Origin of the sequence: Rhodococcus cercidiphylli (assembly GCF_033042225.1) — a bacterium.
GTDB lineage: Bacteria > Actinomycetota > Actinomycetes > Mycobacteriales > Mycobacteriaceae > Rhodococcoides.
Map to the genome: position 1 here is coordinate 579,657 of NZ_JAWLKE010000002.1, position 53,189 is coordinate 632,845.

At 64.1% G+C, this 53,189-nt stretch carries 59 protein-coding genes, 1 tRNA gene and 2 pseudogenes (1 of these 62 only partly in view); 19 read left to right on the top strand and 43 right to left on the bottom strand.

The features are described 5' to 3' along the window. Positions 1-143 carry the 5' portion of a transglycosylase family protein gene (locus R3P95_RS06315; RefSeq protein WP_317547717.1) on the bottom strand. Its footprint begins 985 nt before the window's first position, so the window shows 143 of its 1,128 coding nt (coding positions 1-143); its start codon is at positions 141-143; the stop codon falls past the left edge of the window. A gap of 101 nt (positions 144-244) precedes the next feature. Next, on the bottom strand, positions 245-1,072 hold the full coding sequence (locus R3P95_RS06320; protein WP_317547719.1) for a TatD family hydrolase: 828 nt from the start codon (positions 1,070-1,072) through the stop codon (positions 245-247). A 21-nt stretch (positions 1,073-1,093) separates the two neighbouring features. Between R3P95_RS06320 and metG the strand changes: the two genes are divergently transcribed. Beyond that, positions 1,094-2,638: a methionine--tRNA ligase gene (gene metG / locus R3P95_RS06325; RefSeq protein WP_317547720.1), complete on the top strand. Its 1,545-nt coding sequence runs from the start codon at positions 1,094-1,096 to the stop codon at positions 2,636-2,638. Between the two features lie 71 nt (positions 2,639-2,709). Here metG and R3P95_RS06330 read toward each other — a convergent pair whose 3' ends face one another. Beyond that, on the bottom strand, positions 2,710-4,089 hold the full coding sequence (locus R3P95_RS06330; protein WP_317547721.1) for a WS/DGAT/MGAT family O-acyltransferase: 1,380 nt from the start codon (positions 4,087-4,089) through the stop codon (positions 2,710-2,712). Positions 4,090-4,260: 171 nt separating this feature from the next. On the opposite strand from R3P95_RS06330, the gene R3P95_RS06335 reads away from it, so the two are divergent. Both R3P95_RS06335 and R3P95_RS06340 read left to right on the top strand, forming a co-directional pair. Then, on the top strand, positions 4,261-5,280 hold the full coding sequence (locus R3P95_RS06335; RefSeq protein WP_394855391.1) for an alpha/beta hydrolase: 1,020 nt from the start codon (positions 4,261-4,263) through the stop codon (positions 5,278-5,280). 14 nt (positions 5,281-5,294) lie between these two features. After that, complete coding sequence (locus R3P95_RS06340) at positions 5,295-5,723, top strand: SRPBCC family protein (protein WP_317547723.1); 429 nt, start codon at positions 5,295-5,297, stop codon at positions 5,721-5,723. Positions 5,724-5,727: 4 nt separating this feature from the next. On the opposite strand, the gene rsmI is transcribed toward R3P95_RS06340, so the two are convergent. Further along, a complete protein-coding gene (gene rsmI / locus R3P95_RS06345; protein WP_317547724.1) occupies positions 5,728-6,552 on the bottom strand; it encodes a 16S rRNA (cytidine(1402)-2'-O)-methyltransferase in 825 nt (274 codons plus the stop codon). Between the two features lie 107 nt (positions 6,553-6,659). On the opposite strand from rsmI, the gene R3P95_RS06350 reads away from it, so the two are divergent. Then, entirely contained in the window at positions 6,660-8,171 is a 1,512-nt protein-coding gene (locus R3P95_RS06350) for a dolichyl-phosphate-mannose--protein mannosyltransferase (protein WP_317547811.1), read from the top strand. A 105-nt stretch (positions 8,172-8,276) separates the two neighbouring features. Here the strand turns inward: R3P95_RS06350 and R3P95_RS06355 are convergent, their stop codons facing one another. The 3 genes and pseudogenes from R3P95_RS06355 to R3P95_RS06365 form a co-directional block, all read right to left on the bottom strand. Continuing rightward, complete coding sequence (locus tag R3P95_RS06355; protein WP_094633127.1) at positions 8,277-8,699, bottom strand: DoxX family protein; 423 nt, start codon at positions 8,697-8,699, stop codon at positions 8,277-8,279. A 66-nt stretch (positions 8,700-8,765) separates the two neighbouring features. Beyond that, complete coding sequence (locus tag R3P95_RS06360; RefSeq protein WP_317547726.1) at positions 8,766-9,134, bottom strand: GntR family transcriptional regulator; 369 nt, start codon at positions 9,132-9,134, stop codon at positions 8,766-8,768. Between the two features lie 10 nt (positions 9,135-9,144). Beyond that, a pseudogene (locus R3P95_RS06365) lies at positions 9,145-9,812 on the bottom strand (NAD(P)H-binding protein). Positions 9,813-9,876: 64 nt separating this feature from the next. On the opposite strand from R3P95_RS06365, the pseudogene arsC reads away from it, so the two are divergent. Further along, positions 9,877-10,223 (top strand): annotated as a pseudogene (arsC, locus tag R3P95_RS06370) (arsenate reductase (glutaredoxin)). 4 nt (positions 10,224-10,227) lie between these two features. Here the strand turns inward: arsC and R3P95_RS06375 are convergent. Next, positions 10,228-11,466 carry an arginine deiminase gene (locus R3P95_RS06375; RefSeq protein WP_317547727.1) on the bottom strand — a complete coding sequence of 413 codons (1,239 nt, stop codon included), beginning with the start codon at positions 11,464-11,466 and terminating at the stop codon, positions 10,228-10,230. A 64-nt stretch (positions 11,467-11,530) separates the two neighbouring features. Here R3P95_RS06375 and soxR point away from each other — a divergent pair, with 64 nt between their 5' ends. Continuing rightward, positions 11,531-12,031 (top strand): redox-sensitive transcriptional activator SoxR, encoded by a 501-nt coding sequence (gene soxR, locus R3P95_RS06380; RefSeq protein WP_317547728.1) that lies wholly within the window; start codon positions 11,531-11,533, stop codon positions 12,029-12,031. Here soxR and R3P95_RS06385 read toward each other — a convergent pair. The 13 genes from R3P95_RS06385 to R3P95_RS06445 all read right to left on the bottom strand — a co-directional run bounded on the left by R3P95_RS06385 (position 11,947) and on the right by R3P95_RS06445 (position 22,288). Further along, the gene (locus R3P95_RS06385) at positions 11,947-12,849 is read right to left on the bottom strand and encodes an SDR family oxidoreductase (RefSeq protein ID WP_317547730.1); all 903 of its coding nucleotides are present in this window, start codon (positions 12,847-12,849) and stop codon (positions 11,947-11,949) included. The two genes, soxR and R3P95_RS06385, sit on opposite strands and share 85 nt — an antisense overlap. A gap of 75 nt (positions 12,850-12,924) precedes the next feature. Next, positions 12,925-13,095 (bottom strand): hypothetical protein, encoded by a 171-nt coding sequence (locus tag R3P95_RS06390; protein WP_317547731.1) that lies wholly within the window; start codon positions 13,093-13,095, stop codon positions 12,925-12,927. A 58-nt stretch (positions 13,096-13,153) separates the two neighbouring features. Continuing rightward, positions 13,154-13,828 (bottom strand): ScbR family autoregulator-binding transcription factor, encoded by a 675-nt coding sequence (locus R3P95_RS06395; RefSeq protein ID WP_317547732.1) that lies wholly within the window; start codon positions 13,826-13,828, stop codon positions 13,154-13,156. A gap of 188 nt (positions 13,829-14,016) precedes the next feature. Continuing rightward, the gene (locus tag R3P95_RS06400) at positions 14,017-14,451 is read right to left on the bottom strand and encodes an effector binding domain-containing protein (RefSeq protein ID WP_269594642.1); all 435 of its coding nucleotides are present in this window, start codon (positions 14,449-14,451) and stop codon (positions 14,017-14,019) included. Further along, positions 14,451-14,903, bottom strand: a complete 453-nt coding sequence (locus R3P95_RS06405) for a GyrI-like domain-containing protein (RefSeq protein WP_269594641.1) — start codon at positions 14,901-14,903, stop codon at positions 14,451-14,453. The genes R3P95_RS06400 and R3P95_RS06405 overlap by 1 nt, the downstream gene beginning before the upstream one ends. Before the next feature lie 458 nt (positions 14,904-15,361). Continuing rightward, positions 15,362-16,171 (bottom strand): glycosyltransferase family 2 protein, encoded by an 810-nt coding sequence (locus R3P95_RS06410; protein ID WP_269594640.1) that lies wholly within the window; start codon positions 16,169-16,171, stop codon positions 15,362-15,364. 145 nt (positions 16,172-16,316) lie between these two features. After that, on the bottom strand, positions 16,317-16,961 hold the full coding sequence (locus tag R3P95_RS06415) for an acyltransferase (RefSeq protein WP_269594639.1): 645 nt from the start codon (positions 16,959-16,961) through the stop codon (positions 16,317-16,319). Continuing rightward, positions 16,958-17,800: a glycosyltransferase family 2 protein gene (locus R3P95_RS06420; RefSeq protein WP_269594638.1), complete on the bottom strand. Its 843-nt coding sequence runs from the start codon at positions 17,798-17,800 to the stop codon at positions 16,958-16,960. The genes R3P95_RS06415 and R3P95_RS06420 overlap by 4 nt, the downstream gene beginning before the upstream one ends. 351 nt (positions 17,801-18,151) lie before the next feature. After that, a tRNA-Ala gene (locus R3P95_RS06425) sits at positions 18,152-18,224 on the bottom strand. Positions 18,225-18,279: 55 nt separating this feature from the next. Next, the gene (gene sepX, locus R3P95_RS06430; protein ID WP_269594637.1) at positions 18,280-19,149 is read right to left on the bottom strand and encodes a divisome protein SepX/GlpR; all 870 of its coding nucleotides are present in this window, start codon (positions 19,147-19,149) and stop codon (positions 18,280-18,282) included. Between the two features lie 139 nt (positions 19,150-19,288). Continuing rightward, positions 19,289-19,936 (bottom strand): GNAT family N-acetyltransferase, encoded by a 648-nt coding sequence (locus tag R3P95_RS06435; protein WP_068049757.1) that lies wholly within the window; start codon positions 19,934-19,936, stop codon positions 19,289-19,291. A 105-nt stretch (positions 19,937-20,041) separates the two neighbouring features. Beyond that, positions 20,042-21,301, bottom strand: a complete 1,260-nt coding sequence (glp, locus tag R3P95_RS06440; RefSeq protein ID WP_032395737.1) for a molybdotransferase-like divisome protein Glp — start codon at positions 21,299-21,301, stop codon at positions 20,042-20,044. A gap of 33 nt (positions 21,302-21,334) precedes the next feature. Beyond that, a complete protein-coding gene (locus tag R3P95_RS06445; protein ID WP_037192236.1) occupies positions 21,335-22,288 on the bottom strand; it encodes a UTP--glucose-1-phosphate uridylyltransferase in 954 nt (317 codons plus the stop codon). Between the two features lie 107 nt (positions 22,289-22,395). Between R3P95_RS06445 and R3P95_RS06450 the strand changes: the two genes are divergently transcribed. The 4 genes from R3P95_RS06450 (at position 22,396) to mscL (ending at position 24,756) form a co-directional block, all read left to right on the top strand. Further along, positions 22,396-22,989 carry a 5-formyltetrahydrofolate cyclo-ligase gene (locus tag R3P95_RS06450; RefSeq protein ID WP_317547734.1) on the top strand — a complete coding sequence of 198 codons (594 nt, stop codon included), beginning with the start codon at positions 22,396-22,398 and terminating at the stop codon, positions 22,987-22,989. 153 nt (positions 22,990-23,142) lie between these two features. Beyond that, on the top strand, positions 23,143-23,487 hold the full coding sequence (locus tag R3P95_RS06455) for an FmdB family zinc ribbon protein (RefSeq protein ID WP_317547736.1): 345 nt from the start codon (positions 23,143-23,145) through the stop codon (positions 23,485-23,487). An 89-nt stretch (positions 23,488-23,576) separates the two neighbouring features. Further along, complete coding sequence (locus tag R3P95_RS06460) at positions 23,577-24,239, top strand: SAF domain-containing protein (protein WP_317547737.1); 663 nt, start codon at positions 23,577-23,579, stop codon at positions 24,237-24,239. Between the two features lie 43 nt (positions 24,240-24,282). Then, positions 24,283-24,756: a large conductance mechanosensitive channel protein MscL gene (mscL, locus tag R3P95_RS06465; RefSeq protein ID WP_037191966.1), complete on the top strand. Its 474-nt coding sequence runs from the start codon at positions 24,283-24,285 to the stop codon at positions 24,754-24,756. A 110-nt stretch (positions 24,757-24,866) separates the two neighbouring features. Here the strand turns inward: mscL and R3P95_RS06470 are convergent, their stop codons facing one another. From R3P95_RS06470 to R3P95_RS06515, 10 genes are all read right to left on the bottom strand, one after another. Beyond that, positions 24,867-25,598, bottom strand: a complete 732-nt coding sequence (locus R3P95_RS06470) for an MspA family porin (protein ID WP_149405143.1) — start codon at positions 25,596-25,598, stop codon at positions 24,867-24,869. A gap of 62 nt (positions 25,599-25,660) precedes the next feature. Continuing rightward, positions 25,661-26,329, bottom strand: a complete 669-nt coding sequence (locus R3P95_RS06475) for an MspA family porin (RefSeq protein ID WP_149405142.1) — start codon at positions 26,327-26,329, stop codon at positions 25,661-25,663. 398 nt (positions 26,330-26,727) lie between these two features. Further along, the gene (locus tag R3P95_RS06480) at positions 26,728-27,156 is read right to left on the bottom strand and encodes a hypothetical protein (RefSeq protein WP_317547739.1); all 429 of its coding nucleotides are present in this window, start codon (positions 27,154-27,156) and stop codon (positions 26,728-26,730) included. Between the two features lie 171 nt (positions 27,157-27,327). Beyond that, positions 27,328-28,041: an MspA family porin gene (locus tag R3P95_RS06485; protein WP_317547740.1), complete on the bottom strand. Its 714-nt coding sequence runs from the start codon at positions 28,039-28,041 to the stop codon at positions 27,328-27,330. 678 nt (positions 28,042-28,719) lie between these two features. Then, positions 28,720-28,923 (bottom strand): hypothetical protein, encoded by a 204-nt coding sequence (locus tag R3P95_RS06490; RefSeq protein WP_317547741.1) that lies wholly within the window; start codon positions 28,921-28,923, stop codon positions 28,720-28,722. A gap of 8 nt (positions 28,924-28,931) precedes the next feature. Beyond that, entirely contained in the window at positions 28,932-29,429 is a 498-nt protein-coding gene (locus tag R3P95_RS06495) for a MogA/MoaB family molybdenum cofactor biosynthesis protein (RefSeq protein ID WP_037191958.1), read from the bottom strand. A gap of 89 nt (positions 29,430-29,518) precedes the next feature. Then, complete coding sequence (locus tag R3P95_RS06500) at positions 29,519-31,039, bottom strand: S1C family serine protease (RefSeq protein WP_283347126.1); 1,521 nt, start codon at positions 31,037-31,039, stop codon at positions 29,519-29,521. A 101-nt stretch (positions 31,040-31,140) separates the two neighbouring features. Further along, entirely contained in the window at positions 31,141-32,592 is a 1,452-nt protein-coding gene (locus R3P95_RS06505; RefSeq protein ID WP_149405599.1) for a HAMP domain-containing sensor histidine kinase, read from the bottom strand. After that, positions 32,592-33,278 carry a response regulator transcription factor gene (locus R3P95_RS06510; RefSeq protein ID WP_032395747.1) on the bottom strand — a complete coding sequence of 229 codons (687 nt, stop codon included), beginning with the start codon at positions 33,276-33,278 and terminating at the stop codon, positions 32,592-32,594. Before R3P95_RS06510 ends, R3P95_RS06505 begins: the two co-directional genes overlap by 1 nt. Before the next feature lie 55 nt (positions 33,279-33,333). Then, positions 33,334-33,948 carry a trimeric intracellular cation channel family protein gene (locus R3P95_RS06515; protein WP_283347127.1) on the bottom strand — a complete coding sequence of 205 codons (615 nt, stop codon included), beginning with the start codon at positions 33,946-33,948 and terminating at the stop codon, positions 33,334-33,336. A gap of 112 nt (positions 33,949-34,060) precedes the next feature. On the opposite strand from R3P95_RS06515, the gene R3P95_RS06520 reads away from it, so the two are divergent. Both R3P95_RS06520 and R3P95_RS06525 read left to right on the top strand, forming a co-directional pair. Next, entirely contained in the window at positions 34,061-34,351 is a 291-nt protein-coding gene (locus tag R3P95_RS06520; RefSeq protein WP_283347128.1) for a PASTA domain-containing protein, read from the top strand. 109 nt (positions 34,352-34,460) lie between these two features. Continuing rightward, the gene (locus tag R3P95_RS06525; RefSeq protein WP_094686688.1) at positions 34,461-35,477 is read left to right on the top strand and encodes a magnesium and cobalt transport protein CorA; all 1,017 of its coding nucleotides are present in this window, start codon (positions 34,461-34,463) and stop codon (positions 35,475-35,477) included. A 69-nt stretch (positions 35,478-35,546) separates the two neighbouring features. On the opposite strand, the gene R3P95_RS06530 is transcribed toward R3P95_RS06525, so the two are convergent. The 6 genes from R3P95_RS06530 to mrf all read right to left on the bottom strand — a co-directional run bounded on the left by R3P95_RS06530 (position 35,547) and on the right by mrf (position 41,673). Continuing rightward, positions 35,547-37,265, bottom strand: coding sequence for a metallophosphoesterase (locus R3P95_RS06530; protein ID WP_317547742.1), 1,719 nt, complete (start codon positions 37,263-37,265; stop codon positions 35,547-35,549). 163 nt (positions 37,266-37,428) lie between these two features. Next, a complete protein-coding gene (locus tag R3P95_RS06535; protein WP_317547743.1) occupies positions 37,429-38,610 on the bottom strand; it encodes an RtcB family protein in 1,182 nt (393 codons plus the stop codon). A gap of 317 nt (positions 38,611-38,927) precedes the next feature. Further along, positions 38,928-39,986, bottom strand: coding sequence for a VIT1/CCC1 transporter family protein (locus R3P95_RS06540; RefSeq protein ID WP_121870663.1), 1,059 nt, complete (start codon positions 39,984-39,986; stop codon positions 38,928-38,930). A gap of 26 nt (positions 39,987-40,012) precedes the next feature. Beyond that, complete coding sequence (rpmF, locus tag R3P95_RS06545) at positions 40,013-40,180, bottom strand: 50S ribosomal protein L32 (RefSeq protein WP_032388658.1); 168 nt, start codon at positions 40,178-40,180, stop codon at positions 40,013-40,015. A 3-nt stretch (positions 40,181-40,183) separates the two neighbouring features. Then, complete coding sequence (locus tag R3P95_RS06550) at positions 40,184-40,444, bottom strand: type B 50S ribosomal protein L31 (RefSeq protein ID WP_094608307.1); 261 nt, start codon at positions 40,442-40,444, stop codon at positions 40,184-40,186. Further along, positions 40,441-41,673, bottom strand: a complete 1,233-nt coding sequence (gene mrf, locus R3P95_RS06555) for a ribosome hibernation factor-recruiting GTPase MRF (RefSeq protein WP_317547812.1) — start codon at positions 41,671-41,673, stop codon at positions 40,441-40,443. The genes R3P95_RS06550 and mrf overlap by 4 nt, the downstream gene beginning before the upstream one ends. 137 nt (positions 41,674-41,810) lie before the next feature. On the opposite strand from mrf, the gene rpmB reads away from it, so the two are divergent. The 7 genes from rpmB to R3P95_RS06590 all read left to right on the top strand — a co-directional run bounded on the left by rpmB (position 41,811) and on the right by R3P95_RS06590 (position 44,932). Then, the gene (gene rpmB / locus R3P95_RS06560; protein ID WP_032404320.1) at positions 41,811-42,047 is read left to right on the top strand and encodes a 50S ribosomal protein L28; all 237 of its coding nucleotides are present in this window, start codon (positions 41,811-41,813) and stop codon (positions 42,045-42,047) included. Next, positions 42,044-42,214 carry a 50S ribosomal protein L33 gene (rpmG, locus tag R3P95_RS06565; protein ID WP_170944568.1) on the top strand — a complete coding sequence of 57 codons (171 nt, stop codon included), beginning with the start codon at positions 42,044-42,046 and terminating at the stop codon, positions 42,212-42,214. Before rpmB ends, rpmG begins: the two co-directional genes overlap by 4 nt. A 2-nt stretch (positions 42,215-42,216) precedes the next feature. Then, a complete protein-coding gene (gene rpsN / locus R3P95_RS06570) occupies positions 42,217-42,522 on the top strand; it encodes a 30S ribosomal protein S14 (RefSeq protein ID WP_068050178.1) in 306 nt (101 codons plus the stop codon). Between the two features lie 16 nt (positions 42,523-42,538). Further along, entirely contained in the window at positions 42,539-42,793 is a 255-nt protein-coding gene (rpsR, locus tag R3P95_RS06575; protein WP_008719028.1) for a 30S ribosomal protein S18, read from the top strand. 85 nt (positions 42,794-42,878) lie between these two features. Further along, a complete protein-coding gene (locus R3P95_RS06580) occupies positions 42,879-43,805 on the top strand; it encodes an AEC family transporter (RefSeq protein ID WP_094639540.1) in 927 nt (308 codons plus the stop codon). Positions 43,806-43,851: 46 nt separating this feature from the next. Continuing rightward, a complete protein-coding gene (locus tag R3P95_RS06585; RefSeq protein ID WP_068050174.1) occupies positions 43,852-44,316 on the top strand; it encodes a hypothetical protein in 465 nt (154 codons plus the stop codon). Between the two features lie 25 nt (positions 44,317-44,341). Beyond that, positions 44,342-44,932, top strand: a complete 591-nt coding sequence (locus R3P95_RS06590; protein ID WP_317547745.1) for a DUF1707 SHOCT-like domain-containing protein — start codon at positions 44,342-44,344, stop codon at positions 44,930-44,932. On the opposite strand, the gene R3P95_RS06595 is transcribed toward R3P95_RS06590, so the two are convergent. The 6 genes from R3P95_RS06595 to R3P95_RS06620 form a co-directional block, all read right to left on the bottom strand. Then, the gene (locus R3P95_RS06595; RefSeq protein ID WP_317547746.1) at positions 44,913-46,859 is read right to left on the bottom strand and encodes a vWA domain-containing protein; all 1,947 of its coding nucleotides are present in this window, start codon (positions 46,857-46,859) and stop codon (positions 44,913-44,915) included. The genes R3P95_RS06590 and R3P95_RS06595 overlap by 20 nt on opposite strands. Then, the gene (locus R3P95_RS06600; protein WP_317547747.1) at positions 46,859-48,244 is read right to left on the bottom strand and encodes an ATP-binding protein; all 1,386 of its coding nucleotides are present in this window, start codon (positions 48,242-48,244) and stop codon (positions 46,859-46,861) included. Before R3P95_RS06600 ends, R3P95_RS06595 begins: the two co-directional genes overlap by 1 nt. 116 nt (positions 48,245-48,360) lie before the next feature. Continuing rightward, complete coding sequence (locus R3P95_RS06605; protein WP_317547748.1) at positions 48,361-49,089, bottom strand: endonuclease domain-containing protein; 729 nt, start codon at positions 49,087-49,089, stop codon at positions 48,361-48,363. A 290-nt stretch (positions 49,090-49,379) separates the two neighbouring features. Continuing rightward, entirely contained in the window at positions 49,380-50,933 is a 1,554-nt protein-coding gene (gene purH / locus R3P95_RS06610) for a bifunctional phosphoribosylaminoimidazolecarboxamide formyltransferase/IMP cyclohydrolase (protein ID WP_317547749.1), read from the bottom strand. Further along, positions 50,930-51,553 (bottom strand): phosphoribosylglycinamide formyltransferase, encoded by a 624-nt coding sequence (gene purN / locus R3P95_RS06615; protein ID WP_316629424.1) that lies wholly within the window; start codon positions 51,551-51,553, stop codon positions 50,930-50,932. Before purN ends, purH begins: the two co-directional genes overlap by 4 nt. Positions 51,554-51,624: 71 nt before the next feature. Continuing rightward, positions 51,625-53,106, bottom strand: a complete 1,482-nt coding sequence (locus tag R3P95_RS06620; RefSeq protein WP_317547750.1) for a cell division protein PerM — start codon at positions 53,104-53,106, stop codon at positions 51,625-51,627. Between the last annotated feature and the right edge of the window lie 83 nt (positions 53,107-53,189).

A 53,189-nucleotide genomic window follows, 5' to 3' on the forward strand; every position in this document is an offset into this window, starting at 1 on the left:
ATGTCGCCGTCGACATCGATGGTCACGGTCTTGTGACGGCTCACGGCCATGACGCCACCGGCGACGAGCGTCATCAACAGGGCCGCGACGACCATGTAGAGCGTGGTCGAACGGGCGGAGTTGAGGCGTCTGATAGTCGACAAGTTTCGTATTCCTGGCGGTTGCGAGCTGACTTCGGCGTCGAAACGCCCGAGTTCGGTCACGGTACGGTAACGAATTAGTACCCACGCCGCAACTTCAGCAGCTACAGGCCGTACACGCGCTCCGCATTGGCCGTGGCGTGCGCAGCGAGCTCCGCCGGATCCTGGCCACGAATTTCGGCCAACGCCCGCGCGGTGTACGGCAGGCAGTACGACTCGTTGGGAGCACCGCGGAAGGGATGCGGAGTGAGGAACGGTGCGTCGGTCTCCATCAGCACCAGCTCGTCGGGCACCAGTACCGCGGCCTCCCGCAGTGCGTGCGCGTTCTTGAAGCTGACGGTCCCCGAAAAGCTGAGAACGTAGCCCGCGTCGACGCACGCCTTCGCGGTCTCGGGACCGCCGGAGAAGCAGTGGAAGATCACCGTCTCGGGAGCGCCTTCCGTCGTGAGCACGGCCAGCAGGTCCTCGTCGGCCTCGCGATTGTGGATCATCAGCGGCTTACTCAGTCGTTTCGCCAGATCGATGTGCCACCGCAAGCCGTCGTGCTGCTCGGCCACCGTGGCGCACCCGTCGAGCTTGCCGGGCCAGTAGTAGTCCAGCCCGGTCTCCCCGACGGCAACCACGCGAGGGTCGGACGCCAATCGCTCGATCTCGGCCTTGGCCGCGTCGTCGAGCACGTTCGCGCGCGTGGGGTGGATCGCAACCGCGGCCCACACCCGAGGATCCCAGGACGCCGCGTCCACCGCGAACCGCGCGGCATCGAGATCGTCGGCGATCGTGACCACGCGCGTGACACCGACGGACTCGGCCTTGTCCACGATCGCGGCCACACTCGCCGCGTCGGTCGCCCCACACGCATCGAGGTGGGTGTGCGCGTCGACGAGGGTACCGACGGGCTCGGGCAACGGTGGTGCGGGACGGTCTCTGCTCACGCTAGTTAGAGTAGGCGCACCATGACTGCGCCAGCTGATGCCTCACGGCCACCCTTCTACGTCACCACGGCGATCGCGTACCCCAACGGCGCTCCGCACATCGGACACGCCTACGAGTACATCGCCACCGACACCATCGCGCGCTTCAAGCGCCTCGACGGCTACGACGTGCGATTCCTGACGGGCACCGACGAGCACGGCCTCAAGATGCAGCAGACCGCACAGACCGAGGGCGTGGACGTGCGCGAGCTCGCCGCGCGCAACTCCGACGCGTTCCAGGCTGCGCAGGACCTGCTGAAGATCTCGTACGGACGCTTCATCCGCACCACCGACGCCGATCACCACGCCGCCAGCCAGGAACTGTGGAAGCGGATGGAGGCGAACGGCGACATCTACCTCGATTCCTACTCCGGCTGGTACTCGGTGCGCGACGAGGCGTTCTACACGGAGGCCGAGACCACCCTCGCCGAGGACGGCTCGCGCGTGGCGACGGAGACGAACACTCCCGTCGAGTGGACCGAGGAGTCGTCGTACTTCTTCAAACTGTCGCAGTACCAGGACAAACTGCTCGAGCTGTACGACGCGTCGCCGGACTTTATCGCTCCGAACACGCGCCGGAACGAGATCGTGAATTTCGTCAAGGGTGGCCTGCGGGATCTGTCGATCTCCCGAACCACGTTCGACTGGGGCGTTCCCGTCTCCGGCGATGAGAAGCACGTGATGTACGTGTGGGTCGACGCGCTCACCAACTACCTCACCGGTGCCGGCTATCCCGAGACCGAATCCGAGTCGTACCGAAAGTTCTGGCCTGCCGACCTGCACATCATCGGCAAGGACATCACGCGCTTTCACACCGTCTACTGGCCGGCGTTCCTGATGTCCGCGGGCATCGAGCTGCCCAAGCGGGTGTTCGTGCACGGGTTCCTGAACGTCAAGGGCGAGAAGATGTCCAAGTCTCTCGGCAACGTGCTGGATCCGAAGTCGTTGGTGGAGAATTACGGTCTCGATCCGGTGCGCTTCTTCTTCCTCCGCGAGGTCTCGTTCGGTCAGGACGGCAGCTACAGCCACGAGGCCATCGTTGCTCGCGTCAACGCCGACCTGTCCAACGAACTGGGCAACCTCGCTCAGCGTTCGCTGACGATGGTCGCCAAGAACCTCGAAGGAAAGCTCCCCACCCCGGGCGAGTTCACCGCCGAGGACGAGGCGATGCTGGCTCGCGCGGACGCACTGCTGGAGATCTGCCGACGCGAATTCGACGTGCAGGCAATCCATTCCGCGCTCGAGGCGATCTGGTCGGTACTCGGCGAGACCAACCGCTACTTCTCGCTGCAGCAGCCGTGGGTGTTGCGCAAGACCGACCCCGATCGCATGGCCACCGTGCTGTACGTGACGATCGAGGTGCTGCGCATCGTCAGCATCCTGGCGCAACCCGTCATGCCCGATTCCGCGTCGCGCATCCTCGACCTACTCGGGGCGTCGAACCGCGAATTCACCGACATCGCAACACGTTCGGTGCCCGGCACTGCCCTGCCGACTCCGACGCCGGTGTTCCCCAAGTACGAGTAGAGCGCTCCGCGCACGTGAGCGAAACTTCGTAGCCCACTACGAGGTTTCGCTCACGTGCGGCGAAGCCGCTCTCACAAGGTCTTCTCGAGCTCCTCCAACGTGTTCTCCAGATGCGTCAGCATGCGCTGCAGATGCGGCACACTGCGTCGGCATCCGATGAGACCGAAGTTCAACGAATCACCGTTGCTGGCGACGGTGATGTTGAGCGCCTGCCCGTCGGCCACGATCGACGCCGGGTAGATGCCGTCGAGTTTCGCACCGTTCCAGTACAGATCTTCCTTGGATCCGGGCACGTTCGAGATGATGACATTGAACGGCGGCGGCGTGTAGTCGACGAATCCCGGCACCGGACCGAACAGCAACGGGGCCATGGTGATTGCGCCGACGGTGAGCGCTTCGAGGAAGTTGAGTTCGCTCATCATCTGCTTGCCCTTGACGGTCGAATCCTTGATTCGCTCCAGCCGCAGAAGAGGATCGGATTCGTCCGTGGCCAGGTTGCAGAGGATGGTCGTCACCGAGTTCCCGGCGTCCTTGTCGTCCTCCTCCTTACGCAGCGAGACCGGCACCATCGCGATCAGCGGCTCTTCGGGGAGTGCGTTCTGATCGATGAGGTACGCCCGCAGCGCCCCGGCGCACATCGCGAGCACCATGTCGTTGAGCGTCGCATCCAGCGCCGTACCGACTGTGCGGATACGTTCGATCGACCAGCTCTCGGCGGCGAAGCGGCGCGCACCGCCGATGGGCACGTTGAACATGGTGCGCGGTGCCTGCAACGGCAGCTGCGCGCCCTCTTTCTTCAACGCGCGCATTCCGATTCGTGCCGTCGCCGGCGCGAAGTCGACCAGGTCTCCGACGATCTTGCGTCCCATCGAAAGCCCACTGCCCAGCTGAGCAAGTCGTCCCGGCTGCTCGACGGCGACCTGCTTCTTGCGCCTACCGAACAGCGACGGATCCCACGTTGCGACGCCGTTTCGATCGTCGGGATCCGTGGTGAGCGTGCGCTGCATCAGCTTCAGTGCGCTGACACCGTCGACCAGTGAGTGATGCACCTTGGTGTACAACGCAATTCGGCCGTCCGCCAGTCCCTCGATGATGTGCAGCTCCCACATCGGTCGGTAGCGATCGAGCGGTGCACTGTGATTGAGCGACAGAAACTGGAACAGCTCACGGATTCGGCCGGGAGCAGGCAGTACCGTACGGCGAACGTGGTACTCGAAGTCCACGTCCGGGTCGAAGGCCCAGGCCAGATTCCCCATGATCTGCACCGGCCGCGAAGGCCGCTTGCGGAAGAGCTCGTGCACCTCTCCGGTGGTGAACTTGCGGTGCACTTCCTCGGCGAAGTCGTGCGGATCACCGGGCGGGACGAACAACTCCAGACCGCCCACGTGCATCGGGTGCTCCCGTGACTCGGCGATCAGAAACACCGATTCGGTGATGGGCATGAGTGCCATGAGCTGTCCCTTTTCCATTTGTTTTCGGTCACGGTACGGCACCGAATGTGACTCAGAACACGACCTTACGTCCGGTCACGAAAAGCTACCCGCTATTGTCCGTTACCAGGGGTTCCAAATAGAGCGGGGTTCCGACGCACGGCGCACACGCGCCGCGCACCGACGACGGGGATGGAGGCGACGGCTATGAATCCGGCGCTCACCGTAGTGAAATCGACCGACCCAGCAGCCACCGCACGCCGACGCGACATCCGCGGCGCGAGCCTGCAGTCGCAGATTTTGTCGAAGTACCTGCAGTTCACGGTGCGTCCGTTCCTGACGGTCTGGGCCCAAACTCCGTCGCTTCCGTGGCCGATGGGGTTGGTCGACTATGCCGGACTGCTCGTCCCTCAGATCAGCGGGACCACCCGCAGCCGCGTCATGCTGGCCGAATGCGAGGCCGAATGGATCCGCGCCGAGGGCACCGGGTCCGATCGCGTGGTGCTCTACCTGCACGGCGGCGCATTCGTCTGCTGCGGTCTGCGCACCCACCGCCGGATGACCTCGCGCGTGTCCAAGAATGTCGACGGCTCGGTGCTGTCGGTGAACTACCGGATGATGCCGCGCAACCCGATCAGCCATGCCGTCGAGGACGGCGTCGACGCGTACCGCTTCCTGCTCGATTCCGGATACCGACCGGAGCAGATCGTCCTGGGTGGCGATTCGGCAGGCGGATACCTCGCGTTCATGGTCACCCTGGCGCTGCGCACCGTCGGTTTGCCCGCCCCTGCAGGGATCTTCACCATGTCACCGCTGACCGACATGGACCCCACCGGCAAGCTCGATCACGAGAACGCGTCGAAGTGTTCGGTCTTTCCGTCCAACGCCGTTCCCGCGCTGACCGCACTGGCCGATCGCGTCGACGCGCGCATCGTCGTCGACGGCGAACGGGGCCCGCGAGTCTCGCCCGTCGACGGTGATCTCACCGGCCTTCCGCCGGTGCTGATTCAGGTCGGTTCCACCGAAATGGTCTATGCCGACGCAGAACTCATGGCTCAGCGCCTCGCTGTCGCCGGAGTCGAGTGCGAACTCCAGGTGTACGAGGATCAGGTCCACGTGTTCCAAGCAGCCGACTTCGTCCCCGAGGCCCGCCGCGCGCTGCGAGCGATCGGCGAGTTCGCGCGGAACGTCAGCCCCCGCAGAGAAAGCTGAGATACCTTCTCCCCATGGCAGTCACAGCGAACAAGTCAGTCGACATCGACGCAGATGCATCGGCAATCCTCGAAGTTCTCGCCGACGTCGAGGGCATCCCCTCGTGGTCCCCGGTCCACAAGAAGTGTGAGGTCGTCGATCGTTTCGACGACGGCAAGCCACACCACGTCAAGATGCACGTCTCGATCATCGGCGTCAACGACGAGCAGCTCGTCGAGTACACGTGGTCCGAGAACGAGGTGTCGTGGACTCTCGTCGAGAGCACTCAGCAGAAGGCCCAGGACGGCCGATACACGTTGACGCCCAAGGGCAACAGCACTCACGTCGAGTTCGAGCTGACGGTCGATCCGAAGATCCCGCTACCCGGCTTCCTGGTGAAGAAGGGAACCAAGACGATCCTCGAAGCGGCCACCGAGGGCCTGCGTCAGCAAGTGGTGGGCTGACCCGCTACTGCTCTTTTCGAGCGGCGAGAACGGCCTCGTAGACCTCACGCTTGGAGACGCCGTCGACGGCGACCTGGGCGCAGGCGTCCTTCAACCGCATGCCCGACGCCACCAACGTCTCGACGTCGGCAACGAGATCTTCCGGCTCCTCGGCGACGGCGACGGCACCTTCGAGCACAACGGTGATCTCGCCGCGCACTCCGTTTCGCGACCATTCGAGCAGCTCGCCGAGGCCGCCGCGTCGGACCTCCTCGTAGGTCTTGGTGAGCTCTCGGCACACCGCGGCGCGACGGTCGGGACCGAGTACGTGGACGGCGTCCTCGAGGCACGCGACGAGGCGATGCGGTGCCTCGAAGAACACGATGGCGCGGGGTTCGGCGAGCACCGACCGGAAATAGGTACGACGCTGTCCCTGCTTACGTGGCGCGAACCCGTCGAAGCAGAACCGTTCGACGGGCAGGCCGGACAATGCGAGGGCGGTCGTCACTGCCGACGGACCCGGCAGACACGTCACCGGCAGATCGGCCTCGACGCAGGCCGCCACGAGACGGTAACCGGGATCGCTCACCGACGGCATCCCGGCGTCGGTCACCAGCAGCACCGTCTTGCCCTCGGCCACGGCCTCGACGAGAGCAGGAAGGCGGGCCGTCTCGACCTGATCGTAAAAACTGACGACCCTGCCCGTGATCGCCACGCCGAGAGACGAGGCGAGTTGTTTGGTGCGCCGGGTGTCCTCGGCGGCGACGATCTCGGCACTGCCGAGGGCATCACGCAGGCGCTGCGAGGCATCACCGACGTCGCCCATCGGGGTGGCGGCAAGGATGAGCATGCCTCCAGTGTCCCGCATGCGATACAGCGGCGTGTCGGGCACTGCCGAACAACGCCTACGATCGGTACGTGACCTTGCCGACCTCTGAGCGCTCCGGCGACCGGTCGATGGTCAGTCCCGGGCCCACCGTTGCCGCGCGCGACTGGTTCCACGACACCGATGCCCGACGCGGTTGGATCGTCACTGTCGTCATCACCGTCATCTGCGCGGTCACTCGCTTCACGATGTTGCGGTACCCCACCGACGCGGGAACTCCGGTCTTCGACGAGAAGCACTACGCCCCGCAGGGCTATCAGGTACTCACCGGCGGTGGGCTCGAAGACAATCCGGCGTACGGGCTGGTGGTGCATCCACCGGTCGGCAAGCAGTTGATCGCCGTCGGGGAAGCGTTGTTCGGCTACAACGGGTGGGGTTGGCGTTTCTCGTCGGCGGTCGCCGGAACCCTGTTGGTACTGCTGGTCATTCGGATCGTACGACGGCTCGCCCGATCGACACTCGTCGGTGCGATCGCCGGGATTCTGCTCACCGTCGACGGGGTGACGTTCGTCAGCAGCCGGATAGGCATGCTGGACATCTTTCTCGCTCTCTTCGTCACCGCTGCGCTCGGCTGCTTGGTCGTCGACCGCGACGACATGCGGCAGCGTCTGTCGAGAGTGCGCGCCGAAGGTCGAATGGATACCAGTGTCCTGGGGCCGCGAATGGGCGTGCGGTGGTGGAGATTCGGGGCCGGCGTGATGCTGGGTCTCGCCTGCGGCACCAAGTGGTCGGGCCTGTACTTCATCGCGTTCTTCGGATTGCTCAGTGTGGCATTCGATGTGGCGGCGCGGCGGTCGTACGGCGTCGCACGCCCGTGGCGGGGAACAGCGTTGCGCGACATCGGGCCTGCGCTGTACGCGCTGGTGGTCGTTCCGATTGCCGTGTATCTGATGACCTGGTGGGCGTGGTTCACCTCCGAGACCGGTGTCTATCGACACGAGGTCGGCAGTGGCGTCGGCGCAGGCGGTCCGTTCTCGTTCGTGCCCGACGCGCTGCGGTCCCTGTGGTTCTACAGCAGCAGCGTGCTGCAATTCCATGAGGGCCTGACCAATTCGGCCGGCAACCGCCACCCCTGGGAATCGAAGCCGTGGACCTGGCCGATGGGCCTGCGCCCGATGCTGTACTACTTCGCCGACGGCGAGAGTGTGTCCGGTTGCTCGGCGTCCTCGTGCGTGAAGGCGATCATGTTGATCGGCACGCCCGCGATGTGGTGGCTCGCACTGCCGATGCTCGCCTGGGTGATCTGGTCGGTGTTCGTCCGACGCGACTGGCGTTACGCCACAGTGCTCGTCGCGTACTCGGCAGCGCTACTGCCCTGGTTCACCACGCTCGACCGGCAGATGTACTACTTCTACGCAGTGGCGCTCGCACCGTTCATGGTGATGGGCTTCGCGTTGGTGCTGGGCGACATCATCGGCAAAGCCACCGCATCGGCCGAACGGCGAGGTACCGGACTACTGCTGGTGTCCTTGTACCTCGCCGTGGTGATAGCCAACTTCGTTTGGCTGTGGCCGATTCTCACCGCTATGCCGATCACGCCGGAGATGTGGCAGCAACAGTTGTGGCTGCCGAGCTGGCGCTGAGCGATTACGACAGCGGGAGTGGAGCCTGCGGAACGACCTGTGCGAGGCGGGAGTGGAGCCTGCGGAACGAACTGTGCGAGCCGGGAGTGGAGCCTGCGGAACGACCTAAGCAAGCAGCGCCGTCTTGCCCTTGGTGAGTCCGTCGATGCTGACGCGTCCGGCACCGAATGCGGCGAGCAGCAGCGCGCCGACGCCGAGAGCGACGACCAGTTCGTATCCGTTCTCCGTGGCGAAGACGCCGTTCTCGAAGTGGACGAAGACGGCAGCACCGAGCATGTTCAGGAACAACAGCAGGCCGGCGATGGGAGTGAAGATACCCAGTACGAGCGCACCGCCGCCGACGAGTTCGACGAACGTGGCGAAGTAGGCGGACGCTGTGGGCAGCGGGATGTTCATCATCTCGAAGCTCGCGGCGGTGCCGTCGAGTCCGTAGGTGTTGAGCTTCTGCCAGCCGTGGGCGATGAAAACGATACCCAGGCCGATTCGAGCTACGAGGGCAACGGCGTCGCGGACGACGGTGGAGTTCATGACACATCCTTCTGACAGGGCTATACGGGCAGCCCAACCCTGACAGAAGTAAGTTGAAGCGTCAACTCAGCGGCCGTTTGCCCCTTTGAGGGCAGATTCGAGGAACGAACGAGCCTGGTCGTCGTCCAGGCCGATGGACCGGACCGTCCTGACGAACTCCGTCGCCGCCCGGGCCGCGATGTCGCGCGACGGATCTCCGCCGGACGCGACGAACGAACCGGATCGGCCCCTCGTCTCGATGATCCCCTGCTGTTCGAGCTCCCGGTACGTCTTCGCGACCGTGTTCGGTGCGATCTTGAGTTCCTCGGCCAGACCCCGGACCGTCGGGATCTTGGTCCCGGCGATGAGATCGCCCGATCGCACCAGCCCCAGAATCTGCATTCGCAGTTGCTCGAACACCGGGGTGGTGTTCGACGAATCGATGTGTACGCGCACGGTCGATGCCCTATCCGAGCGCGTCGACTGCGTCGACGATAGAAGTCGGACCGGAGGTCAACATCAGCGTCTTGTGCACGGCCGAACCGGTGTCGAGCAACTGTGCGATCACCGCAGCGACATCGGCGCGCGTCACCTCGCCCGAGTCCAGCGGCGGCTCGGTGAGAGCCACCGAACCGGAGGGGTCCTCGTCCGTCAACTTGCCCGGACGCAGAATCGTCCAGTCCAGCCCACTCCTGGCCGAAACATTGTCTTCCGCAGCAGTTTCGCCTCGATGTACGCCTTCCAACCGGCGTCGAGATCCTCGGCGACCGGCTCTCCGGCACCGAACGAGCTGATCAGGACGTAGCGGCGAACACCGGCCTTCTCGGCCGCGTCGGCAAGCAGCACTGCGCCTGCGCGATCGACCGTATCCTTGCGCTCGGGGCCACTGTTGGGGCCTGCACCTGCCGCGAACACGACCGCGTCGGCATCTGCCAGCACTGCGGCCACCTCCTCGACCGAAGCCGATTCGAGATCGATCACCTGCGGCAGCGCGCCCAGCGCGGTGACGGCATCGACGTGGTCGCTGTTACGAATCAGCGACACCGCCCGGTCTCCGTGCGCTGTGAGCACCTGAGTCAGATGTTGGGCGATCTGGCCGTGGCCACCCGCGATGACAATGCGCTTGTCGGTCATATCGACTACTCCGTTCCTGGCGTGAATCTGTCGGGGTGGCTACCCGCGTGGCAGGATTGCAAACATGACCCGCTCGGCAACCGTCTACCACATCCGCGGTGCAACACCTCTCGCACAGCGCTGAAGATGATCGAAGAAGCCGGGGTGGTGCCGCGGGTGATCCGATACCTGGAGACGCCTCCCACCGAGGACGAACTGCGCACGCTTCTCGCCGACGCCGGCCTCGAACCGCGTCAGGCCATTCGAACTCGCGAGAGCATCTACAAGGAACTGGGACTCGCAGGCGCGGACGCCGACACGCTGATCGCGGCGATGGCCCAGCATCCGATTCTCATCGAGCGCCCGATCGTGGTGACCGACAAGGGCACCGTGCTCGCGCGCCCCGCCGACAAGGTGCAGTCGGTCCTGTAGAGCGCTACAACCTCTCGCGCGAGACCGGGCACGACATGCATCGGGGACCGCCGCGCCCCGAGCCCAATTCCGATCCGGAGATCCGCAACACCTCGATGCCCGACGCCTCGAGCCGTGCATTCGTTTCGACGTTGCGCTCGTACGCGACGACGACTCCCGGCGCGATGGCCAGCGTGTTGTTGCCGTCGTCCCATTGTTCACGCTCGGCGGTGACGTGGTCGAGTCCGGTATCGATCAACCGCAGCTTGCCGATGCCCATCGCATCGGCGGCCGCCTCGAGGAACGGGTCGGCACCGCGGATGGTGACCCCTGTGTCCTCACGGTGAATGGTGAACGCGGACAACGTGTCCTGAATCGCCGGGTACATCACCACCGCGTCGGTATCCACCATGGTGCACACCGTGTCCAGGTGCATCGACGCGCGCTCCTGCGCGATCGGCACCACCAGCACGCTGTGCGCCAGACCGTCCTCGAACAGGCTGCGCGCCAACGCTTCTGCGCCTGCGGGTGTAGTGCGCTCCCCTACTCCGACTGCCACCACACCCGGAGCCAGCAGCAGCACGTCGCCGCCTTCGACCGGAGCGGTCCGCGACTCGTACGCGCGCCGCACGCCGCGAAACATCGGATGGAATGCGTAGATCAGATCGGTCAGCGACGTCTCCCGCACACGGGCAGGCAAAGCCAGCGAGGTGATCGCCACTCGATCGTCTATCCAGAACGACGAGTCGCGGGTGAACAACAGGTTCGGCAGCGGATCGATGACGAAGTCCCCACCGTGATGCATTCGCCGAACCAGCGATGCCCCGATCGGTTGCGGCTCCCCCGTCTCCGCCTCGAGCAATTCGTCGAATGTCATGCCTGCCATCAGGATCTGCGCCAACTCGACCGCGGGCACACCCCGCAGATGTTGGGCCAGGTCCTCGGCGAGCGACCGGCCGAGCCGTCGGGCGTCGACAGCGGCGGAGACACCCTGCATTCGCGCTGCGCCGCTGACCGTCATCGCCTCGGTGAGAAGATCGCCGAGGAGCAATACCGTGACCCCGCGACCACGCAGGAGGTCGGCGAACGCGTCGTGCTCGTCCTGTGCCCGATCCACCCACGGCAGACCGTCGAACAGCAGCTGGTCGTTGTTTCGCGGCGTGAGGCGTCGAAGCTCGTCTCCCGGCCGGTGCAGCATGACGGTACGCAGCACCCCTACCTCGGAGTTGGCACCCAATGGGCCCGCAGCCGCATCGACACTCATGAACGAACGGTAAACCCATTCGTCTGCCGCCGCTGGGATCAGGACCTGAAGTATTGTCGAGGTCGTGCCGATGCCCGAGTGGAACGTTCGCGAATTGACCCCCGGCCAGCTGTCCGAGCGCAGCGGAGTCGCGGTCTCGGCGTTGCACTTCTACGAGAAACAGGGGCTGATCAGCAGCCGCCGCACCTCGGGTAACCAGCGCAGATTCCATCGCGAAACTCTCCGACGGGTTGCCTTCATCCGGATCTCGCAGAAGGTCGGGATCCCGCTGGTGAACATCCGTCAGGCGTTGAGCGAACTACCGGACGAGCGGACGCCGACGCGCGAGGACTGGGCCAGGCTCTCGACGCGGTGGCATCGCGAACTCGACTCTCGGATAGAGCAATTGATCCGGCTTCGCGACAACTTGACCGGGTGCATCGGGTGCGGTTGCCTGTCGTTGGCCGGCTGTGCTCTCGCCAATCCGCACGACGAGCTGTCCTACTCGGGGCCGGGTGCGCGCACGTTGGACGTCGAGTTCGACGAGCCCTCGACTCGCCGCGGCACGAGCAGTTTGGAGAACTGATCGTTCGCCTTCTGCAGCACGAACTCGTACGGCGGCGCGAACTTTCTGGCGACCCAGTACCCGAACCGGATGTCGTTGGAGGAGTAGACGAGGTACTTGCGCTTGGCGATTCCAGCGAGAATGGCATCGGCGACAACCGACGGTTCCACGGCACGCTTCTCGAATCGGTGTTGCAACTTCTGTACGCGCGGATCGTCGCGATCGACGCCTGCTATCTGCAGCGTCTGCACCAGTCCGGTCTTGACCCCACCGGGCACCACCAGGCTGACGCCGATTCCATGGCGCTTGAGGTCGTACTTGAGCACCTCCGACACCCCGCGCAGGCCGTACTTGCTGGCGCTGTACGCAGCGTGCCACGGCAGGGGAATCAATCCGGCCGCGGACGAGACGTTGACCAGATGGCCACCGCGTCCGGCCTCGATCATGGGAGGCAAGAACTTCTCGATGATGTGAATCGGACCCATCAGGTTGACGTCGATCATCGACTTCCAGTGCCGGTGCTCGAGATTCTCGACGGTTCCCCACGCCGAGATACCAGCGACGTTCATCACGACGTCCAGGCTGCCGAACTCGGCGTGGATATCGTCCGCGAACGCGGTGACGGCCTCGAAATCGGACACGTCGAAGGGCAGCGAGTGGCTGACGGTACCGCCCGCACGACCGACCAGGTCCACCGTCTCCGCCAAACCGGTGCCGTTGATATCGGTGAGGAAGAGCTCGGCTCCCACACCCGCAGCAGCGATGGCCGTTGCACGGCCGATTCCGCTACCTGCTCCAGTGATCAACGTCTTCTTGCCGCGCAGATCGTATGTAGCCATCGAAGCTTGTATCCCCCAGCGGTTGCCACGTGTCAGTTCGATTTCGACCCTACGCGGTGACGACCGGGAGGGTCGTCACAATCTTTGCGACATCTCGTCTCGGTAATCGGCGATGGTGCGCTCGATGCGCGCAGCATCGTCATCGGTGCCTTGTTTGCGTGCGTCGTCCGCACGCTGCTGCAGGGTGCCGATCGCCTTCCGGAGCTCGTTGTCCGACATCCGTGGTCTCTGCACAGTGTGTTCCATGTCACACAGTGTGCCCGGCAAACCGGAGTGCGGCAAGCACACCGAGATCACGACATTCTCAGACGGTGACAGATCCCGACGTGATGTTCTCGCGGACGAAACTGGACAGACTCCGCGCCGCGAATTCGCGGAAGTATGCGAGTTTGTCGGCGGGCACCAGCGAGGGAAGGACCGTGTTCCAGACCCTCTCCATACGTGAGGGGGCATCCCCGAGGCGCGACTGCGCCTCGGAGACCATCAGGACTCCGGCGAGCATCTCGCACACCAGCAACGCCGCGTTGCCCGCGTCCAGATGGTCGGCGACGTCACCGTGCTCGATGGCCCGCTCGAAGAGATGCTCGAAGATGTTTCCCCAGGTGCCGAAGACACTGCCTCGGGCGGTGTCGGATCCGTCGATCTCCATCTGCAACCGGTACATGACGCGAACCAACGGGTCCGATGCCGCCAGTTCCAGTACCGAATACGAGATTCCGATGACGGACTCGAGAGCCGGGCTGCGACTGTCGACCAAGCCGGCGCACGCAGTGGACACGCGCTCGTGACCTTCGTCGACGATCGCCCGGGCCAGTTCTTCCTTGGACGCGAAATGGAAGTACAGCGCACCCTTGGTCACACCGGACTGCGCTGACACCTGACTCAGCGTGGCATTTGCGTGCCCGACCTCGAGAAAGAGGTCTGCTGCAGCGCGCAGTGCGGCCGCACGTGTGGCTTCTGCCCTGAGTTGTCGCACCATGTTGGAACACCCCTGCTCTGTCGACCTTGCAATGACATCGACGCTCTGTACGCGCTGGCCATCCGTCGGCCGATCGAGGTGAACTGGAATTCACTTCGCCATATCGGACTGTCAGCGCTCGCCTATAGTAACCGGTTCGGTGGCGACTTTGTGATTCGAAAGTGACAATTGCATGAAGAACGGCTCGTTTACAAAACGATTGAAATGAAAAGTTCCACTTCTCCAGCATTCGTAACGACTTCGACTTCCTCTTTGTAGGCGCGAAATATCGATCCGGACATAACGCACTCGTCGACCTGAGCCCACACGTCCTCGATTGGATCCGCCAGAGCGCCGCTGGGCACGAACACTGCGAACACGCCGGTCGGTACCGAGACGAACACATCCCCGACGGCGACGTCCCCGGGCGAGTCCACCGAGACGGCGACCACGGCATTGACGGTGCCGTGCGGATCCGGGACGTACACCGTGCTCACCTGGGTTGCGTCGATATGCTTCTCGCGCACCCGATCTCGTAGGAATCGCATCCACTCGCTGCCACTCGATTCCGCGCCGGGCTCCACGCGCGGAGCCACCAACCCACTGAACAGCTCTGCGCTGCGTGCCGTGACGCGGAAGGTCATCACGAACCGCCGGGCGTAGTGATCGCCAGATAGAGGTCGATCTTGTACGCGTGCGGATAGCACTCGTAATCGCCGGTGAACGATCGCACGATATCGCCCTGCTCTTCGGCATGATCGATCTGAGTCCACAATCGGGTGAGAACCTCGGGGAAATACCCCACCGCAGAAAAACGCGCATATTTCGCCGCGGGCACTTTCGCAACCAGATGTCCGCGCGCGACTTGACCGAGCGAAGAACACAGATAACCGACTACCTGCGTATTGTAAGAGCCGATACCGGGGGCGAAGTCGGTGTAAATGGAAGCGAGCGGACCGGAGGTCTCCTGATTGAGAACTGCGGACCACGCTTGATCGAGTGCCGGGTCGTTGAGGCGTCCCAGCGCCCGTTTGGGGCTGCGAACGGGAAGACCCGCGACCCACGTTTCAGCGAGGTCGACGATCTCGAACGACATTCACACTCCGTAGAGAAGTTGCAGGGGCAGATCCTGTGCTCGGAACCGGCCCGTTCACAATATCGCCCGTCAATCTACCGGCGCGACTGGTAGGTGGATCGTCAATCGATCAACCATACTTCGCACCCGTTTCGATCGCCGCAACAGCTGTCGCCGACGGTTCCTCCTCCCGAGATCACGAGGTGGCGTCGGAGCGCCCCGACTGCCCTACCTCGTCGTACGTCCTGTCGTGCACACTCGATTTCAGCACCGGTAACTCGACCCGTGCCTGCACCTGTCGAATACCCGAAACACGAAAACCGGTACGGACCGTCGATCCCTCGAAAGACCCGTTTCCGTGGCCTTGCATTCCCTTGCGACAAACGGATGAATTGTCTACGAATTCATTTTCCGCGCGCCGCGGCAGCATAACTCTCGTCGCGAATACCTGACAGATCGCGCATGGATGTATCGCCCGCTCAGGAATGCGAGACCGGGAGAATCCGAGATTCGCACGAGGACAGAATTCGTGTCAGTGGCCAATGCGCCGTGTGCAGAACCAGGTCCGAGATCAGCAATCTGCGCAACCAACCACCGGCCAGCCCATGATGGGCCCATGTGCGATACGAGCTCTGGACGTAGTGCCGGTATTCGAGCGGCGGAGTCAGTAGCCGACGCCCGGACACCTTCACGCGCATGGGCTCGATCTCCGCGATCCGCAGACCGACCTTGTTCAGACACAGCGACAGATCGATGTCCTCGTGCAGGTCGGTACGCAGGCTCGTGCGACCGCGAACGGCTTCCCACGCGGATCTGCGGACAGCGAAATTGTTGCCCGATGCGGCAGAAACCCACCGCTCGGAGGGCCTGTTTCGCACGGAACGGTCGACGAACGCCCGGTACGGTCGCGCCCACGGGGAGTCGTAGAGGTAGATCGGCCCGGTGACTGCGACATAGTCGAGTCGCCGATCGAAGAAGTCGAGTACCGAGTCGACCCAGCCGGCCTCGACTCGGGTATCGGCGTCGATGCGGCCGATGATCGATCCGCAGGCGTGATCGAAACCGGCGTTGCGTGCGTGCACGACGCCACGCTCGGACTCCCTCAGCAGAATCACCTGCGGAAATCGCCGCGCGTATTCTTCGACGATGACTGCGGTGTCGTCGGTCGAATTGTTGTCGACGACAATGATTTCGTGAATGCGTTCGCGCTGAACGAGCAATGCATCCAGGCATTCGCGCATGTGAGCCGACTCGTCGAACGCAGGCACAACAATGGAGAGAGTATTCACAACGCCAACCCCCGACACATTTTTGGCAATCGTGTAGCTCGACACCCTTACACGGTGAACGCATTCGATTTCGAGCCGCGGACGTTCACGATGCTACATCATTACTTCAAGAAAAGAACCCGTCGAATTATTCGGACTTTATGAATCAGAATTCAGAATTCGGAAGAAGTATCAATCTCTGCATTGCCTCCCGATCACGAAAATCGGCGTTGTCCCCGATCCACTGCTCCGCTGCGGGAAGGTCGTTCAACTCTCGGCGACGGCGCGCCGGAGACCCGACGTACACACCGTCCGGTTCACAATCTTGCGTCACCAGCGAGTTCGCCCCGATGATGCATCCGGCACCGATGTGCACGCCCGGCATGACGACCACGCCGGACCCGATCCACGCTCCTGGACCGATCACCACCGACTCTCCTCGCAATGCGCCTGCTCGATGATGCGACGGCCCGGTCTCGTGAGTACTGGTGAGGATGCGAACGTGATCCGCGATGAAGACGTGATCACCGATCACGATGTCGGCGACGGTGTCGAAGTAGCAGCCGAAGTTCACGAACACACCGGTGCCCATCCGAACCGATGCGCGTCCCTGAATCATGGAACCGCCGTACATCAGGCACGGACCGGTTGTCCGCAGCCCCGCAGGCCGCAGAACGGATGCGCGCAGCACCGCAGGTAGCAACGGCACGTTCGCCAACGAGACGATGGTTGCCTGACGCATCTGAAACAGTGCCCAGCGGACGTCCGACGGGTTGCGCATCCAACCGCGGATACGCGAGTCGGCCGTCACGCGGCGGCTCGCATCCGTTCGTCGGACTCGGCACGATCGTCGACCGGTAGAGCACGGCACGGCACTGCTGCGAACAGTCGCGAGATCGGCCACCGCAGTGTGTGCATCAGCCAATCCATGGTCACGATGCGACCGAGTTTGCGCGATGCGAGACCGTGCGCCTGGTACGAGCGATACCCCGCCAACGCGTAGTGGACGTATTTCACCGGCGATGTCGTCGCGCGCCTACCGGACACTGCGGCCTTCATCCACCCGTTCTGGGCGACAGGCAGATGCTCGGCGGCCAGGCACAGGCACAGGTCGATGTCTTCGTGGACGCAGGTTCGTTCACTGACCGCACCGCGAACCGTGCGCCAGGCGGATGCGCGGATCGCGAAGTTGTTGCCCGATACCGCCAGGGCCGAGCGCACCGACGGCTCACGCCGTTCGGCGCGCGAGTGCATCCACGCCAGAGGTCGAGCCCAGGGTGATTCGTACAGGAACGTCCGGCCACCCGTGGCAGCGACGGTGGCGTGCTCGTCGAAGAAATCGACGACCGAGCGCGCCCACCCGGGTCGAACACGGGTATCGGCGTCGATTCGACCGATGATCGACGAGTCGACCAGGTCGAATCCGGTATTGCGAGCATGGACAACGCCGCGATTGGGCTCGTGCACCAACACGACCTTGTTCGTCATCGCGCGAATGTCGTTCACCAGCTCGAGCGTGCCGTCGGTCGACCCGTTGTCCACGACGACGATGCGGTCGATATCGTCGCCCTGATCGAGTAGCAACGTCAAGCATTCGCCCAGATGATCGACCTCGTCGAGCACCGGAATTACCACGCTCAGAGTGTTCATTTCGATCCCCTGACAAATATCGACAATCCAATTCTGCACAGCAACGTCTTCGAACCTACCACATGTTCCGGTAATTGCCTAAAGCTGTCCGAATTGCATATCCGCAGCTCACCGCCCTGAAAGATTCCCGAAGTCGAGTCGCGCCGCCCCAAGCAATCGAATCGCAGGTTTCGCGTGGCAATTCTGCAATCGGGGTTTATCGGGTCGCGACTTCGAGAATCGAATCCCGAACCGACCACCTAGTTCGGTCGATCCAAATGCATTCAGAATTCACTTGGCGGTCACATTCGCTCCGCCGTTGCCGGACAACAAAAAACCGCCACTCGCAATGAGTGACGGTTTTCGTAACGGTGGAGCTGAGGGGAATCGAACCCCTGACCTTCTCGATGCGAACGAGACGCGCTACCAACTGCGCCACAGCCCCTTTGCCGTCATGCCGACCGGCTGGGTAACTCTAGCAAAGCCGCTCCGGGCGGTAGCTACGCGCCCTGGGCTCTGCGCATGTCCCGGTCCTCGTCACGACGTGCCTGGAACGGCTCCTCGTAGTGATCGAGATGCTCGAATTCGGGATCCTCGTCATCGATCTCGAGTACCACCGCGCCGGGGCGACGCAATCGTTGCGGGACGAGCTCGAGCTCGTCGTCGGTTTCCGATTCCACGCCCAGACGGGATCGGCCCATCCGGGTGAGCCGACGGCGGCGTACCTCTTCCTCGATCTGCACCTGACGACGCAAGTAGTACAGGTAACCGACGAGGACGGCGACGGACAGTCCACACAGCCACCAGACCGTCGGGGAGATGATGAAGGCCAGGGCGGCGGTGGTGATCGCCGCGAACACCAGCCCCAGCACTGCGCGCTGCCGAAATGCGTATCGCGCGGCCCGGGCGATCGCGTCGGCCTCGGGATCGAAGCCGCCGCGACCGCGTCGGCGAGGGACGAAATCGTCGTCGACGACACCGGGTTCGTGCGCGGGCGAGCTTCCACGCGGTGCATCCGTGTCCGGTGCCTCGCGATCGAGGTCGCTGTCTGCTGCGTGAGTGTCCATCGGGTCCTCCGCGGTACCGGGTAGATCGGGTGAGTCTGGACGAACAGTCGCAATCGTGGGACCGAAGATCTCGCGGGCCGGCGCGGAGACTCGCAGGTCGTCCTCCGGTCGCCAGTCGGGATCACTGCGGTGCCCGGTCGCGGGGCCGCGCTGCTTTCGCTTCGTGCCACCCCGATGCAGCACGCGCGTGGCGAGCGCAGCGTCCGTGGTCTGCATGATCTGCGGACGCTTGGTCATCAGCATGGGCAGAAGAACGAAGAGCCAGACGGCAACGAGACCGATCCAGATGATCGAGTTCGGCATCGGCGTTGTTCTCCTCCCTTGGGCGACGGCGACAGTGAAAGACGTCCTCAGGCTATGCGGAGGAGGTACGAGAACGATGCAGACGCGCCGACCCGAATTACACTCCTGTCACTTTGACAACATCAGACGCGGTCGGCCGTCAGGCCCACGCAGCCCGGCCCGCGCGAACCAACCGATCGACGACGGTTCCCTGCACCTCACCCGAGGTGATCGCGACGAGCTTGTGATCGCGCCATTCGCCGTCGACGTCGAGGTACTTGTAGAGCAGTCCCTCTTCGCGAAAGCCGACGTTGCGCAGCACTGCTTGGCTGGCCAGGTTCTCCGGCCGCACCGTCGCCTCGACGCGATGGAGTCCGACCGGGCCGAAGCAGTGATCGAGACCGAGTGCCAGCGCCGCGGTGGCCACACCCTTGCCGTTGACCTCCTTGGAGACCCAGTACCCGATCCAGGCCGAACGCAGTGCGCCCCGCACGATGTTTCCGGTGGTGATCTGGCCACAGAATTCGCCGTCGACTTCGATGACCATCGGCAGCATGTGTCCCTTGCGCGCCTCGGACTTCAGGCCAGAGCATAAGGTCGGCCACGAGGAGATGTGGTGTCGCGAATTCCAGCTGCCCTCGCCACTGGGCTCCCAGGGTTCGAGGTGGGCGCGATCCGCAGTACGAATCCGACTCCACGCGGCCGCGTCGCGCATCCGTACCGGCCGCAACGTGACAGTTCCGCCAGCCACTCGCACTGGACCCAATTTCGCCGGCCAACCTGGGTGGCTCGACCACGTTCGCGGCATCCGTCGATCGTATGCGCTGCGCGCAAGTGAGCGGAAACTCGTAGCAGAAGTCGAGGCGGGAGTGGAGCCTGCGGAACGACCGGCAGGCCCCGCGCTCACATGGCATCAGCCTCGCTGAGCGAGGAACGAGACCTTCACTTCTTCGCCGGTTCGGATTTCGGTGACCTCGGGATCGATGACGACCAGGCAATTCGCCTCGGCGAGCGTGGCCAACAGATGCGAGGACGATCCGGGTGCACCGCCGAGGGCCTGAACCAGGTATTCACCGGTTCCCTCGTCGCGCATGAGCTGGCCGCGGAGAAATCCCTTGCGATCCTCGATCGAGGTGATCGGCGCGACGGTTCGGGCGGTCACGGTCCGTCGCATCGGCTGCCGTCGGCCCAGAGCGATGCGAATCAGCGGACGGACCATCACCTCGAACACCACCAGCGCGCTGACGGGATTGGCCGGCAACAGGAAGGTGGGTACTTCGTCGCGTCCGAGTTGACCGAACCCCTGAACGGAGCCGGGGTGCATGGCAACTCGCTCCACTTCCATGTCACCGAGTTCGCCGAGCGCCTCACGCACACCGTCCGATGCGCCGCCGCCCACCGCTCCGGCGATGACCACGATCTCGGAGCGGATCAACTGACCCTCGACCACTTCACGCAGACGCTTGGGATCGGTACTGACGATCCCGACGCGGTTGACGTCGGCTCCGGCGTCGCGCGCCGCGGCGGCCAGCGCATAGGAGTTGACGTCGTACACCTGACCGGGCCCGGGGGTCCGATCGGTGTCGACCAGCTCGCCGCCGACGGAGATGACAGAGAGCCGCGGCCGCGGATGCACCAGCACCTTGTCGCGTCCGACGGCTGCGAGCAGTCCCACCTGAGCTGCGCCGATGATCGTGCCTGCGCGCACCGCCACGTCACCGGGCTGCACGTCGTCGCCGATCTTTCGGACGTAGTCGCCCGAGCGCACCGGACGGAACACCTTGACGCGGGCGCGACCGCTGTCGGTTCGATCCAACGGCAACACCGCGTCGGCCAAGGTGGGCAGCGGTGCGCCGGTGTCGACTCGCACAGCCTGACGTGGCTGCAACCGGATGGGTTGACGCGATCCGGCGGACACCTCGCCGACGACGGGAAGCGTGAGGTCGATGCGTTCGTCGTCCTCGTTGCGCAGGTCGGTGCCCGCGGCCGCCACATCGACGCTCCGCACCGCGTAGCCGTCGATGGCTGCCTGGTCGAAACCGGGAAGGGGACGCTCGGTGACCACTTCTTCTGCACACAGCAGGCCCTGTGCTTCCGAGATGGCGACCCGAACAGGCCGTGGAGCCACCGCCGCGGCGGTCACCCTGGTCTGCTGATCTTCGACCGAGCGCATCTGGCCCTTCCTCTATGGCATCGACCCGCGATGCTATTCGTACGTGGTCAGTTCCGGTGCCCAGCTGTCGCTCAAGCGTTCGTTCAGCCATTCACGCAGCGCCGGACCGTAGTCGTCACGTTGTAGAGCAAAGTCAACCGCAGCGCGCAGGTATCCCCCGGGATTTCCGAGGTCGTGTCTCGATCCGCGGTGCACCACCACGTGGACGGGGTGGCCTTCTTCGATCAGCAGCGCAATGGCGTCGGTGAGCTGCAGCTCGCCGCCTGCGCCGGGCTTGATCCGTCGTAGAGCGTCGAAGATCGCGCGGTCGAGCAGGTACCGGCCCGCGGCGGCCAGGTTGGACGGGGCGTCCTCCTGCTTGGGCTTTTCGACCATACCGGTGACCTTGAGGACGTTCGGGTTGACCGCGTCGGGCACGATCTCGACGGAGAAGACGCCGTAGGAGGAGACCTTGTCGTCGGGAACTTCGATGGCGCACAGCACCGAGCCTCCGCGCTTGGCGCGTACGCGGGCCATGACGTCGAGCACACCGCGGGGCATCACCAGATCGTCGGGAAGCAGAACGGCAACGGAATCCTCGTCGTCGTCCAGGACTTCCTCGGCACAGGCGACGGCATGTCCGAGTCCGAGCGGCTCGTGCTGAATGACCGATTGGACGTCGAGCAGACCGGGGGCAACCCGCACCTTCTCGAGCATTTCGAGCTTGCCGCTGGCCTCCAGCTTGTTCTCGAGGACGAGGTCCTCGACGAAGTGAGCGACGACGCCGTCCTTGCCGGGGGACGTGACGATCACCAGTCGCTGTGCACCGGAATCTGCGGCTTCGCCGGCGACGAGCTCGATACCGGGAGTGTCGACCACTGGAAGCAGTTCTTTCGGAACGGTTTTCGTGGCCGGCAGGAACCGGGTACCCATGCCCGCTGCGGGAACGATGGCCGTGCGGAAATGCACGGGCGTGGCGGCGGTCGTCGCTGTAACGGCTTCTGTCATGGTGCTCACCCTATCCATGGTTTCTGGTGATCTGCTCGCCGTGTGCTGCGTTTTACCCCCGAGTGCATATCGTTGAACGACAGCACAGGAAGGGAGGACGAATCGTTGTGACCGTTCCCGATTTCACGGAGAACACGCCCAAGGATCGATGGCGAAAGTATGTTCTCGCCGAACGCCGACTGCTCGACGGTGCGCAACGCGCAATGGAGTCCTCTGCACTCTGTCACGTCCTCGGTGAATTGGCTGCCGAACACCCCGTCGTCGCCGCGTACGTTCCTGTCGGCCGGGAGCCGGGTTCCATCGAGATGCTCGACGCGATGGCCGCGGCCGGGTCGACCGTTCTGCTTCCGAGTGCGCACGAGCCGGGTCCCCTGCGCTGGGCTCGATACGCCGGGCGTGAGTCGTTGGTGAAAGCCCCGTTCAGTCTGTTGGAACCGTCGGGACCGACGCTCGATCCCGACGCGGTGTCGGAGTGCACTCTGGTTCTCGTTCCGGCGCTGGCCGTGGACCGGAGCGGAAACCGGCTGGGCCGAGGCGCGGGCTTCTACGATCGAACTCTCGACCTGTGCAGACCCGACGCGATGCTGGTCGCGGTGGTGCGCGAGAGCGAAGTGGTCGATCGCCTACCCGCCGAATCGCACGACAGACCGGTGACACACGTGCTCACCGCCGGCGGGCTCGTACGCTTGAGTACGGAATAACGCTAGGATTCGATTCGTTGGCACTCCTGACTGTAGAGTGCTAATGCTCTCCCCAGTTTCGACAGTTTCGACGAACAGACAAGACACCGGCGGTGTTCGGCCTCGGCCAGCAGAGCGGCGAATTTCCTCGGTGACCAGCGCGGAGGAAACACGATGCCCACTTACTCATACGCATGCACCGAGTGCGACAACCGCTTCGACATCGTTCAGTCCTTCACCGACGACACACTGACGGTGTGCCCCGCGTGCTCGGGCAAGCTTCGCAAGCTGTTCAACTCCGTCGGCATCGTCTTCAAGGGCAGCGGCTTCTACCGCACCGACAGCCGCGGCGGCTCCAGCACCTCCAGCGAGGGCGCAGGCGAGAAGAAGTCCGATGCGGCAGCCACGAAATCGGACAGCAAGACCGACTCGAAGCCCGCCGAGAAGAAATCTTCGGATTCGTCGTCGTCGAGCGGTTCTTCTTCGTCGTCGACCACGAAAGCTGCTGCCAGCCAGTAGTTTTCCGCTTCATCCACAGGCCGGGCCGTTATCCACAGCCCGGCCTTTTCGGTGCCTGTTCCGGCTCGGGCAGCGATACCGTTTGCACCATGGCTGCCGGCAAGAATCGACTCGACTCGACGCTGCTCGATCGCATCACCCTGCGTCCGGCATGGGTCGGATCCACGAAATTCAGACGGATCGCGGCCGGGGTTCTGGTCGCGGTCGCACTGGTACTGTTCCTCGACGACGCCGACGGCGACGACCGCGTACGGGTGATCACGGCCGGACGCGACCTGACACCCGGCACCGTACTGACGCAGGCCGATATCGCCGTCGCAGAGTGGGACGGGGCGAACGTCCCCGAGGGCGCACTCGTCGAATCCGAAGCCGTGGACGGCCAGACCCTCACCGGGCCGGTCCGTGCGGGCGAACTGCTCACCGACGTGCGCCTGCTCGGATCTCGGACCGCCACGACGACGCTGGGGACCGAGGCACGCGTCGTACCGGTACATCTCGCCGACGCTGCGGTGACCGACCTGCTGCGTGAAGGCGACCGCGTCGACGTGCTGACGGTTGAGTCCCAGGACGACCCGAATGCGGTGCCCGCGGCACGAGTGCTGGCGTCGGGAGCGATGGTTGTGCTCGTCTCCGCCGACGCCGGTGGCAATCGGCAGCGAGACCGAGTCGTCTTGCTGGCCCTACCGACGAACGACGCGACGGCGGTCGCGGCAGCCTCTTTGGTCAGCGCGCTCACGGTCACCCTGCACTAACGTCTCTCGAGACAGAACAAACCGAGCGTTGGGAGAAGGGCTCATGCTGAAGGGCTTCAAGGACTTTCTACTCCGCGGCAACGTGGTGGACCTCGCCGTCGCCGTGGTCGTCGGCGCAGCATTCACCGCTATCGTCACCGCATTCACGACGAACGTCATCAACCCCCTTGTCGCTGCCCTCGGTGGCAGCAACGAATACGGCTTCGGGTTTCAGATCACGTCGTCGCCGGAATCGTTCGTCAACGTCGGTGCCGTCATCACCGCGATCATCAACTTCGTCATCATCGCGGCCGTCGTCTACTTCGTGCTGATACTCCCGGTGAACACGGCGAAGAAGCGCTTCGTGAGCCAGCCGGAGAAGGAACTGAGCGACGTCGACGTGCTGGTGCAGATTCGCGACATCCTCGCGGGAGGAACCGCAGCGGGACAGAAACTGTCGACCGCAGCCGACACCACCGGCGGTAGCGGCGAGGCCATGGACGCAGCCCCGGATCTCGGCAAACATTCCAAGGACTGACGTCGGTCTGCTTCGACGAATGAATGCGCCATTCACGTTGTCTGACAGCGTGAATGGCGCATTCATTCGTTGTGGGGGTGCGACCCCCTACGTGGATCTCGGCTGTAGCGTCAGCCGATGCTGAACGGCTGTCCCCACAGTGTGGTGGTTGCCGTGACCGCATCGTTGTCGATGGTGACCTTCACGTACGAGCGGGCCTCAGCGTAGCCGGCACATCCGGCGACGCTCAGGGTCTCGTCGGCGTAGGTGTAGCCGCCGCCGTTGCCGTCGAACGAGAACTCGTTCGAAACCTCGGTCGCAACCGTGACGCCGTCGATCTCCGCGGACTTCTCGTCGGCCACGAGCTTGACGTCGTTGAACTGGCCGGGGGCGAGATTCAGCTCGACGCCTGCACCGATGTCGTAGGTGTTCGGCTGAGTGCGGTCGATTGTCAGCGAGCTGAGATCACCCGGCTCCAGCGAGATCGTGTTGCCCTGGCCGAAGGACGCGTTTCCATCGGCACCGATCGCGGCACTGAAATCGACCTGGCACCCGACCAGGAAGCCCGGCTCGATGGATCCGCCACTGGCGTTGGAGGTCTCGACCGTGTAGTTGCCGGTGACCCACACGTTGCGTTGGGTGGGTGTGGCACCCATCGACGGCGAAATCAGCGCGCTCTGGCCGAATCCCTTTACGGTAACGGTTGTTCCGTCGATCAGCGTCTTGCTGATCTCGTTGTCCTGCAACGGAACGAAGGTGTCGGCGTTGGCCGCTCCGGCGGACAGGAACCCGATTGCGATGGCGCCGACGGCTCCGACTGCGGCCGTCTGGAATCCACGCCGCACGGTGGTGGTGTTCTGCATAGCTACCCCTTTTGGGAAAGTGAAACGCGCTCTAGGCGAGGGTGAGTGAAGTGGTGGGATGCTCAGCCGAGGCTGAACGGCTGGCCGTAGAGCGTGCCCTTGTAGCGGTAGTTGCCGGTGAGTTCGAGCGTGGTGTACGAGCGAGCCTGCGCGTAGCCACCGCAGTTCTCCACGGAGATCCCGACGTCCTGGTACTGAATCGCGGTGAACGGGCCCTTGACGTCCTTGCTTCCGAGCTCGACCTGCGCGACTTCCTTGTCCTTGATGGGGACGTTGACTCCGACTCCGCCCTCGAACTTGTTAGTGGTCTCGCCTTCGCCGCCGATGAGGAACGGGATGGGGAACAGCGTGATGATGTTGGTGTTGCCGCCCTCGATACCGAAGCCGGCGTTCATGTCCAGGCTCAGGTCGTCCATGTCGAGCTGGCAACCGACGAGGTAGCCCGTCTTCAGGGTTCCGGTCACTCCTTCGGGAGTGTCGGCAGTAGCGGTGCCGGTGACCCAGCCGTTTCGGTTGAGGGGATTGTTCGCGATCGCGGGCGAGATGACAGCCGACTCGTCGAGATGCGAGATCTTGTACGGCCCCGCCACCTTCTCACCGTTCGGCAATGGAACGAACGTATCGGCATTGGCAGCACCGACCGAAAGCATTCCGACAGCTACGGCCGACGCCGCGCTCACTGCAGCAATTCGACTTACCTTGCGCAGCACGGAGTGACGAATATTGTTCATGATTCCCCTCGTATGACCGGCCGATGCCCCATCCGATGGCCGGACCGATCGGGAGACATCTTTTCTCGCAGAAGAATACTGTACAAATCGGTACGAAGCATCCACAACGGACGCAATATGGGTGCGTGTATCAGCAGCTAACAGATACCTTCCCTGCTTGCCCTACTTAAACAGCGGACCGGCCCGCAACCAGCTGTCACTTTTCGGATCGATCGCTCGAATTGAGCTGATACAAAGCAAGAAAAGACGTCTCGAGTGCACAATGCATGCAACAAAACGGACCGAATACAGACGCAGGTGCGATCCGAGGATCTCTTTCGGCACCCCATTCGGTCGATCGGCGCGACTATGCCCTGCAATCCGCAGATCGCAGGGCATAGTCGACTGTTTCTCCTGAACTAAAACTTCAACAGCGGAAACTCGTCGAGCGTGATGGATGTGCCGTCGGCTTCACAAGCCGAGGCAACTGCATTCGAATTGTCGACGAATTGCTGGCCGGATTCACTGTCCGGCTCGGACAGTTCCAGCGAATCGGCAGGCAGATCGGCCACGAGCGTCGTCAGAGCGTTCTTGACCTCGCCGGTTGCCTGTTCCGATTGGGTGGTGAATTCATTCAGCGAAGCGGATTTGTCCGCGGTCCACTTCTCGACGCCGGCTTGATCGGTGGGGACAGCTTCGACAGTGGCGACAAAGGCATTGTGCGAAGTCGCGAAGGCTGTGCAGCTTTCGGCATTCTCCCCCGATGATGCATCCGAGGATTCACTGCTGCAGCCGGCCAGAAGTAGAAATGCCGCACAGGCGGCGACGGAGAGAGCTATCGTTTTCATTGTCGGTCCCCCGGACCTTTCTCGCAGGCAATACCGAAGCACGGTCCTGCAGTATCGATTCATTCGGTTCCACTAACACACAGCAATCAGGCCCGCCCGGGATACCCGGGCGGGCCCAATCGATTTCGGCTAGGTCAGCCGAGGGTGCTGCTGTTGATCAACCGATCGAGATCAGTTGAAGGTAACCGGGGCACCGTAAGTGACAGCAACGTCACCGGTGGAGCTGGTAACGGAGACGTAAGGACGAACCCGGACGTTACCGAGAACTCCGGTCGCAGTTCCGTGGACGTTGGCGAGCTGGATCGAACCGCTGTTACCGACCGCGTCACCTTCGGTTCCGGAGACGGGTGCGCTCTCGTCGATCTTCAGCACGGCACCTTCGGCCTCAAGGATTCCGGGACCGTTAGCGATACCGACCTCGAAGTCGGCGGTCGGAATGAGCTGCGCTTCAGCGTTGATTCCAGCGGTTGCGCCGTTGGTGGCCTCACCGGTGTCAACTGAAATATCCTCAGTCACGGCGTTGCCTTCGTCATCCAAGACCGGATTGCCCTCGTCATCAAGCACAGGAACGTTCCGAGTCGTTGCGCGCGAGTTACCGACGCCTGCATTGACGCCCGCCTCGGCGGTGATGCTCGGAGTTCCCCAGCTAATGGTGACCCCTCCGTTGATGGCGAGTGGGTAGCCGACCTGGTAACCGATCTTGACAGTGCCCTCGAAGTCGTCGGCGTCCGGTCCGGTGACGTCCCAACCCGCGCGGCCGTTGGCGAACCACTCACGGGTGAGCGGGTTGCCGTCCAGGGAAGGAACGCCATTGATGAAGGTGTCGGAAAGCGTCACGACGATGGTGTTTCCGTTGCCGTCGACGATTGTGTTGGTGCTGTCCACTGCAGCGGACGCGGTTCCGGTACCGAGTACCAGACCGGCGACCGACGCGCCGGCGACAACCGCAGCGCTCATGGACTTGAGTCCCCGGCTACGCCGCGACTTCTGGATCTCCGTCATTTATTCCTCATCATGTTCAGTCCCAGCGCGGTGTCGCACGGGGAGGCTTGTGGCTTTCACCCTCGAACTAGATCGTGTGCATCTATGCACACGAGCCCGAGCCGGATGCGACCGTGACGGCCTCATCCTGTCGTTCAGTTCCGGACTCGAGGCGAGGCACCGGTTGGTCCCGCGCCCTCACTGTCGGAAGCTGAGGGGAACATTAGAGGAGATGCCTGACCGTGACAATCCCTACGATCGGTCCCCAAACGTTGCCGACTCGTGATGTGTTTCGGCGGCGTGAACAACTTTCACAGCAGTGTTAGCGATAACCACAGTCACAGCATCTCTCGGAGTCGTCGAACTGTTACATCTGCCTCATTCGGGTAAACCGACCCTGATGTGGGAATACTCCGGCTCCGTCATGTCCCGGTCAGCCGAATAGTCCGGTCTGCGGGGCGTCCGCGACGTCCGTTTTGAACCTTGCCGCCTCGAGCTACTGCCGGATAGCTCGCTAACGCCAGGTAAACGAGTAACTAACAGACCTGTCATTCAGAGCGATTGAATGTGTTGTAGATCACATCAGAAGTAATGAGGTGGTCGCTGTTGCTTCAACCATTCGTCCGAGGACGGGCCGCCGGATTCGGCACCCGCACCGTCGCCTCGCTCGTCTCCGGTCGTCTCCGGCAGAACTTCACCGAAGATGCGAGCGAGCCGGGCCCGTTCTGCTTGGGCCCGGCTCGCATCGTCTTCGGCCGATCGATCGTCGTTCGGCTTTTCACTCATCGGTATCGCTATGCGTCCAATCCAGACAGCTCGGCGATGACCTGACTCGCCAGCGGCGTCAGCGTCGCCATTCCGTCGCGAATCGCAGCCCGCGACGAGGCCAGATTGACCACCAGCGTGCTTCCGGACACACCGACCAGTCCACGGGACAGACCGGCGTCCAGCGAACCTGCTGCCAGTCCCGACGAGCGCAGTGCCTCGCTGATACCCGGAATCTCGCGGTCGAGCACCTCAGCGGTGACGTCGGGAGTGACATCGCGCGGCGAGACACCCGTGCCACCGATGGAGACCACCAGGTCGACACCGCCGATCACCGCGGTGTTGAGTGCATTCCGCACATCCACCTCGTCTGCCGTCACCGCGACGACACCGTCGACGAGGAATCCTGCCTCGGTCAGCAGTTCCGTGACGAGCGGGCCCTTCGAGTCCTTCTCGGTGCTGTGCGCTGTTCGGTCGTCCACGATGACGACCAACGCGCGCCCTGCCAGTGGTGCGTCGAGTTCCATACCGCTCACCGTAGTAGTAAGGCCTCCACCCGGCTCACGCTGTGCGTAAATCGTTGCAACCGTTCCGTGCCTGCCTGGTTCTCGTAACATCAGCGACCGCCCGGGAACGACGGAACCTGGAAGGGCAGTTGCTGTTCTTGCTGTTGCGTCTGAGTCTGGGCCGGGGCGGGCTCCGCGGTACCGAGCGTCACCGTCGCCGTCTTCTCGCTGCCGCCCTCGCTGTAGGTGACGGTGACGGAGTCTCCCGGAGCGTGCGAGCGCACCGCGGCGATCAACGCGTCACCGCTCGAGATGACGCGGTCGTCGAGCTTGGTGATCACGGCACCCGTCGGGATGCCTGCCGATGCGGCGGGGCCACCCTCGGTGACCTCGACGACGGTTGCGCCGTTGGCGTCGTCCTGCGACGGCACCTGCACCCCGATCATCGCCTGAGTGGCCTTACCTGTGGTGGTCAACTCGTCAGCGATGCGCTTGGCCTGATCCACCGGGATCGCGAACCCGAGCCCGATGGATCCGCTCTGGGCTCCGGATCCCTGGCTGCCGCCGATCGTGGCGATCGCAGTGTTGATGCCGATCAGCTGTCCGTCGGTGTTGACGAGCGCGCCGCCGGAATTACCCGGGTTGATCGCAGCGTCGGTCTGGATGGCGTCGATCACCGAGTTCTGGTTGCCGGACTCCCCCGAGGTGGACACCGGCCGATTCAGCGAGGACACGATGCCCGTGGTGACCGTTCCCGCGAGGCCGAGCGGAGAGCCGATCGCGACGACCTGCTGACCCACTTCGAGGTTCGACGACGAACCCAGCTCGATCGGCGTCAGGTTCGACTTGCCCTCGGCCTTGATGACGGCCATATCCGAGACCGAGTCGGCACCGACGATCGTCGCGTCGGCCACCGATCCGTCGGAGAACGCGACGGTGAGTTTGCCGTTGGCACCTGCACCCGTCGCGACATGGTTGTTGGTGAGGATCAAGCCGTCACTGCTGAGAATGACGCCCGACCCCTCGCCTTCCTCCTGCGAACCCGTCACCTGGATCTGCACCACACTCGGCAGGACCTTGTTCGCGACGGCCTGGACGGAACCGTCGGGGAAGTTGGCGGCCGGCTCTGCGGCGGTGACGGTGGAGTTCAACGAGTTGGTCACTCCCCCGCCGCCGTTGGCGTTGTTGGTCGCGATGGCACCGACTGCGCCGCCGATTCCGCCGCCGACCAGTACGAGGGCGATGGCACCGGCCACCAGCGCAGAACGACCCGAGCGAGTCTTCACCGCGGCAGGCGCAGAGTTGGATTGCGGTGCAACGTGTTGCGGCTGGGCGTGGGTGTGCTGGGCGGTCCGTGGGTCGCTCTGTTGACCGTACGGCCCGTAGCCGGGCTGGTAGGGGTTCTGTCCGTAGCCGGCGTACTGCTGCGGATAACCCTGCTGCGGGGGTTGTGTGCCGGCGTGCTGGGGGTTTACCTGCTGGGGGTTGGCATGCTGGGGGTTTACCTGCTGAGGCGGGTGCTGCTGGGTGGGGTAGCTCTGCTCGTCGCCGCGCGAAGCCCGGTCCGCCGGATGCTGCTCGCCACCGGCACCCTGTCCGGTCTGTTCGGATTCGTTACGGTCGTCGCTCATCGTTGTTGCTTCCTTCAGTAGAGACCTCGTCGTAGAGGTCCGCCCGCCTTCTTGCTACTCACTGTGCAGGGCGGTACTGAGAGGTCGCTGAGATCCGGCTATCAGTTTGCCGAGAGTGTCGTGGGATCGGGAGCACCCTCACCGGGCAACACGATTCGAATGAGGGCACCGCCGCGCTCGGACACCTCGACCCCGATGGTGCCGCCGTGCTTGACGACCACCTGTCGCACGATGGCAAGGCCCAGGCCACTTCCGGGCATGGAGCGTGATGCCGTGGAGCGGTAGAAGCGCTCGAACACCAACTCGCGATCTTCCTCGGGAATACCCGGTCCTGCGTCGTCCACCGTCAACTCGAGCAGACCATCGCCGATCTGCCGCATGGCGATTCGCACCTCACCGCCGCTCGGGCTCCACTTCGCCGCATTGTCGAGCACGTTCAGTACGGCCCTCGACAGTCCTGCTTGATCGCCGTAGACGAACCACGGCATCAGCGTCGCATCGAAGTCGATTTCGTTGCGACGGCGGCGTGCTCGCTCGAGACTGCGTTCGACGGCATCGGCCAGGTCGACTCGCTCGAACACCGTCTCCGGCGCATCCTCGCGCGCCAGATCGACCAGATCACCCACCAGGGTGGACAATTCCTGGATCTGCGCCACCACGTCGGTTCGGAGCTCGGCCATGTCCTCGTCCGGGATGGACGGGGCTCCGGGGCGTCCGGCCGCGATCAGCAACTCCATGTTGGTCCGCAGCGAGGTCAACGGCGTCCGCAGTTCGTGGCCGGCGTCGGCGACCAATCTGCTCTGCCTGCCTCGAGATTCGGCGAGCGCGCGGAGCATCGTGTTGAAACTCTCTGTCAGACGCGCCAACTCGTCGTCACCGGTCACCGGAATCGGTGTCAGGTCGTCGGTGCGCGCCACTCGTTCGGCGGCAGCCGTCAACCGGGCGATCGGGCGTAAACCGGTGCGTCCCACGGCCATACCAGCTCCAGCGGCCAGCACCACTCCGCACGCACCGACGATCAACAGCACCCATGCCAGACGGTCGAGTACTTGCCCGGTCGGCAGCAGTCTTTGTGCGACGACGAGAGTGCTGCCATCCTTGGTGCGTAGTGCGAGCACCCGTTGATCGTCGAGTGTGCGCAGAGACGATTCCTGTTGTCCGCTCACGACAGCGAGTTCGGCGTCGCCGATCGGCACCTTGGGCCCGGGCGGGTTGTAGCTGGACATGTCCGGGTAGATCAGCGCCACACTCACATCGGTGCTGTACAACGTGGCACCGGCAACGAAACGCGGGTCGTAGGACACCAGAGTCGACTCCGCCAAAGCCGATGCACGAGAACGCAATTGAGTGTCCACATCGCCGTACAGCGCCCGCGAGACAACCGTGTATGCGGCAATGGCCATGACAGCCACCGCAATTGCGACGACGGAGGCCGCGAGCAACGTCACCCGCCACCGCAGCGACACCGACCGTGTCAGGGGCATCGGTGGTCGCATCCCCGTCGGCGAGGAGCCGACACCGTCGGTCGACTTGCGCCCGAACGAAGCGACCATCACGGAGGCGTCTCGCGCAGGACGTAACCCACACCGCGAACGGTGTGGATCAGCCGCGACTCCCCCTCCGCCTCGGTCTTGCGCCGCAGGTAACCGACGTACACCTCGAGGGCGTTGCCCGACGTCGGGAAGTCGTAACCCCACACTTCCTCGAGGATGCGACTCCTGGTGAGCACCCGTCGCGGATTGGTCATCAGCATCTCGAGCAACGAGAACTCGGTCCGGGTGAGGCTGATCGAGCGTTCGGCGCGCGAGACCTCACGGGTGACCGGGTCCAACGACAGGTCCGCGAACGTCATGGTCTCCGAGTCGATGCCCGCTTCCATCGCGGTACGCCGAAGCAGTGCCCGCAGTCGAGCCAACAGCTCCTCGAGCGCGAACGGCTTGGGCAGGTAGTCGTCGGCACCGGCATCGAGGCCGGCGACGCGCTCGGACACCGAGTCCCGTGCCGTCAACACGAGAATCGGCAGGTCGTCGCCGACACTGCGCAATCGACGACACACCTCGAGACCGTCGAGCCGAGGCATCATCACGTCGAGCACCAGGGCATCGGGCCGCGCCGCCGCAACCTGCTCGAGCGCGTCGAGACCGTCGACCGCCAGGTCCACGGTGTACCCGTTGAACGTCAGCGACCTGCGCAGCGACTCACGCACCGCTCGATCGTCGTCGACCACCAATATCCGCATCCGTACAGTTTGTCCTGGTCGACTGAGATATGTCTGAGAGGGGTGCCCAATCCGACTACGGAGTGGGTAGGTGCTTGGCCAGCGGGAGGTTCCACTTTCGCCACAGCGCGAGCAGACGCAACCCCGTCGCGAGCAGTGTTCCCACGATCAGACCCACGTTCTCCGGCAGACCCGCAGCGTCGGCCAACACGACGGCCGACGCACCGAGCAGAGCCGGCAGCGCATAGAGGTCGCGGTGTAGCAGCAGCGGAACTTCGTTGACCAGAACGTCTCGGATCACGCCGCCCGCCACGGCCGTCGTCGTGCCGATGAGAGCTCCGGCCAACGCGCTACCTCCCGAAGCCAAGGCAATCGTCGCGCCGGTCGATGCGAACAGGCCCATGCCGAATGCGTCGAGCACCAGAACTCCGCGTCGCACCTTGCCCATCTGCCGATGCGCGACGAACACGACCAGCGAGGCCAGGAAGCCGACGGTGAGGTTCGGCCACGTGTCCAGGGACGTCGGCGGGTGGATGCCGAGCAGCAGATCGCGAATGATGCCACCGCCGATACCCGTCGTGATTCCGACGACGCACACCCCGAACAGATCCAACCGGCGATGCACTCCGATCAACGCACCGGAGGCCGCGAAGGCCGCGATACCGATCAATCCGAGCACGTCGAGAAGCATCGGACCAGCATGTCACGGCGCTGACAGGGATCTGACAGCAACATCCGAGGCCCGCCCCAGCATCGGCGAGCAGCTTTGAGACATAACCGATCACGACAACGAGGAGCACATCATGCGCAGTGGATTCAAGAAGTCGATCGCAGCCGTCGCAGCCGCCGCGGCACTCACGCTCAGTGGTGGAGCCGTCGCCAACGCGTCGACACCCGACAGCCGGATCGAGATCCCGGACGTCTACGACATGACCGCGACCGCAGCCGAACAGACCCTGGAGGATCTGGGCTTCACGACCGTCAACATCAAGGGATCCGACATCGACGGAACTGCGATCGGAACCAACTATCAGAAGGGCGTGGAGGTCGACAAGAACGCCGCCATTCTCGTGATCACAGGAAAGACCAGCTGACTCGACCGCGCGGTCCCGTCGTCGTCGGCGGCGGGACTGTCCGCGTTGTGGTTGCAGGCGATAGTCTCGGTGCGCAGCAGAATTTCGCAGAACCGAGGTGAACGAACAAGTGCCGATCATCGACAACGCCGTCTACGTGAACGGAAAACGCACTGCCAATCCCGAGAGCCTCGATATCACCTTCGAGGTCATGCGCGAGCGGCACGGAATGGCATGGATCGGGTTGTACCGACCCGAGGTCGCCGAAATCATGGCTGTGGCAGACGAGTTCGGCCTGCACCGGCTCGCCGTCGAGGACGCCATCGCAGCCCACCAGCGGCCGAAACTGGAACGGTACGCCGAGCAGCTGTTCGTCGTTCTCCGGCCCGCGCGATACGTCGACGAGACCGAAAAGGTCGAATTCGGCGAATTGCACATCTTTCTCGGTCCGGACTTCGTCGTCACCATTCGCCATGCCGAATCCCCCGACCTGGCGATGGTGCGAAAGCGCCTCGAAGGATCTCCCGAACTGATCGAACTCGGACCCGAAGCGATCCTCTACGGCATCCTCGATCAAGTGGTCGACGAGTACGTCCCGGTGGTCACCGGACTGCAGAACGACATCGACGAGATCGAGGATCAGCTGTTCACCGGCGATCCGTCGGTCTCGCGTCGAATCTATTCGCTGCTCCGTGAAGTGTCCGAATTCGACCGTGCTGCAAAGCCACTCGTCGAGATGATCGAATCGCTCAAGCGAGGGTCGGACAAGTACAACGTGGACGTGGAACTGCAGCGCTACCTGCGCGACGTTCACGATCACGCGATCCGAGTCTCCGACCGCATCGAGTCCTTCCGATCCAACCTGCAGAATGCGTTGACCGTGCACTCGACCATCGTCGCGCAGCAGCAGAACGAAGAGATGCGCAACATGACCGAAGCCAGCCTGGAGCAGAACGAACAGGTCAAGCGCATCTCGTCATGGGGTGCAATTCTTTTCGCGCCCTCCCTGATCGCCGCCATCTACGGCATGAACTTCGACGACATGCCGGAATTGAAATGGCAACTCGGCTACCCGATGGCACTGCTCGCCATGGCGATCTGCTCGACTGCACTGTTCGTGGTGTTCAAGCGTCAGAAGTGGTTGTAGTGCGGCTCCGCCGCAGTGGCGTGCTCGAGTGCCTCAGGGGGCACTCAACCGCACCACTGCCGCAGGCACTCAGGACGAACCGGACCTCGGGCCGATCGGGATGTCGCGGGTGAAGGTCAACCTGTCGAACTCGTTGCCGTATTCGTCGATGGCACCGATCGTCATTCTGCTGGCGGTGATGCCCGGAATGCCCGGCACCACATCGACTCTGACGAACGAGTAGTTCAGGAACCGCACCCTCGACCAGGTGATGGACTCGGCCGACTTCGTGCCGTCCGGCGCCCAGACGTAACTGTTGGGAACTGCGGTGTCGGGCAACTCGTTGCCGCGGTAGCTCACGCCTTCGCCGTCCTGGAACGTATAGCGGGGACGACCACCACCGCCGACGGTGTAATACACGGTGCCGTCGGTCTTTCCGTCGACCGTGGCGTTGTCACCGGCGACCCGCGTCGCACGGTTGCCGCGAATGGGATCGGTGCGTTCGAAGACGTGGTTGTGAGCCTGGAGCACCACATCCACCTCGTACCTGTCGAACAACGAAACCCATGCGTCGCGCACGCCGCCGTCGCTCGCATGCGTCGACGTGGTCGAGTACGCGCAGTGATGGAAGAAGCAGACGATGAAGTCGATGTTCGGATCGGCACGGTACTTCGCCAATGTCTGCTCCACCCAGGTGTTCTGGGCCCCACCGCTGTACCCGGTATTGGCTTTGATCTCGTAGCTGACGTCGTTCGCGTCGAGCGAGAGCACCGCGGTGTTGCCGTAGACGAACGAGTACGCCGACGGGCAGCCCTTCGGGCCGTTGCTCGGCTGATCCAGACGCGCCGCATGGCCGCCGTATCCGTTGGGGCTGTACAGCGCTTCCATGTCGTGGTTGCCAGTGGCGAACAACCACGGCGCGGTCGACGCACTGGCTTCGATCGCCTGGAAATAGCCGTCCCAGACGAAGGGGTTGAACTTGTCGAATCCCTTCGGCGGCGTCTGTCCGTGCTTCGCGAACTGCGGCGGCAGACCGGCACCCGACGGGTCCGCATACGCGATGTCACCGGCGAGGATGTGGAAGTCCGGGTGCGAGGCCTCGATCTGCCGATTGATGTTGCGCGCGTGCTTGACCGACGGTTCGTTGTCGGCCTTGTAGTACTGGTCGTCGTAGTCGCCGGCGACCAGGCCTTCTGGTTGCGAGGGTGTTTCGTCGACGCCCTGATCGCCCATCATCGTGAACCTGAACGGTGCGATTCGGCCCGACGGCAGCGCCGGAGATGCGCTGCGAATATCGCTCACGAAGCCGTCGGCGGTGCGCCAGCGGTAGTAGTGCGGCAACTTCGGCGTCAGATTGTCGACGGGAACATGCACGTAGTACTGCTCTGCCGACAGAATTCCGCCGTCGGTCTGCGGTACCTGGCTGATCAGGTTGCGCACCTCGGCAGAGGTCGTCGCGCCCAGCGCCGGCGTGGGGCCGTGGTCGAGAAAGACTCCGGTGAGCCCGGGATTGCGTGAGAGCTGAGCGGAGAACCGCAACTGCGTCGCCGGGTCGTTTCCGAATCCCATGTGCCGACCGGCCACAGCCAGCGGAGCGTCCTGCGCATAGGCGGTGCGTGCGAACACCGAATTCCCGACGCCTACCGCGGCGGCCGTCGCGGCCGCTCCCACCAGGAAGTTTCGGCGACTGACGGGGTGTCGCCGCAGGAACGACCGATGCCAATCGTGCTGCTCGGCCATGGTCATGTTCTCGGCGAGTGTGCCCGGGATGCCGGTCGCGACGGTCTCGCCTGCGGGATTGAGCGTCATGATTCGATCGTGGCGGTGACGCCCGCTCTCTCCGTTAACCAAGCGAAGCACTTGAGTGAACAGCATGAGAACACCGATGCACAACGGGACGAACGAGGACAATCCCGTCGTGCATGGAAACTCGTGACCCACTACGAACTTCCAGGCACGACGGGAGGTGAACTCAGGTCCCCTTGACGTTGAGGATCTGCCGCAACTCGTGCTCGATGCTCACCAGGTCCCGGGCATCCTCCATCACGACATCGATCGACTTGTAGGCGTCGGGAATCTCGTCGATGAAATCGGCACTGTCCCGGAACTCGATCCCCTTCATTCGCTCCTGCAGGTCCTCGTGGGTGAACCGCTTCCTGGCCTCGGTCCGCGAGAACTGCCGACCGGCACCGTGAGGAGCCGAGCACAGTCCGGCCCGCGAGCCCTTACCGACGACCACGTACGAACAAGTTCCCATCGACCCGGGAATGATCGCCTTGACATCCTCGTGTGCGTCTACCGCGCCCTTACGCGTGAGCCAGACCTCCTTGTGCGCATGCGTTTCCTTCACCGTGTAGTTGTGATGGCAATTGATCCGCTCGACCTCGCGATGGTCGTCGGTCCCCATCCACTCGGCGAACACCGCACCGAACCTGTCCATCATCTCGGCACGGTTGAGGTACGCGAACCGCTGCGCCCACTTCAGGTCTCGGATGTACCGTCCGAATTCCGGCGCACTCTCGGGCAGGTACGCCAAGTCCTTGTTCGGCAACGGGATCCACCACTGCGCGCACAATCGCTGCGCAATGGCGATGTGCTTCTTGGCGATCTTGTTGCCCACGCCCCTCGATCCACTGTGCAGAAACAGCCACACTCGATCGGTCTCGTCGAGGCACAACTCGGCAAAGTGATTGCCGCCGCCCAACGAACCGAGCTGCTCACGCCACTGCGGTGAGTGGTTCAGCTCGACACCGTCCTTGGCCGCCAACTCCTCGAGTTCGAGCAACTTGGGCGCGGTGAAATCCCACCGGTCGACGCCGACGTTGTAGTTGCCCGGAGACAGCGGGATGCTTGCCTCGATGGCGAGTCGCAGGTCCGTCAGATTGCGGCCGTCGACGTCGTCTAGGGTGAATTCTGTTCGGACGCCGATCATTCCGCAGCCGATATCGACTCCGACTGCAGCCGGAATGACTGCACCCAATGTCGGGATCACAGTTCCGACTGCGCTGCCCATACCGCTGTGGGCGTCGGGCATCAGTGCGACGTGCGGATGCACGAACGGCATCGACGAGGTCTCACGGGCCTGCTCGAGAGTCTTGTCTTCGAGCTGTGAAGCCCAATTGAGCAAACGCAAGCCCACCTTGTTCGGGGGCATGATGTTCCTTCCTGCCCCCTTGCACAAGAGGGCGCTATTCGATGGGTCGATTCACGAGCGGAGCTTGTTTACCGCAGGGAGCGGCGCATCGCTCCGGTGAATACGCGCGCAGCACAAGGCCCGTACCTGCTCTCGTGTCGAGAGCGGCACCAGACAGAACGGTTGCGCGCATGACGAGGACCCTATCGAGCGAGACCTTGCCCACGCGAGCGAATTATTCGAAACGTAGTGGGACTGAATGCACAGAGGTGTGCTGTGATGATGGGATCCCGTCGCTGGGGACCGATAGTGTGCAAACCTGCCCACAACGCCGGGACCTACACTCCTCCACCGAATGCCAAGCCCAGTAGATATGTCGCCCCAGCCGCGCCGTAGCCGATGGCCAACTGTCGCAGAGCGCGTTTGACCGGTGGCCCACCGCTGAGCAGTCCCACCACCAAGCCGGTACAGATCAATGCGATTCCGACGAGGACTGCGGCAACGGCAAGTGCCACATAACCTTCGAGGCCGAACAGATACGGCAGCACCGGGATGACGGCACCGGAGGCGAAGAAGCAGAAGCTGGCCCCGGCGGCACCGAGGCCGGTTCCGATGGACTCGTGTTGATCGACATCGGGGGCCATCTCGTCGGCAGGTAGTAATCGCAGCACTTCGGCGGCTTTGGCGTCGGCTTCCTCGTGGGTCATTCCCCGCGCCCGGTAGACCAGCGCCAATTCGTTGGCGTCGACGTCGAGGTGTTGGACGGCATCGCGCGCGGCACTGTCCGGCGACGACGCCTCGAGCAGTTCGCGTTGCGAGCGGACCGAGACGTACTCGCCCGCGCCCATCGACAGCGCGCCGGCGAGCAGGCCCGCGAGTCCGGTGACGAGGACGATTTGATTGGACACACCGGACCCACTGATACCGAGCACCAGAGCCAGGTTGCTCACCAAGCCGTCGTTGGCACCGAACACTGCGGCTCTGAACGTTCCGGACAGTCGATTGCGACCGCGAGCTGCCAGGGCCCTGATGACCTCGGCGTGGATCTGCTCGTCGGCCGTCATGGCGTCGGTGGCATCGGAGTCGGTGGCGTACGGAGAGCGCGTTTCGGCGCGCTGCGCCAATGCGAGCACGAACACCGAGCCGAACCGACGCGCCAGCACACCGAGGATGCGGGTGCGGATGTCGCCCTTGAGCGGCATGCCGACCCGCTCGCCCAGTAGGTTTCGCCAATGCTGCTCGTGGCGGCCCTCCGCATCGGCGAGTGCGAGCAATATGTCGCGCTCCTCGCCGACGCGTCGTCCTGCCAGATCGCGATAGACGGCAGCCTCGGCCCGCTCGTCGGCGAGATACTGCCGCCACCGCTTCACATCTCGCGCACTGGGTCCGTCGTTCATGAAAGTGAAGATAGACCCGTAGAGGGTCAGCTCGGGTCGTACACCCCGGTCTGCACTGCTTTGACCAATCTCCGTGGCACTCGGAACTCGCGACCTTGGAAACGCACGGTCACCAGATCAGGGGCAACGGCTTTCCACTGCGCACGACGGCTCCTGGTGTTCGAGCGCGACATCTTTCTCTTCGGAACAGCCATGACTCAGACGTCCTTTCGGCTTCGGCGGCCGTAACGCTTCTCGAATTTCTCGACGCGTCCCTGCGTGTCCATCACGCGGGCGGCTCCGGTCCAGAAAGGGTGCGATTCGGACGAGACGTCGACGACGATCAGCGGGTAGGTGTTGCCGTCTTCCCATTCGGTCTCGCGCGCGGACGTGACGGTGGACCTGGTGAGGAACTTGTTGCCGGTGCTCGAATCCTGGAACACGACCGGGTGGTAGTCGGGGTGGATGCCTGGTTTCATTCTGTAGCCTCTCGTGATTGTTCTGCGTACGGGGATTCGCTGCTGTCGCAGGGGTCTTCGTGCCACTGACCGAACGGATCGGTCCAGCCGGACCACGCCGAGGGGTCCGTCATCTCGTCGTCGGATACCAACGCCCACTGCAGCGTTCGGTCGATCTCGGTGGGGTCGGCCTCGTGCACGAGGATCACCAGCGAGGTGTCACGATCGCCGAACGTCTCGTCCCATCGCAGCGCCGCCATTGCCCGACGGGTGGCGTCGACGCGGTCCTGTTGCTCCGGTTCCATTGCGGCAAGCCACTTTCCGGCGCTCGCAACACGAAGACCGCCGCCGGCCGATTCGATCCACAGCGCTTCGTCGGGCTGAGTGGCGACCCATGCCCGCCCCCGTGCGGTGACGACACCGTCGAGCAGCACGTCGATGGCCTCGTGCAATCGCTCGGGATGAAACGGCCGCGTTGCGGTGAACTCGACCAGGGTGACGCCGCAGTCGACGGTCAGCGGCGGCTGACCGCGCAGCAGTGGCGAATGCGCGTCGGTGATCGCACCGCGACGGGCATCGGCGGGCACGGACGCGAGAAGCGCTGGGGCGTCGACCATTGCGTCCCGGGACACCCAGACGACGGGCGCATTCGGTGCCAGCCGCGCGAGGACTGCAGCAAGCCGGGCCCGCTCCCACGCGTCGACGTCCGGGCCCGCGGTGACGACGAGCGCATCGGCGTAGTCGACCTGTCCGACCACCAATTGCGCGACGGTTCGATCGTCGTCCCCACTGGCGACGATCCCTCGGTCGGCCATGGCGTCGTCGCCGGTGGCGTCGGCCAGCCAGGTTGCGGCATCGAGGCAGTCGACCACTGCCTCGATGCGGACGTCACGCGAGGCCGGGCCGTCGATCTGCCCGACGACACCCGCAACGACGACGTTGTCCACGGCCCAGCACAGTGCCTCGGGCTCGAGCGCGGGGTCCATGGCGAGCACGATGCGATCGACGTTGCTGCGGGCGGACAGTGCGCGCAGCAGCGGCAGCAGATCCTCCCGAAGTGTGCACGAGACGCAGCCGTGCGCCAGCTCCAGAATGGTCTCGCGCGGGTTCTCCCCCAGTACGGAGAGTGTGCGACGCACGACGCCTTCGGCGACGCGGCTCAGATCGTGGCGGACCGCGACCGTCCCCGGCGCGAGCAGCGACGTCACGACCGCGTCCATGGCTCCGGTCCAGCCGGAGACGAGGACCATCGGGGTTCGATCGTCCGGTGAGTTGTTCACGAGCACCCTTCTTCTCGACAACGATTGTCATTCTCTGAGGATGCACGCTACATTCGAGATCACGCTTTGTCGAAAACGATTGTTATAACGGAAAGAAAGGAGTGCTCGTGTCAGCGCACTGCCAAGTCACCGGCCGCACCCCCGGCTTCGGAAAATCCGTCTCGCACTCCCACGTGCGAACCAGCCGTAGGTGGGACCCCAATATCCAACGCAAGACGTACTACGCACCCAGCCTCGGCCGACGCGTCACTCTCACGCTCTCGGCCAAGGGCATCAAGACCATCGACCGCGACGGCATCGATGCCGTCGTCGCCAAGATCCGCGCACGTGGGGAGAAGATCTGATGGGCAAGAGCACGGACGTCCGTCCGATCGTCAAGCTGAAGTCGACCGCGGGGACCGGCTACACCTACGTCACTCGCAAGAACCGTCGCAACGATCCCGATCGACTGGTGATGAAGAAGTACGACCCGGTCGTGCGCAAGCACGTCGATTTCCGAGAGGAGCGGTAGTCGTGGCGAAGAAGTCGAAGATCGCCAAGAACGAACAGCGCAAGGTCGTCGTCGCCCGGTGGGCAACCCGTCGCGCCGAGCTCAAGGAGACCATCCGCAGGCCCTCGAGCAGCGACTCCGAGCGCGCACAGGCCCAAGCAGCACTGCAGCGTCTGCCGCGCGATTCGAGTCCGGTACGATTACGCAATCGTGACGCTGCGGATGGACGTCCGCGCGGTTATCTACGGAAATTCGGGCTGTCCCGCGTGAAAATGCGCGAGATGGCTCACCGTGGGGAGCTGCCAGGCGTCCACAAGTCGAGCTGGTAAAGGGAAAAGGTTTCAGATGGCAGTCAAGAGAGCACCGTCGAAGAAGGTCCGCGCAGAGGCAGGCCGTCGACCGAAGAAGAACCCGTTGAACGCCGCCAAGGTCACCACGGTGGACTACAAGGACATCAACCTCCTTCGTCAGTTCATCTCGGACCGCGGCAAGATCCGCAGCCGTCGGGTCACCGGGCTCACCCCGCAGCAGCAGCGCCAGGTCGCTGTTGCAGTGAAGAACGCTCGTGAGATGGCATTGCTGCCCTTCACCAGCCGCTGATCCAAACTTTCGTTCAGAGAGGCCACGTAGCCATCGGCTACGTGGCCTCTCTGGCGTTCCCGATCCAGAGATGAGCAGTCCGTAGATGTCCGGCGTCCTCGAGGGCTTCACCGTCATCTTCGTCGTCATCGCACTGGGTTACCTGCTCGCCCACCTGAAAGTGCTCGGCGAACACGGCCAGTTCGTACTGAGCCGACTCGTGTTCTTCGTCGCGACGCCCGCGCTGCTGTTCGTCACGTTGGCGAACTCGGATCTGTCGGTCATTCTGTCGCCTGTACTGGCCGTAGCCGGCACCACCGCACTGCTCGTCGGTGCCGTCTATTTCGTCATAGCCAAGCTGGCTCTGAAACGAACCGTGCCCGACGCGACCGTCGGCGCACTCGCGAGTTCGTACGTCAATGCCGCCAACCTGGGTATCCCGATTGCAGTCTTCGTGCTCGGCGACGCGAACTTCGTCGCTCCCCTGCTGCTGTTCCAGATCATGGTCTACACCCCGATCGCGGTGACGATTCTCGATGTCTCGACGGAGATCGAGAAGGTCTCGGTGCTCAAGACCGTCACCACACCGTTCCGGAACCCGATCGTGCTGGCCGGCGCAGCAGGACTGGTTCTGTCCATCACCGGCTTCGAGCTGCCCGAGGCGTTGATGCAGCCGTTCCAGCTCGTCGGGAACGCGTCCGTCCCCGGCGCGTTGCTCGCCTTCGGCCTGTCTCTCTACGGTGCCCGAGTGCTGCAGAAGGGCATCAGTCCACGACGGGACGTGGCCCTGGCCACGGTGTTCAAGATGGCACTGCAACCCCTGCTCGGCTACCTCATGGCCCGGTTCGTGTTCGGTCTGGACGGCCACGATCTGTTCGCCATCGTCGTCGTCTCGGCACTGCCGACCGCACAGAACGTGTTCGTCTTCGCCAGCCGCTACCAGCGCGGGGTGGTGCTGGCCCGAGACACTGCGTTCGTGACCACGCTCGTCTCGATCCCCGTCATCGCGCTCGTGACGCTCTTCCTCGCATGAGCCGAACACAAAGGTTCTCCTCAGCTCACAGCGCTAGTTTGGTTTCATGAGGTTTCTCGCTGCAGGAGTCATGTTGTGTCTGCTGCTGGTCGGCTGCAGCACCGCCTCCGGCAGCGACGACGAGACGACGCCGACGGTCGGATCCACCACACCGGTCGGTCTCGCTCAGCAACCCAGCGCACCTCCGGTTCCTCACGAAGTGCCCGTCGGCGACGTCGGCACGATGTTCGAGCCCACCCCCGACCTGATCCGCGCCACCACCACTCCGTTCGAGTCGTGGAGCCAGGTCTCCCCCAACACCATCGCGGTCCACTTCGTCACCGGCACTCCCGAGTGCTACGGAGCCGACGCGTCGGTGACCGAGACCGACACCACCGTCACCATCGAACTGCGTACCGGGACCAAGCCCGACGCCGCCGACAAGTCCTGCATCATGGTGGCCGTCTACGCCACCATGCAGATGACGTTGGCCTCTCCCCTCGGGAGCCGCACCATCCTGAATGCGGCCTGACCCTCACGCAGGTAGGGTCCGGGCGGTGAGCGATCATCTGCCAGACCGAGATCGAAGCCGGATTCGCGCGGCCGATGCGGACAGAAATCTGGTCGCGCAGCTGCTGAGCGACGCCTTCGCGAACGGCCAACTCACCGTCACCGAGTACGACGAACGCACGGCAGCGGTGTACCGGGCGAAGACCTACGGCGAACTCGACGTACTGACCGGGGACCTGGTCCTGTCTCCGCCTCCCGCACGTGCACCATCCGGTGGCTCTGCGAACGACCGCGTGATCGCCATCATGAGCGGTGCCATGCGCAAAGGAGAGTGGACCGCGGCGGCGCGCATCGACGCGTTCGCCTTCTGGGGTGGCATCGAACTCGACCTACGCCGTGCATCGTTCTCCGCCGAGGAAACCACCATCAACTGCGTGGCCATCATGGGCGGCATCGAGGTCACCGTGCCGCCCGGAGTGAGCGTCGAGGTCCGCGGCATGGGGATCATGGGCGGATTCGAGCACGTCAGCGCGGCCCACCCCGGCGCACCGCGCGTCGTCGTCACCGGCTTTGCGTTCTGGGGTGGGGTGTCGGTCGAGATCAAGGACCCCGACAAACCTAGGATCGCCGACGCTTGAGGTAGTCGGTCACCACCGCAGCACCCAGTCCATCCAAATCCGGCGCAATGACGCGCCCGCCCACACGCTCGGCCATCTTGTCGACCACCCGAGCCAGACCGGGATCGTCGCCGAGCCGAAAGATCGTCACCTGCGCCCCGAGTTTCGCGACGGTATCGAGCTCGCGCACGGTCAGTCCCAGTGTCTTCGAAGACGGTGGGTAGTCGAAGTACGCGTGACCGTCCGGCTCGAGATGCGCCGTCGGCTCACCGTCGGTCACGATCAGCACCACGGGCTGCGCATTGGGATGACGCCGCAGATGCCGCACCGCAAGCATCAGCGCGTGATGCAGATTGGTGCCCTGATCGTAGGCACCGTCCAACCCCGCCAACTCCGAGGCCGTCAATGTCTGTGCGTGCCTGCCGAATCCGATGAGTTGCAGATCGTCCCCGCGAAATCGGGTACTGACCAGGTGATTGAGCGCCAGTGCTGTGCGCTTCATCGGCACCCAGCGGCCGTCCATCACCATCGAGAACGACGTGTCGACCAGCAGTGCCACCGCTGCCTGCGTCCGCGTCTCGGTCTCGCTGATCTCGACATCAGTCACCTGCAATTGCACCGGGAAGCCCGATCCTGTTGCCGCCGAGCGCAGTACCGCATTGTTGACCGTGCGGGTCACGTCCCACGGCTCGGTGTCACCGAACTCCCACGCTCGCGACGCTCCGGTGGGCTCGCCCATCGCGCCTGCCTTGCGGGTGTCTCGCTCGCCGCCGCGTCGGGACAGCTTTCCCGCGACGTCCTTGAGCGCGGACTGCCCCAGCTGACGCATCGCCTTGGGTGACAGACGCCATTGCCCGTCGGCATCCTTGTCCATAAAACCCTGCTGCTGCAGAGCCTTTTCGAGTTCGGCGAGCATTCTGGCATCGGCCGCAGCCTCGGGCCCGAGTTGCTTCAGCAGGGCGTCTGCGTCGATGTCGTCCAGTGCGGCACCGTTGTACTGCTGCGAGAGCTGATTTCCCAGGTTCTCGAGGTCGGCGATGTCCTGGAGCGCACCGGTACCGTCGCCCAGGCCCATACCGTTCTCGCCGCGGAAGTTCTGCGAGCCGTCCCAATCCTCACCGGGCCGGGCCTGCTGCAGGTTCTGATCGAGCTGATCGAGCTGATTCAGCAGATTCGAGTCGCCGAAGGCCTGCTGTGCCAATGCATCCAGCTCGGCCCGCTGCTCGGGCGTCAGGGAGTTGCGCAACCGCTGCGCCGCTGCCGCCCGCTGGGCGAGCGAGTCCAACAACTCGTCGACATTCTCGGGGTTTTCCGGGAAATGCTGACCGTGCTTGTCCATGAACTTCTCGAACTGCTCGTCGGTGTTCTCGCCCTTGTTGTGGGCGTCGAGCAATTCGTTGAGGTCCTTCAGCATGTCGCTGATGGCCTGACGGTCCTCCTCGGTGGCACCTTCGAGAGCTTGCTTCATGCCCGCGAAACGCTGATCGAGCATTTCCCGTCCGAGCAGATCTTTGATCTTCTCGTAGTTCTCGCGACCCTCGGACGAGCGCCAGTCGTAGTCCGAAAGCTCCTGCACCGCTTGCGCAGTGGACGGTGACAGATCGCCGATCTGCATCTCTTGGAAGCGCGCATCGTCGTCGAGGGCACGCGCCAACGCCTTGCGCTCCTCGAGCACTGCCTTGTCCAGCAGCTCACGTACTTCCTGCAGCGTGCCGTCGAGGTTGTTCTTCTTCAACAGATCTCGACGACGCTTCGCAGCCTGCGCGGCCAGGTCGTCGAGCCCACGCATGTTCTTGGTCCCGCGCCGCAGCATCTCCTGCAATGCCCGACGCGGTGACGCGCCCTCGAGCACGTCCTCGCCGATGGCGTCGAGCGCCTCGCGCAGATCCACCGGTGGCGCAAGGGGATCCGGACCGTCGTGATACCGCCCGTATCTGGAGCGACGCATCAGCTGTACACCGTCTGACCGTCGTCGTCGGGGTCCTTGGAGATGCGACGCGCGAGGTAGAGGCCCTCCAGGGCAAGTTCGACGGCAGCGGCCTTCTCGCCGTCCGAGGTGGCATTCAGCCGCTCGTGGATGTCGCCGATGACCTCGACGTCGGGCAGCTCGTCGAGCAGAGCCTTGGCGGTGATGCGATCGCCGGTGACGATCGGTTCGCCCGTCTCCACCGCCGTCACCAGTGCTGCGAGGTTGATGCCGCCGAGATGCGCCCGTACGGTATCGGCCGTCGCCCGACGCAGCATGTGTTCGAGGACCTCGATTTCGCGGCCCTCTTCACCGGATTCGAACTCGACCTTGCCGCGCAGCACCTCGATGATGGTGCCGAGATCCACCGGCCGGGCCACGGGCTCGGCCTCCCCCAGGATCGCGGCCCGGTGAACGGCTGCGGCAGCGATGGTTTCGGCTGCGGCGATCGCGAATCGGGCGGAAACGCCGGAGCGCTGGTCCACCGACGGTGACTCGCGCAGCAGTCGGGTGAATCGGGCCAACACCTCGAGCAGGTAGGTCGGGACCGCGGCCTGCAGCTCCGCTTCCTGCTCGATGACGGCCACCTCGGCGTCGAGTTCGAGGGGGTAGTGAGTCCTGATCTCGGCTCCGAAGCGGTCCTTGAGCGGGGTGATGATGCGTCCGCGATTGGTGTAGTCCTCCGGGTTCGCGCTCGCGACCAACATGACGTCGAGGGGCAGGCGCAGCGTGTAGCCGCGCACCTGGATGTCGCGCTCCTCCATGACGTTGAGCAACGACACCTGGATGCGCTCGGCGAGGTCGGGGAGCTCGTTGATCGCCACGATGCCGCGGTGGCTGCGCGGGACCAGTCCGAAGTGGATGGTTTCCGGGTCGCCGAGGCTGCGACCCTCGGCTACTTTCACCGGATCGACGTCGCCGACGAGGTCGGCCACCGAGGTATCCGGGGTCGCGAGCTTCTCGGCGTACCGCTCGCTGCGATGCCGCCATTCGACGGGAAGGTCGTCGCCGAGTTCCTTCGCCTTCCTGATGCTGGCAGGGGTGATGGGCTCGTAGGGGTGCTCGCCGAGTTCGGCTCCGGCGATCACCGGCACCCACTCGTCGAGCAACAAATTCAGGGTGCGCAGCAGTCGCGTCTTGCCCTGACCGCGCTCGCCGAGCAGAACCACGTCGTGACCGGCCAGAATCGCGCGCTCGAACTGCGGCAACACCGTCGAGCCGAATCCGACGATCCCCGGCCACGGATCTGTGCCGTCGCGCAATGCCTTCAGAAGATTTTCCCGCAGCTCTTCCTTGATCGACCGCTGCCGATGTCCGGATGCCTTGAGTTCGCCGAGAGTGGAGATGCCAGGTTTGGTAGAGGTCACTTCTCCACGCTACGAGCGTTTGCCGAAAGCTGCCATCTAGTGGTCGGTTGTGGTTCCGTCGAGCTCGCACCTATGCCACCTGAACTGGACAAATCGCCCGCATAAGTGCGAGCTCGCTACACCGGTGCGCCTGCCGCTCGAAGCGCGGCTCTGACGCGTGCCACAACGTCGTGAGGTCGCAGCCGCAGTTGCTCGGAATTGACCCGAACGATCTGCCAATAGCACTGCTGCAATTCCTCTGACCTCTCGATGTCACGGGTCCGCTGACGCTCGTCGAGCCAATGGTGAACGCCGTCGTACTCGACCCCCACCCGCCAACGACGCCACCCCAGGTCGATCCGCGCCACGAACCTGCCGGAACTGTCGCGGATCTCGACCTGTGTCTCGGGCTTCGGCAGGCCTGCCCCGACCAGTAGGAGCCGGGTGCGCGTCTCCTGTGGCGATTCCGCTCCACCGTCGACGACATCGAGTGCACTGAACAGGCACCGAATGCCTCGGATGCCCGGCCGCTGCTGCGCATAAGCACGTACAGCTTCCACGTCTACCCCGGTTGCAGCAACCACTGAGTCGAGGAGGACCACGGATAGTGGCGGCTGGACCCAGCGCCCGATATCGAATGCCGTGCGCACCGGTGTGGTGACAGCAATTTCCCCGACGACGCACACATCATCGCCGTCGAAGGCATCGCGATGGATTCGCAGACCGGGCAACTGATGCGACCTTCCGTTCGCCAGCACACTCGGCGGAGCGCTCGGGTCGATCCACTTCGCGCCGTGGACTGCCGCCGCGGAGACCCCTGCAATCACGGCACCATCGCCGACACAGATCGATGCGGCGACGGCCATCGTTCGCGCATCGAGAACGGTCCCGTCGCAGACATACGTGTCGCGAAAGACCCTCACATAGTTGCGACTCAGCTCGTGCCTGCTGAGAGCGCCCGAGCGTATTGCCTGCGAACCCCGAAACGGTCCGACCTGAATCCCCATGGCTCAACCCTGGCAGGGTCGACACCCCTGAAACGGCCCACTGTGCACTCTGTGGATAACTTTTCATCCATCCACAGATTGTCGAGTTCGCAGTTATGCGGCCGAAAGTGAGGTATGTGGCTGCATAACTGCGAACTCGGCATCACGCACTAGTGCGCGAAGTGTCGCGAACCCGTCAGATACAGCGTCACGCCTGCATCCTGTGCCGCTGTGATCACTTCGTTGTCGCGTACCGAACCACCGGGCTGCACAACGGCTTTGACGCCTGCTGTCATCAGCACCTGCAGACCGTCGGGGAACGGGAAGAAGGCATCGGAGGACGCCACCGAGCCGACGACGCGATCCCCGGCTCGCTGGACGGCGAGGTGGGCGGCATCGACGCGGTTGACCTGGCCCATTCCGACACCGACCGACGCCCCTCCGTGGGCGAGCAGGATCGCGTTGGACTTCACGGCCCTACCTGCGCGCCAGGCGAATTCAAGATCCTTCAGGGTCTGCTCGTCGGCGGGCTCGCCGGCAGCGAGGGTCCAGTTGGCAGGATTGTCGCCGTCTGCGTCGAGAACGTCGCGCTGCTGCAGCAGTGCGCCGCCGGAGATCGGCTTGAGTTCGACGCCCGAGGTGGACGGAGCCTCCGCCAGCAGTACACGAATGTTCTTCTTGCGCTGCAACACTCCGAGAGCACCGTCGGCGTAGGACGGCGCGATGATGACCTCGGTGAAGATCTCGGCCACCTGCTCGGCCATCTCGACGGTGACCTCGCGGTTGGCTGCGATGACGCCGCCGTAGGCACTCACCGGATCGCAGGCGTGGGCCTTGCGGTGCGCCTCGGCGATGTCGTTGCCGACGGCGATACCGCACGGGTTGGCGTGCTTGATGATCGCGACGGTGGGCTCGGCATGATCGAACGCCGCCCGCCACGCCGCATCGGAATCGGTGAAGTTGTTGTACGACATCTCTTTACCGTGCAGCTGCTCCGCCTGCGCGATGCCGGAGCTCGCAGGATCGACGTAGAGCGCCGCAGCCTGGTGCGGGTTCTCGCCGTAGCGAAGCACGGCCGAGCGATCCCAGGTTCCGCCGATCCATTCCGGAAACGACGATTCGGTATCGGGGGTCAGCACATTGCTCATCCACGACGCCACCGCGACGTCGTAGGCGGCCGTGTGCTGAAAAGCCTGTGCCGCAAGGGAAGTCCGTTCGGCGAGGGTGAATCCGCCACCGGCCACGGCCGCGAGCACGTCTTCGTAGCGGGACGGATCGACCACCACGGCAACCGAGGGGTGGTTCTTGGCTGCGGCGCGCACCATCGACGGTCCACCGATGTCGATCTGTTCGACGCATTCGTCCGGCGTCGCCCCGCTGGCGACGGTCTCGGTGAACGGGTACAGATTCACCACGACGAGCTCGAAGGCCTCGATGCCCAATTCCTCGAGCTGCGAAAGATGTTCGGGCTTACGGGTATCGGCGAGCACGCCGGCATGCACGCGAGGATGCAGCGTCTTGACGCGACCTTCGAGGGTCTCGGGGAATCCGGTGAGATCCTCGACCTTGGTGACCGGGATTCCGGCGTCGGCGATCTTGCTCGCCGTCGATCCGGTGGACACGAGAGCGACGCCCGCACCGTGCAAGCCGGTCGCCAGTTCGATCAGTCCGGTCTTGTCGTAGACGCTGACCAGCGCGCGGCGCACTGCTTTACGTTCACTCATCGGATTATCTGAGCCTTTCGTCCATCGGAGGTGACACCTGTGGTGGCCACGGCTGCGATCACGTCGACCAGCAACCGTCGCTCGACAATCTTGATGCGTTCGTGCAGAGCAGCTTCGTCGTCGCCGTCGAGGACCGGCACGGCTTCCTGCGCCAGGATCGGCCCGGTATCGACGCCGGAATCGACCAGATGAACCGTCGAACCGGTCAGTTTGACGCCGTGGTCGAGTGCGTCCCGCACGGCATGTGCGCCGGGGAACGATGGCAGGAGCGCGGGGTGAGTGTTGACGATGCGTCCGGTGAAGGCCCCGAGAAATTGCGGGCCGAGAATCTTCATGAAACCGGCGGTGACGACGAGATCGGGCTCGTGCGCCAGAACGGCGTCGGTGAGCGCGATGTCCCACTGCGCTCGATCGGCGTAGTCCTTCAATCCGATTCGAAAGTTCGGCATTCCGGCCTCGTCGGCACGGCGGGCTGCGTCGCACTCTCGATCGACTCCGACGGCCACGATGCGCGCGGGATAGCTCTCGGCAGCAGTCGCGGCGATGAGCGACTGCAGAAGCGAGCCGGTCCCCGATGCGAGGACGACGACCCGCGCGGGTGTCTCACGCAAGGCAGTCAGCGCACTACTCCTGAATTGTCGAGGCGGATCGTTCGAGCCAGCGGAAAGCCTAGTCGCTGCGCCGTCGAGCCCTACCGGGCAGGTCCGTCCTGATCTCCGGGAGGTGCGACGATCTCGGCATCCAACGGTTCGGCGGTAGCGGCCTCGACGGTCGCGTCCGGTTCTTCGGCCGGTGGCATCTCTGCCGGGACGTCGTCGACGACCTCCGCCTCGACGACATCCTCGACCACCTCGGTCTGTTCGTCGTCCTCCGATTCGGACGGGGCGGTCTCGGACGGGTCAGGCTCGGATGGGGCAGGTTCGGATGGGGCAGGTTCGATAGCCAGCTCGGCCGCAGGTACCGGAGTCGGAACGGGCTCGTCGCGAGTCGGCTCGGGTTCTGCTCGACGCCACACGACGAAGGCTGCGGAGGCGGAACCGACGACGGCCAGCCACGCGAACGTCAGCAGCCCGAAGCTCCAGACGGTGACTTCGACGGTGCCGAAGGTGCCCAGGTTTCCGCCTGCGGCGTAGCCGAGCAGTGCTGCGAGCGCTCCGGCCGCGGCCGCCACGGCCCATACCGAGGACACTGCAACCTGGATGTCGGCGCTGCGGATGGCGCAGTCGCGGCCGAGCAGTAGCCCGGCGCCGATCGGGACGACGAGCATGACGACCCAGATCGTCTGGGCCGATCCCTCGGGGAGGACGGCCAGGATCGGCAGCGGCGGTAGCGGTCCTCCGGTGGTGGAGAACAGGCTGACCGACGCGTCGCCGAACCCGGCTGTGGAACCGGTGGCCACCGCGAGTGCACCGATGACGATGTTGGGGAGATAGAGCACGGACAGCACGGTCAGCCCGAGCATGCCGACGACATCGCCTCCGCTCTCGAGCAGTGCGCCGGCGGTCTCCCAGGAGACGAGCAGGGCGAGCAGTACGACCGCCGCCCCGCCTGCAGCGAGGATCGACAGCGCGCGCACGAAGGGCGCAACGAGCGCGCGAACCCAGTCCGGAAGTCCGCGGCGGATCACCACCGAGTCCCAGCACGCGAAGAGCAGACCGGTTCCGGACGCGGCCGCGTGCACGCCTGCGACCCAGGAGAAGGCAACGAGAGCATTGGGACTGGACAGTCCGATGACGGTGGACGCGTCCTTGGCGACGGCCAGAGCAATGGCGGTGACGGCGAGCGGGCCGGCCATCGACGCCGCGAATACCCACCGAAGCACGCGACGGTCGGTGTCGGAGTCCACCGCGTGGTGGACGGTACGAGCGACGGACCAGCCGATGATCAGGGTCGGCAGCAGCGGTGCGACGCCGAGGGATGTGCCGCCGATACTCAGGGGCACCAGGTGCACGGCGAACCACGAACCGGCGATCGCTCCGAGCGTTCCGGTGAGGTCGCTGTTGGCCGAGACGAGGGTGACCAGAGCAAGGGTCGTCGCGATCACCACGACCAGTCCGGAGGTCTTGAAGGCCACTGCGGCGAGCATGCGCGACTGATCGGGCGTCGGTCCGGTGCTCGCGCGGGGAGCCCGGGCGGCCGCGCGTCGCGTCTCTCGGTTCAATAGATCGCTCATCGCACCGAGAGTCGCATCATCTTCGCGGCGCGCCGGTCAGGCGCGCCGCGCCCGGGGTTGTGTTGCCTGAATCAGGCGTGCTT

Bases quoted from the DNA above. Each gene is read 5' to 3' on its own strand.
- R3P95_RS06435 (WP_068049757.1), bottom strand. From the start codon at position 19,936: ATGCCGCGAACGTGGTCGAGCCACCCAGGTTGGCCGGCGAAATTGGGT.
- sepX (WP_269594637.1), bottom strand. From the start codon at position 19,149: ATGCCGAACTCGATCATCTGGATCGGTCTCGTTGCCGTCTGGCTCTTC.
- R3P95_RS06580 (WP_094639540.1), top strand. From the start codon at position 42,879: ATGTCCGGCGTCCTCGAGGGCTTCACCGTCATCTTCGTCGTCATCGCA.
- R3P95_RS06460 (WP_317547737.1), top strand. From the start codon at position 23,577: ATGGCTGCCGGCAAGAATCGACTCGACTCGACGCTGCTCGATCGCATC.
- R3P95_RS06500 (WP_283347126.1), bottom strand. From the start codon at position 31,039: ATGAGCGACGACCGTAACGAATCCGAACAGACCGGACAGGGTGCCGGT.
- rsmI (WP_317547724.1), bottom strand. From the start codon at position 6,552: ATGCTCATCCTTGCCGCCACCCCGATGGGCGACGTCGGTGATGCCTCG.
- R3P95_RS06340 (WP_317547723.1), top strand. From the start codon at position 5,295: ATGGCAGTCACAGCGAACAAGTCAGTCGACATCGACGCAGATGCATCG.
- R3P95_RS06455 (WP_317547736.1), top strand. From the start codon at position 23,143: ATGCCCACTTACTCATACGCATGCACCGAGTGCGACAACCGCTTCGAC.
- R3P95_RS06355 (WP_094633127.1), bottom strand. From the start codon at position 8,699: ATGAACTCCACCGTCGTCCGCGACGCCGTTGCCCTCGTAGCTCGAATC.
- R3P95_RS06385 (WP_317547730.1), bottom strand. From the start codon at position 12,849: ATGGCTACATACGATCTGCGCGGCAAGAAGACGTTGATCACTGGAGCA.
- R3P95_RS06510 (WP_032395747.1), bottom strand. From the start codon at position 33,278: ATGCGGATATTGGTGGTCGACGACGATCGAGCGGTGCGTGAGTCGCTG.
- R3P95_RS06550 (WP_094608307.1), bottom strand. From the start codon at position 40,444: ATGAAACCAGGCATCCACCCCGACTACCACCCGGTCGTGTTCCAGGAT.
- R3P95_RS06445 (WP_037192236.1), bottom strand. From the start codon at position 22,288: ATGACAGAAGCCGTTACAGCGACGACCGCCGCCACGCCCGTGCATTTC.
- R3P95_RS06535 (WP_317547743.1), bottom strand. From the start codon at position 38,610: ATGCCCCCGAACAAGGTGGGCTTGCGTTTGCTCAATTGGGCTTCACAG.
- R3P95_RS06350 (WP_317547811.1), top strand. From the start codon at position 6,660: ATGGTCAGTCCCGGGCCCACCGTTGCCGCGCGCGACTGGTTCCACGAC.
- R3P95_RS06400 (WP_269594642.1), bottom strand. From the start codon at position 14,451: ATGACCTTCCGCGTCACGGCACGCAGCGCAGAGCTGTTCAGTGGGTTG.
- glp (WP_032395737.1), bottom strand. From the start codon at position 21,301: ATGCGCTCGGTCGAAGATCAGCAGACCAGGGTGACCGCCGCGGCGGTG.
- R3P95_RS06335 (WP_394855391.1), top strand. From the start codon at position 4,261: ATGGAGGCGACGGCTATGAATCCGGCGCTCACCGTAGTGAAATCGACC.
- R3P95_RS06540 (WP_121870663.1), bottom strand. From the start codon at position 39,986: ATGAACGACGGACCCAGTGCGCGAGATGTGAAGCGGTGGCGGCAGTAT.
- R3P95_RS06420 (WP_269594638.1), bottom strand. From the start codon at position 17,800: ATGAACACTCTGAGCGTGGTAATTCCGGTGCTCGACGAGGTCGATCAT.
- R3P95_RS06330 (WP_317547721.1), bottom strand. From the start codon at position 4,089: ATGGCACTCATGCCCATCACCGAATCGGTGTTTCTGATCGCCGAGTCA.
- metG (WP_317547720.1), top strand. From the start codon at position 1,094: ATGACTGCGCCAGCTGATGCCTCACGGCCACCCTTCTACGTCACCACG.
- R3P95_RS06375 (WP_317547727.1), bottom strand. From the start codon at position 11,466: ATGAGTGTCGATGCGGCTGCGGGCCCATTGGGTGCCAACTCCGAGGTA.
- R3P95_RS06480 (WP_317547739.1), bottom strand. From the start codon at position 27,156: ATGAAAACGATAGCTCTCTCCGTCGCCGCCTGTGCGGCATTTCTACTT.
- R3P95_RS06395 (WP_317547732.1), bottom strand. From the start codon at position 13,828: ATGGTGCGACAACTCAGGGCAGAAGCCACACGTGCGGCCGCACTGCGC.
- R3P95_RS06515 (WP_283347127.1), bottom strand. From the start codon at position 33,948: ATGCTTCTCGACGTGCTCGGATTGATCGGTATCGCGGCCTTCGCGGCC.
- R3P95_RS06470 (WP_149405143.1), bottom strand. From the start codon at position 25,598: ATGCAGAACACCACCACCGTGCGGCGTGGATTCCAGACGGCCGCAGTC.
- mscL (WP_037191966.1), top strand. From the start codon at position 24,283: ATGCTGAAGGGCTTCAAGGACTTTCTACTCCGCGGCAACGTGGTGGAC.
- R3P95_RS06475 (WP_149405142.1), bottom strand. From the start codon at position 26,329: ATGAACAATATTCGTCACTCCGTGCTGCGCAAGGTAAGTCGAATTGCT.
- R3P95_RS06605 (WP_317547748.1), bottom strand. From the start codon at position 49,089: ATGGCCGTCGCCGCATCGATCTGTGTCGGCGATGGTGCCGTGATTGCA.
- R3P95_RS06490 (WP_317547741.1), bottom strand. From the start codon at position 28,923: ATGAGTGAAAAGCCGAACGACGATCGATCGGCCGAAGACGATGCGAGC.
- R3P95_RS06620 (WP_317547750.1), bottom strand. From the start codon at position 53,106: ATGAGCGATCTATTGAACCGAGAGACGCGACGCGCGGCCGCCCGGGCT.
- R3P95_RS06505 (WP_149405599.1), bottom strand. From the start codon at position 32,592: ATGGTCGCTTCGTTCGGGCGCAAGTCGACCGACGGTGTCGGCTCCTCG.
- R3P95_RS06520 (WP_283347128.1), top strand. From the start codon at position 34,061: ATGCGCAGTGGATTCAAGAAGTCGATCGCAGCCGTCGCAGCCGCCGCG.
- R3P95_RS06595 (WP_317547746.1), bottom strand. From the start codon at position 46,859: ATGCGTCGCTCCAGATACGGGCGGTATCACGACGGTCCGGATCCCCTT.
- R3P95_RS06585 (WP_068050174.1), top strand. From the start codon at position 43,852: ATGAGGTTTCTCGCTGCAGGAGTCATGTTGTGTCTGCTGCTGGTCGGC.
- rpmF (WP_032388658.1), bottom strand. From the start codon at position 40,180: ATGGCTGTTCCGAAGAGAAAGATGTCGCGCTCGAACACCAGGAGCCGT.
- mrf (WP_317547812.1), bottom strand. From the start codon at position 41,673: ATGGTCCTCGTCTCCGGCTGGACCGGAGCCATGGACGCGGTCGTGACG.
- R3P95_RS06390 (WP_317547731.1), bottom strand. From the start codon at position 13,095: ATGGAACACACTGTGCAGAGACCACGGATGTCGGACAACGAGCTCCGG.
- R3P95_RS06495 (WP_037191958.1), bottom strand. From the start codon at position 29,429: ATGGAACTCGACGCACCACTGGCAGGGCGCGCGTTGGTCGTCATCGTG.
- rpsR (WP_008719028.1), top strand. From the start codon at position 42,539: ATGGCAGTCAAGAGAGCACCGTCGAAGAAGGTCCGCGCAGAGGCAGGC.
- purH (WP_317547749.1), bottom strand. From the start codon at position 50,933: ATGAGTGAACGTAAAGCAGTGCGCCGCGCGCTGGTCAGCGTCTACGAC.
- R3P95_RS06530 (WP_317547742.1), bottom strand. From the start codon at position 37,265: ATGACGCTCAATCCCGCAGGCGAGACCGTCGCGACCGGCATCCCGGGC.
- R3P95_RS06405 (WP_269594641.1), bottom strand. From the start codon at position 14,903: ATGTCGTTCGAGATCGTCGACCTCGCTGAAACGTGGGTCGCGGGTCTT.